Annotated in this window: 59 protein-coding genes (2 of these 59 only partly in view); 31 read left to right on the top strand and 28 right to left on the bottom strand. The window is 72.3% G+C overall.

The features are described 5' to 3' along the window. From pstS to FK530_RS02385, 3 genes are all read right to left on the bottom strand, one after another. Nucleotides 1-471: the 5' end (the start) of a phosphate ABC transporter substrate-binding protein PstS gene (pstS, locus tag FK530_RS02395; protein ID WP_166443249.1), read on the bottom strand. It extends 657 nt beyond the left edge of the window; 471 of the gene's 1,128 nt are visible here — the first part of the coding sequence; its start codon is at nt 469-471; the stop codon falls past the left edge of the window. Between the two features lie 125 nt (nt 472-596). Continuing rightward, nucleotides 597-1,472 (bottom strand): mycothiol synthase, encoded by an 876-nt coding sequence (gene mshD, locus FK530_RS02390; RefSeq protein WP_146485367.1) that lies wholly within the window; start codon nt 1,470-1,472, stop codon nt 597-599. Next, a complete protein-coding gene (locus FK530_RS02385) occupies nt 1,472-2,206 on the bottom strand; it encodes a winged helix-turn-helix domain-containing protein (RefSeq protein WP_146485366.1) in 735 nt (244 codons plus the stop codon). Before FK530_RS02385 ends, mshD begins: the two co-directional genes overlap by 1 nt. 109 nt (nt 2,207-2,315) lie before the next feature. On the opposite strand from FK530_RS02385, the gene FK530_RS02380 reads away from it, so the two are divergent. From FK530_RS02380 to FK530_RS02340, 10 genes are all read left to right on the top strand, one after another. Continuing rightward, on the top strand, nt 2,316-3,143 hold the full coding sequence (locus tag FK530_RS02380; RefSeq protein ID WP_146485365.1) for an LmeA family phospholipid-binding protein: 828 nt from the start codon (nt 2,316-2,318) through the stop codon (nt 3,141-3,143). Nucleotides 3,144-3,186: 43 nt separating this feature from the next. After that, entirely contained in the window at nt 3,187-3,270 is an 84-nt protein-coding gene (locus tag FK530_RS26995; RefSeq protein ID WP_369123335.1) for a putative leader peptide, read from the top strand. A 142-nt stretch (nt 3,271-3,412) separates the two neighbouring features. Then, nucleotides 3,413-4,240: a sulfurtransferase gene (locus tag FK530_RS02375; RefSeq protein ID WP_146485364.1), complete on the top strand. Its 828-nt coding sequence runs from the start codon at nt 3,413-3,415 to the stop codon at nt 4,238-4,240. A gap of 11 nt (nt 4,241-4,251) precedes the next feature. After that, entirely contained in the window at nt 4,252-4,557 is a 306-nt protein-coding gene (locus FK530_RS02370) for a DUF1416 domain-containing protein (RefSeq protein ID WP_068522737.1), read from the top strand. Nucleotides 4,558-4,702: 145 nt separating this feature from the next. Next, entirely contained in the window at nt 4,703-5,746 is a 1,044-nt protein-coding gene (locus tag FK530_RS02365; protein WP_146485363.1) for an alpha/beta fold hydrolase, read from the top strand. Between the two features lie 83 nt (nt 5,747-5,829). After that, complete coding sequence (locus FK530_RS02360) at nt 5,830-6,348, top strand: methylated-DNA--[protein]-cysteine S-methyltransferase (protein ID WP_146485362.1); 519 nt, start codon at nt 5,830-5,832, stop codon at nt 6,346-6,348. Continuing rightward, nucleotides 6,345-6,824: an RNA polymerase sigma factor gene (locus FK530_RS02355; RefSeq protein ID WP_146485361.1), complete on the top strand. Its 480-nt coding sequence runs from the start codon at nt 6,345-6,347 to the stop codon at nt 6,822-6,824. The genes FK530_RS02360 and FK530_RS02355 overlap by 4 nt, the downstream gene beginning before the upstream one ends. Next, complete coding sequence (locus tag FK530_RS02350) at nt 6,821-7,420, top strand: methylated-DNA--[protein]-cysteine S-methyltransferase (protein WP_146485360.1); 600 nt, start codon at nt 6,821-6,823, stop codon at nt 7,418-7,420. Before FK530_RS02355 ends, FK530_RS02350 begins: the two co-directional genes overlap by 4 nt. Next, complete coding sequence (locus FK530_RS02345) at nt 7,417-8,112, top strand: 2OG-Fe(II) oxygenase (RefSeq protein WP_146485359.1); 696 nt, start codon at nt 7,417-7,419, stop codon at nt 8,110-8,112. The genes FK530_RS02350 and FK530_RS02345 overlap by 4 nt, the downstream gene beginning before the upstream one ends. Next, nucleotides 8,102-8,785 carry an alpha-ketoglutarate-dependent dioxygenase AlkB family protein gene (locus FK530_RS02340; protein WP_146485358.1) on the top strand — a complete coding sequence of 228 codons (684 nt, stop codon included), beginning with the start codon at nt 8,102-8,104 and terminating at the stop codon, nt 8,783-8,785. The genes FK530_RS02345 and FK530_RS02340 overlap by 11 nt, the downstream gene beginning before the upstream one ends. 12 nt (nt 8,786-8,797) lie before the next feature. Here FK530_RS02340 and FK530_RS02335 read toward each other — a convergent pair whose 3' ends face one another. The 5 genes from FK530_RS02335 to FK530_RS02315 are packed head-to-tail and all read right to left on the bottom strand — an operon-like array spanning nt 8,798 to nt 12,978. After that, nucleotides 8,798-9,403: a nucleoside/nucleotide kinase family protein gene (locus FK530_RS02335; protein ID WP_146485632.1), complete on the bottom strand. Its 606-nt coding sequence runs from the start codon at nt 9,401-9,403 to the stop codon at nt 8,798-8,800. Continuing rightward, nucleotides 9,403-10,242, bottom strand: coding sequence for a PfkB family carbohydrate kinase (locus FK530_RS02330; RefSeq protein ID WP_146485357.1), 840 nt, complete (start codon nt 10,240-10,242; stop codon nt 9,403-9,405). The genes FK530_RS02335 and FK530_RS02330 overlap by 1 nt, the downstream gene beginning before the upstream one ends. Further along, nucleotides 10,232-11,026, bottom strand: a complete 795-nt coding sequence (locus FK530_RS02325; protein ID WP_146485356.1) for an ATP-binding cassette domain-containing protein — start codon at nt 11,024-11,026, stop codon at nt 10,232-10,234. The genes FK530_RS02330 and FK530_RS02325 overlap by 11 nt, the downstream gene beginning before the upstream one ends. Next, nucleotides 11,023-11,976, bottom strand: a complete 954-nt coding sequence (locus FK530_RS02320; RefSeq protein WP_146485355.1) for an ABC transporter permease — start codon at nt 11,974-11,976, stop codon at nt 11,023-11,025. The genes FK530_RS02325 and FK530_RS02320 overlap by 4 nt, the downstream gene beginning before the upstream one ends. Nucleotides 11,977-11,979: 3 nt before the next feature. Continuing rightward, nucleotides 11,980-12,978: a substrate-binding domain-containing protein gene (locus tag FK530_RS02315; protein WP_146485354.1), complete on the bottom strand. Its 999-nt coding sequence runs from the start codon at nt 12,976-12,978 to the stop codon at nt 11,980-11,982. 132 nt (nt 12,979-13,110) lie between these two features. On the opposite strand from FK530_RS02315, the gene FK530_RS02310 reads away from it, so the two are divergent. Both FK530_RS02310 and FK530_RS02305 read left to right on the top strand, forming a co-directional pair. Then, nucleotides 13,111-14,130 (top strand): LacI family DNA-binding transcriptional regulator, encoded by a 1,020-nt coding sequence (locus tag FK530_RS02310; protein WP_146485353.1) that lies wholly within the window; start codon nt 13,111-13,113, stop codon nt 14,128-14,130. Between the two features lie 115 nt (nt 14,131-14,245). Next, a complete protein-coding gene (locus FK530_RS02305; protein ID WP_146485352.1) occupies nt 14,246-14,887 on the top strand; it encodes a heme-binding beta-barrel domain-containing protein in 642 nt (213 codons plus the stop codon). Nucleotides 14,888-15,134: 247 nt separating this feature from the next. Here the strand turns inward: FK530_RS02305 and FK530_RS26540 are convergent, their stop codons facing one another. Beyond that, a complete protein-coding gene (locus FK530_RS26540) occupies nt 15,135-15,824 on the bottom strand; it encodes a hypothetical protein (RefSeq protein WP_231706465.1) in 690 nt (229 codons plus the stop codon). Nucleotides 15,825-15,948: 124 nt separating this feature from the next. On the opposite strand from FK530_RS26540, the gene FK530_RS26535 reads away from it, so the two are divergent. Both FK530_RS26535 and FK530_RS02295 read left to right on the top strand, forming a co-directional pair. Next, nucleotides 15,949-16,725: a hypothetical protein gene (locus FK530_RS26535; protein WP_231706464.1), complete on the top strand. Its 777-nt coding sequence runs from the start codon at nt 15,949-15,951 to the stop codon at nt 16,723-16,725. Further along, on the top strand, nt 16,725-17,354 hold the full coding sequence (locus tag FK530_RS02295; protein ID WP_146485351.1) for an LpqN/LpqT family lipoprotein: 630 nt from the start codon (nt 16,725-16,727) through the stop codon (nt 17,352-17,354). Before FK530_RS26535 ends, FK530_RS02295 begins: the two co-directional genes overlap by 1 nt. Nucleotides 17,355-17,559: 205 nt before the next feature. On the opposite strand, the gene FK530_RS02290 is transcribed toward FK530_RS02295, so the two are convergent. Then, entirely contained in the window at nt 17,560-18,246 is a 687-nt protein-coding gene (locus FK530_RS02290; RefSeq protein WP_146485350.1) for a DUF899 family protein, read from the bottom strand. A gap of 48 nt (nt 18,247-18,294) precedes the next feature. Then, nucleotides 18,295-18,828, bottom strand: coding sequence for a pyridoxamine 5'-phosphate oxidase family protein (locus tag FK530_RS02285; protein ID WP_146485349.1), 534 nt, complete (start codon nt 18,826-18,828; stop codon nt 18,295-18,297). 56 nt (nt 18,829-18,884) lie between these two features. Between FK530_RS02285 and FK530_RS02280 the strand changes: the two genes are divergently transcribed. Beyond that, on the top strand, nt 18,885-19,511 hold the full coding sequence (locus tag FK530_RS02280) for a TetR/AcrR family transcriptional regulator (RefSeq protein ID WP_231706463.1): 627 nt from the start codon (nt 18,885-18,887) through the stop codon (nt 19,509-19,511). Continuing rightward, on the top strand, nt 19,508-20,335 hold the full coding sequence (locus FK530_RS02275) for an SDR family NAD(P)-dependent oxidoreductase (RefSeq protein ID WP_146485347.1): 828 nt from the start codon (nt 19,508-19,510) through the stop codon (nt 20,333-20,335). Before FK530_RS02280 ends, FK530_RS02275 begins: the two co-directional genes overlap by 4 nt. Here the strand turns inward: FK530_RS02275 and cydC are convergent. The 6 genes from cydC to FK530_RS02245 form a co-directional block, all read right to left on the bottom strand. Next, on the bottom strand, nt 20,302-21,879 hold the full coding sequence (gene cydC, locus FK530_RS02270; protein ID WP_231706462.1) for a thiol reductant ABC exporter subunit CydC: 1,578 nt from the start codon (nt 21,877-21,879) through the stop codon (nt 20,302-20,304). The genes FK530_RS02275 and cydC overlap by 34 nt on opposite strands. Then, nucleotides 21,872-23,476, bottom strand: coding sequence for a thiol reductant ABC exporter subunit CydD (gene cydD / locus FK530_RS02265; protein WP_231706461.1), 1,605 nt, complete (start codon nt 23,474-23,476; stop codon nt 21,872-21,874). The genes cydC and cydD overlap by 8 nt, the downstream gene beginning before the upstream one ends. Continuing rightward, nucleotides 23,469-24,503: a cytochrome d ubiquinol oxidase subunit II gene (cydB, locus tag FK530_RS02260; RefSeq protein ID WP_146485346.1), complete on the bottom strand. Its 1,035-nt coding sequence runs from the start codon at nt 24,501-24,503 to the stop codon at nt 23,469-23,471. The genes cydD and cydB overlap by 8 nt, the downstream gene beginning before the upstream one ends. 9 nt (nt 24,504-24,512) lie before the next feature. Then, a complete protein-coding gene (locus tag FK530_RS02255) occupies nt 24,513-26,018 on the bottom strand; it encodes a cytochrome ubiquinol oxidase subunit I (protein ID WP_146485345.1) in 1,506 nt (501 codons plus the stop codon). 216 nt (nt 26,019-26,234) lie between these two features. Beyond that, on the bottom strand, nt 26,235-27,608 hold the full coding sequence (locus FK530_RS02250; RefSeq protein WP_146485344.1) for an amino acid permease: 1,374 nt from the start codon (nt 27,606-27,608) through the stop codon (nt 26,235-26,237). Nucleotides 27,609-27,668: 60 nt separating this feature from the next. Beyond that, nucleotides 27,669-28,532 carry an aminodeoxychorismate lyase gene (locus tag FK530_RS02245; RefSeq protein WP_146485343.1) on the bottom strand — a complete coding sequence of 288 codons (864 nt, stop codon included), beginning with the start codon at nt 28,530-28,532 and terminating at the stop codon, nt 27,669-27,671. A 59-nt stretch (nt 28,533-28,591) separates the two neighbouring features. Between FK530_RS02245 and ygfZ the strand changes: the two genes are divergently transcribed. The 3 genes from ygfZ to FK530_RS02230 all read left to right on the top strand — a co-directional run bounded on the left by ygfZ (nt 28,592) and on the right by FK530_RS02230 (nt 30,612). After that, entirely contained in the window at nt 28,592-29,641 is a 1,050-nt protein-coding gene (gene ygfZ / locus FK530_RS02240) for a CAF17-like 4Fe-4S cluster assembly/insertion protein YgfZ (RefSeq protein ID WP_146485342.1), read from the top strand. After that, nucleotides 29,638-30,276, top strand: a complete 639-nt coding sequence (locus FK530_RS02235; protein WP_146485341.1) for an MOSC domain-containing protein — start codon at nt 29,638-29,640, stop codon at nt 30,274-30,276. Before ygfZ ends, FK530_RS02235 begins: the two co-directional genes overlap by 4 nt. A gap of 135 nt (nt 30,277-30,411) precedes the next feature. Beyond that, nucleotides 30,412-30,612: a DUF3073 domain-containing protein gene (locus FK530_RS02230; protein ID WP_068533291.1), complete on the top strand. Its 201-nt coding sequence runs from the start codon at nt 30,412-30,414 to the stop codon at nt 30,610-30,612. 73 nt (nt 30,613-30,685) lie between these two features. Here the strand turns inward: FK530_RS02230 and purM are convergent, their stop codons facing one another. After that, the gene (gene purM, locus FK530_RS02225) at nt 30,686-31,762 is read right to left on the bottom strand and encodes a phosphoribosylformylglycinamidine cyclo-ligase (protein WP_146485340.1); all 1,077 of its coding nucleotides are present in this window, start codon (nt 31,760-31,762) and stop codon (nt 30,686-30,688) included. A gap of 71 nt (nt 31,763-31,833) precedes the next feature. Beyond that, nucleotides 31,834-33,399: an amidophosphoribosyltransferase gene (gene purF, locus FK530_RS02220; protein ID WP_146485339.1), complete on the bottom strand. Its 1,566-nt coding sequence runs from the start codon at nt 33,397-33,399 to the stop codon at nt 31,834-31,836. 134 nt (nt 33,400-33,533) lie between these two features. Here purF and FK530_RS02215 point away from each other — a divergent pair, with 134 nt between their 5' ends. Together FK530_RS02215 and FK530_RS02210 are read left to right on the top strand one after the other, a co-directional pair. Then, a complete protein-coding gene (locus FK530_RS02215; RefSeq protein WP_146485338.1) occupies nt 33,534-34,070 on the top strand; it encodes a hypothetical protein in 537 nt (178 codons plus the stop codon). Next, a complete protein-coding gene (locus FK530_RS02210; protein WP_146485337.1) occupies nt 34,070-34,450 on the top strand; it encodes a sterol carrier family protein in 381 nt (126 codons plus the stop codon). Before FK530_RS02215 ends, FK530_RS02210 begins: the two co-directional genes overlap by 1 nt. Before the next feature lie 3 nt (nt 34,451-34,453). Here FK530_RS02210 and FK530_RS02205 read toward each other — a convergent pair whose 3' ends face one another. Next, nucleotides 34,454-35,164 carry a hypothetical protein gene (locus tag FK530_RS02205; protein WP_146485336.1) on the bottom strand — a complete coding sequence of 237 codons (711 nt, stop codon included), beginning with the start codon at nt 35,162-35,164 and terminating at the stop codon, nt 34,454-34,456. 159 nt (nt 35,165-35,323) lie between these two features. On the opposite strand from FK530_RS02205, the gene FK530_RS02200 reads away from it, so the two are divergent. Next, entirely contained in the window at nt 35,324-36,832 is a 1,509-nt protein-coding gene (locus FK530_RS02200; RefSeq protein ID WP_146485335.1) for a glutamate-cysteine ligase family protein, read from the top strand. Between the two features lie 7 nt (nt 36,833-36,839). Here the strand turns inward: FK530_RS02200 and FK530_RS02195 are convergent, their stop codons facing one another. Together FK530_RS02195 and FK530_RS02190 are read right to left on the bottom strand one after the other, a co-directional pair. Then, a complete protein-coding gene (locus FK530_RS02195; RefSeq protein ID WP_146485334.1) occupies nt 36,840-37,379 on the bottom strand; it encodes a DUF4334 domain-containing protein in 540 nt (179 codons plus the stop codon). A gap of 41 nt (nt 37,380-37,420) precedes the next feature. After that, complete coding sequence (locus FK530_RS02190) at nt 37,421-38,767, bottom strand: TIGR01777 family oxidoreductase (protein WP_146485333.1); 1,347 nt, start codon at nt 38,765-38,767, stop codon at nt 37,421-37,423. 86 nt (nt 38,768-38,853) lie between these two features. Here FK530_RS02190 and FK530_RS02185 point away from each other — a divergent pair, with 86 nt between their 5' ends. The 6 genes from FK530_RS02185 to FK530_RS02160 all read left to right on the top strand — a co-directional run bounded on the left by FK530_RS02185 (nt 38,854) and on the right by FK530_RS02160 (nt 44,193). Next, nucleotides 38,854-40,122, top strand: a complete 1,269-nt coding sequence (locus FK530_RS02185; RefSeq protein WP_410468442.1) for an NAD(P)/FAD-dependent oxidoreductase — start codon at nt 38,854-38,856, stop codon at nt 40,120-40,122. Beyond that, complete coding sequence (locus FK530_RS02180; protein ID WP_146485331.1) at nt 40,119-40,859, top strand: DUF1365 domain-containing protein; 741 nt, start codon at nt 40,119-40,121, stop codon at nt 40,857-40,859. Before FK530_RS02185 ends, FK530_RS02180 begins: the two co-directional genes overlap by 4 nt. Beyond that, nucleotides 40,856-42,142, top strand: coding sequence for an SAM-dependent methyltransferase (locus FK530_RS02175; RefSeq protein WP_231706460.1), 1,287 nt, complete (start codon nt 40,856-40,858; stop codon nt 42,140-42,142). The genes FK530_RS02180 and FK530_RS02175 overlap by 4 nt, the downstream gene beginning before the upstream one ends. A gap of 67 nt (nt 42,143-42,209) precedes the next feature. Beyond that, nucleotides 42,210-42,794, top strand: coding sequence for a lipocalin family protein (locus FK530_RS02170; protein ID WP_146485330.1), 585 nt, complete (start codon nt 42,210-42,212; stop codon nt 42,792-42,794). A gap of 86 nt (nt 42,795-42,880) precedes the next feature. Further along, entirely contained in the window at nt 42,881-43,447 is a 567-nt protein-coding gene (gene sigK, locus FK530_RS02165; protein ID WP_146485329.1) for an ECF RNA polymerase sigma factor SigK, read from the top strand. Then, the gene (locus tag FK530_RS02160; protein ID WP_146485328.1) at nt 43,444-44,193 is read left to right on the top strand and encodes an anti-sigma factor; all 750 of its coding nucleotides are present in this window, start codon (nt 43,444-43,446) and stop codon (nt 44,191-44,193) included. Before sigK ends, FK530_RS02160 begins: the two co-directional genes overlap by 4 nt. A gap of 11 nt (nt 44,194-44,204) precedes the next feature. Here the strand turns inward: FK530_RS02160 and FK530_RS02155 are convergent, their stop codons facing one another. After that, nucleotides 44,205-45,032 carry an SAM-dependent methyltransferase gene (locus FK530_RS02155; protein ID WP_146485327.1) on the bottom strand — a complete coding sequence of 276 codons (828 nt, stop codon included), beginning with the start codon at nt 45,030-45,032 and terminating at the stop codon, nt 44,205-44,207. A gap of 72 nt (nt 45,033-45,104) precedes the next feature. On the opposite strand from FK530_RS02155, the gene FK530_RS26830 reads away from it, so the two are divergent. Beyond that, on the top strand, nt 45,105-46,424 hold the full coding sequence (locus FK530_RS26830) for a diguanylate cyclase domain-containing protein (RefSeq protein ID WP_158645008.1): 1,320 nt from the start codon (nt 45,105-45,107) through the stop codon (nt 46,422-46,424). Here the strand turns inward: FK530_RS26830 and FK530_RS02145 are convergent. The 5 genes from FK530_RS02145 to FK530_RS02125 form a co-directional block, all read right to left on the bottom strand. Next, entirely contained in the window at nt 46,394-47,791 is a 1,398-nt protein-coding gene (locus tag FK530_RS02145) for an amino acid permease (protein ID WP_146485326.1), read from the bottom strand. The genes FK530_RS26830 and FK530_RS02145 overlap by 31 nt on opposite strands. Next, a complete protein-coding gene (gene purL / locus FK530_RS02140; protein WP_146485325.1) occupies nt 47,791-50,070 on the bottom strand; it encodes a phosphoribosylformylglycinamidine synthase subunit PurL in 2,280 nt (759 codons plus the stop codon). Before purL ends, FK530_RS02145 begins: the two co-directional genes overlap by 1 nt. Before the next feature lie 22 nt (nt 50,071-50,092). Beyond that, the gene (gene cysC / locus FK530_RS02135) at nt 50,093-51,925 is read right to left on the bottom strand and encodes an adenylyl-sulfate kinase (protein ID WP_146485324.1); all 1,833 of its coding nucleotides are present in this window, start codon (nt 51,923-51,925) and stop codon (nt 50,093-50,095) included. Continuing rightward, a complete protein-coding gene (gene cysD, locus FK530_RS02130) occupies nt 51,925-52,857 on the bottom strand; it encodes a sulfate adenylyltransferase subunit CysD (protein ID WP_146485323.1) in 933 nt (310 codons plus the stop codon). Before cysD ends, cysC begins: the two co-directional genes overlap by 1 nt. A gap of 67 nt (nt 52,858-52,924) precedes the next feature. Further along, entirely contained in the window at nt 52,925-53,845 is a 921-nt protein-coding gene (locus FK530_RS02125) for an IclR family transcriptional regulator (protein ID WP_146485322.1), read from the bottom strand. Between the two features lie 92 nt (nt 53,846-53,937). Between FK530_RS02125 and FK530_RS02120 the strand changes: the two genes are divergently transcribed. Then, nucleotides 53,938-55,104, top strand: a complete 1,167-nt coding sequence (locus tag FK530_RS02120) for a hypothetical protein (protein ID WP_146485321.1) — start codon at nt 53,938-53,940, stop codon at nt 55,102-55,104. Continuing rightward, on the top strand, nt 55,104-55,300 hold the start of the coding sequence (locus FK530_RS02115) for an SDR family oxidoreductase (RefSeq protein ID WP_146485320.1). The gene runs 583 nt beyond the window's last position; the window shows 197 of its 780 coding nt (coding positions 1-197); the start codon lies at nt 55,104-55,106; its stop codon lies off the right edge, out of view. Before FK530_RS02120 ends, FK530_RS02115 begins: the two co-directional genes overlap by 1 nt.

The raw sequence follows: 55,300 nt of genomic DNA, 5'->3' as shown, positions 1-55,300 counted from the left end.
GATCTTCGCCAGCGTCGGGGCCGAGAGGTTGACGGAGACGTCGCCCGGCAGCTTGTAGGCGACCGCGATCGGGCCGAAGACGAGCGGCAGGTTCAGCGCGGGGGCGCCGCACTTCTCCTCGGCCTTCTTGGCCTGATCGGCGTTGAGCGGCGAGTCCGAGCCGCCGAAGTTGGTCAGACCCGAGGTGAACTCGGTGATGCCCTGGCCCGAGCCGTTGCCGCTGTAATCGACGTTCGCGCCGGAGCAGTCCTGGGCGAAGGTGTTCTTGAAGACGGTCATGGCGTTCGCCTGCGCCGTCGAGCCGCTGCCCTTGAGCTGCAGCTTGCCGTCGCACTGCACTCCCGAGCCGCCGCCGGCGGAGCTACCCGCGGCCTCGCTCGACTCCTCGCCGCCACACGCGGTCAGGGTCAGGGACAGTGCGGCCGCCAGGGCCAGGGCCGATACGGATCCACGCTTGAAGTTCACCGAGATTCCTCCGGGTCGAGTCAGGACTGATCACCCCGGCACTGCGGGTGTCATCCAGCAACATAGGGAGGCCGGGTGTCCGAATCGGGTGTCCCGGGTGAACGGAGGGGAAACTCGCCCGGTCGAGTGGATTACCGTAGCGCGTACGCGACGTGTCTTTCGCTTTCCTCAAAACCCAGGCCGGTATAGGTGCGCAGGGCCGCGGTGTTGTCGCCCTCCACGTACAGCTCCACCTCCGCGAGGCCCCGTCGGGCGAGGTGCTCCAGCCCGACGGCGGTGAGCAGGCGCCCCAGCCCGCGCCCCTGACCTGCGGGGGCGACCGCGACGACGTACACCTCGCCGAGCCCGGCGGCCGGGTCCGCCACCTTGGTCCAGTGGAAGCCGAGGAGTTCGCCGGCCTCGTCGACGGCGAGGAAGAGCCCGGCCGGGTCGAACCAGTCGGCGCCGGTCCGCTCGTCGATCTGCGCACCGGTCCAGCCGCCCTGCTCCGGATGCCAGGCGAAGGCGGCGTTGTTCACGGAGAGGATCGCGGCGTCGTCCGCCGGGCCCGCATAGGTCCGCACGCGCACGCCTGCCGGGGGCGACGGTGCGGGGTCCAGGCCGGCCAGCGGCCGCCGCAGGTTGAGCAGGGTGCGCACGGCGGTCAGGCCGAGATCGGCGGCCAGCGCGCGCGCTCCCGGCAGGTCGCCGTGGGCCCAGACGCTGCCTCCGTCGCCCGCCAGGTCGAGCGCCCCGGTCACCAGGGCGCGGCCCAGGCCCTGGCGGCGCCGGGACGGCGCCACGACCACCTCCGCCGCGCCGGGCCCGCCGGCGGGCGGCACGACGATCCCGGCGTACCCCGACGGCGCGCCGTCCGCGTCCCGCGCGAGGAGGTGCGGACCGTCGCCCGAGACACCGAGGCGGAACTGCTCGGAGAGCGCGCCGACGCCGTCGGCGGCCTCGGCGGCGGCGGCGATGGCCAGCACGGCCTCCGGATCGGCCACCGGCCCCCGCACCACGTCGACCATCAGGCCTCCTCGAGATCCTCGTCCGTCGGTTCCATGTCCTCGACGGGCCGCTCGCCCTTGCCGCGCACGGGCCGCACCGCCTTGTAGCCCACGTTACGGACCGTGCCGATCATGCCCTCGTGCTCGGCGCCGAGCTTGGCGCGCAGGCGCCGCACGTGCACGTCGACGGTCCGGGTGCCGCCGAAGAAGTCGTAGCCCCACACCTCCTGCAGCAGCTGGGCGCGGGTGAAGACGCGGCCCACGTTCTGCGCGAGGAACTTCAGCAGCTCGAACTCCTTGTACGTGAGATCGAGCGGCTTGCCGCGCAGGCGGGCGGTGTAGGTGCCCTCGTCGATGACGAGCTCGCCGAGCGTGATCTTGTCGGCCACTTCGTCCTCGCCGCCGGCGTCGCGGCGCGCGACGACCAGGCGCAGCCGGGCGTCGATCTCGGCGGGTCCGATCGTGGGCAGGAGGAAGTCGTCGAGCCCCCAGTCGGCGTTGGCCGCGACGAGCCCGCCCTCGGTGAGCACCGCGACCACGGCCATCCGTCCCCCGCCCGTGCTGCCGAGCAGCCGGCACAGTCCGCGCGCGGTCACCATGTCGGTGCGCGCATCCACGAGGGCGACCTCGGCCGGACCGACGTCCAACAGGGAGGAGACGTCGGCGGGCAGCGTCCGCACCGTGTGCGGCAGCAGCGACAGCGACGGCAGCACGGTGTCCGGCTCCCGGTCGGATGTGAGCAGGATCAGATCCACATGCCCTCCCCACAGTGCGCGGCGGTCTCGGTGAAAACGTCGAATGTCAGAATAGCGGTGGTCAGAACGCCGCGCGTGACGGCGTAGGAGTGAACGAGAGGGTGCGAGCGTGACGCAGGGGCAGGGACGGGCGTGGATCAGGCGGGTTCTGATCGCCCTGGCGGCGCTCCTCGCGGTCGCGCTCGTCGCCGAACTCGGCTCCGCCGCAACGGCCGAGTACCGCCTGTCGCGCGAGCTGCGGGCCGGGGCCGGGCTGTCCGACGACCCCGAGGTGACGATCGGCGGCTTCCCCTATCTCACCTCCGGCGGACAGCACTCGAAGCTGACGATCGCCGTGCCCGCGACGGTGCACGGGCGCAGCGCCCGCCTCGAGGCCGAGATGGCCGACGTCCGGATCCCGGGCGGCCTCGTCCCCACGTTCGGACCGGACACGCCGATCACGGCGGGGCACGTGGAGTCGCGGGTGCGGCTCGACCAGAAGGCCGTGGGCCGGTTCATGGACATCGTGGACCTGCAGGTGCACACGCCCGCCCCGAAGCGGCCCGGCGCGGGCAGCCCGGCCGATGGCTACGTGAAGGCGTCGAAGGGCATCGTGCTCACGGGCACCGTCCCCCTGCCCACCCCCGCGGAACCGAAGCGCACCGTGCTGATCTCGGTCGCGGCGGACTTCGCCACCGAGGGCGACGCGATCTCCGTTCGCGCCACCGGCATCTACTCCGGCCCCGAGGACCACGCGAAGGCCGACCTGCAGCCGGGCGAGGACCGGGCGGTGCTGGCCGCCTTCACGCGGGTGCTGCCTGCGATGGCCCTGCCCTTCGGCATCGCCCCCACCGGGGCGCGGGCGGAGAACGCCGACGTCGTACTGCTCGGGGAGGCCGACGGCGCGACCGTCACCCCCGGCGCTTTCTACCGGCCCCTCGCCCGACCGGCCTCGTGACCCTCCCGTGACGCAGCCGCTCGGGTTGGGTATTCTCGGTCCCATGCGCAACCGCTGTGAGCTGCTGCTCACCCGCCGACTGGCGGTCGATCTGTGCCGTATGGCCGGTTGTTGCTGTCTGGGCTAGTCCCGATCTCCCCCCGGGCCGGGTGCTCCTCCGTCGTCTCACGACACACCCACTTCCGCCCACCCAGCGCGATCCGCGCACCCCTCGAAGTAGCGTTCGCGCCTTCATTCGCACCGTCATGGAATCAACGAAAGGGATCCTCATGGCTCGCTCCGACGTCCTGGTCTCCGCAGACTGGGCTGAGCAGAATCTCGATACGCCGGGTGTCGTCTTCGTCGAGGTCGACGAGGACACGTCGATCTACGACGACAACCACATCAAGGGCGCCGTGCGCCTCGACTGGCGCAAGGATCTGCAGGATCCGATCCGCCGCGATTTCCTCGACCAGGAGGGCTTCTCCAAGCTCCTGTCCGAGCGCGGCATCGGCAACGACGACACCGTCGTCCTCTACGGCGGCAACAACAACTGGTTCGCCGCCTACGCCTACTGGTACTTCAAGCTGTACGGCCACCAGGACGTGAAGCTGCTCGACGGCGGCCGTAAGAAGTGGGAGCTCGACGGCCGCCCGCTGTCGACCGACGCGGTGACCCGCCCGGCCACGAACTACCAGGCCAAGCCCGTCGATCTGTCGCTGCGCGCCTTCCGCGACGAGGTGATCGACTCGATCGGCAAGAAGAACCTCATCGACGTGCGCTCGCCCGACGAGTTCTCCGGCAAGATCGCGGCTCCTGCGCACCTGCCGCAGGAGCAGGCGCAGCAGCGCGGCCACGTTCCCGGCGCGATCAACATCCCGTGGTCGACCACCGCGAACGAGGACGGCACCTTCAAGTCGGACGAGGACCTCTCGGCGCTGTACGCGGAGAAGGGCTTCGACGACGCCAAGGAGACCATCGCGTACTGCCGCATCGGCGAGCGCAGCTCGCACACGTGGTTCGTGCTGCAGGAGATCCTGGGCAAGAAGAACGTCAAGAACTACGACGGTTCGTGGGTCGAGTACGGCTCGCTGGTCGGCGCCCCGATCGAGAAGTAAGGATTTCAATCATGTGTGGAGCTCCCAAGCAGGGACAGGTCCTGCCCGCCGGTGTCGACGTCGAGAAGGAGACCGTGCTGACCGGTCAGGTCCTCGACGGCGCCGGTAACCCCGTCGCCGGCGCGTTCGTGCGCCTGCTCGACGGCACGGGCGAGTTCACCGCCGAGGTCGTGGCCTCGGGCACCGGCGACTACCGCTTCTTCGCGGCGCCGGGCACGTGGACGCTGCGCGCGCTGTCCTCCGTGGGCAACGGCGACATCCAGGTCTCGCCGGAGTCGAACGGCGTCTACAACCAGGACATCACCGTCGCGAAGTAGACACGCGCAGGACAGGGCGCGCATCCGGGGATCCGGGTGCGCGCCCTTTCCGTTTTCCGCTGCCCTGCGGAAAACGGACGGGTAGCGTCGACAATCAGTACCGAATCGGTACTACGTCGCGAATCCGCTACCCGAGGAGTCCGCAGTGCCCGCTCCCACCGACGCCGAGTTCTTCGACCTCGGCGATCTCACCCTGCAGTCCGGCCACACCCTCCGCGGGGCCCGGCTCGCCTACAAGACCTACGGCACCCTGAACGCCGAGAAGTCGAACGTGATCGTCTACCCCACCTGGTACTCCGGGTGGCACACCGACAACGAGTGGCTGATCGGCACCGACAAGGCGCTCGACCCGGACGAGTACTTCATCGTGGTGCCCAACATGCTGGGCAACGGGCTGTCGACGTCGCCGTCGAACGCCGCGTCCCCCTACGACCACGCCCGGTTCCCGCTGGTCACCTTCTACGACCAGGTGCAGGCGCAGCATCGGCTGCTCACCGAGACGTGGGGCATCTCGACGATCGCGCTGGTCACCGGCTGGTCGATGGGCGCGGGCCAGACCTACCAGTGGGCGGTGAGCCACCCCGAGATGGTGCAGCGCGCCGCCCCGTTCTGCGGTTCCAGCCGCACCGCGCCGCACAACCAGGTCTTCCTGGAGTCGCTCCGAGAGGCCCTGCGCGCCGACGCGGCGTGGGCCGACGGCGACTACGATCCCGCGCGCCCGCCGATCAAGGGCCTGCGCGCCTTCGCGCGGATCTACTCGGGATGGGGCTTCTCGCAGGCCTTCTACTGGTTCGAGACGTGGCGCGAGCTGGGCTTCACCTCCCTCGACGACTTCCTCTTCGGCTTCTGGGAGCAGTTCTTCCGCGACGGCCGCGACCCCAACAACCTGATCGCGATGATCGGCACGTGGCACGCCGGGAACGTCGGCAACACACCCGGGTTCGACGGTGACCAGGAGGCCGCGCTCCGGTCCATCAGGTGCCCGCTCCTCGCCATGCCCGCGGAGAAGGACCTCTACTTCCCGCCGGAGGACGAGCAATGGGCCTCGCAGTTCATCGAGCACGGTGAGGTGCGGGTGATCCCCGGGGTCTGGGGCCATTTCGCCGGCGGCGGCAAGAACCCCGCCGACACCGCCTTCATCGATGCCGGCCTGCGGGATCTGCTCGCGCGCCCGGGCCACACCGGGTAGCCCGCGCACTCTCCTCGGGATCGCATCTCACGTTCCGCCCGCCCACGGCGTCTACAGGGCAGGATCGAGACGAGGAGACAGACATGACCACCAGGCACATCGTCGCGGACACCGTTCTCGGCGAGCTGACGCTCGTCGCCGGGGGCGGGGCCATGACCGGCGTGTACTTCCGCCACCACGCCCGACGGCCCGCCGAGGCGGCGTTCGGCGAACGGGTCGCCGCGGACCCGCTGCTCGACGAGGCGGCGCGGCAGATCCGCGCCTACCTCGCGGGCGAGCGCCGCGGCTTCGACCTGCCGCTCGCCACCGCCGGCGACGCCGTTCAGGAGGCCGTCTGGGCCGCGCTGCGCGAGCTCCCGTACGGCACCACGACGACGTACGGCGCCCTCGCGGAGCGGCTCGGCTTCGTCACCTCGGCGTGGGGCGTCGGCCAGGCGGTGGGCGCGAACCCGCTGTGCGTCCTCATCCCGTGCCACCGCGTGGTGGGCTCGAACGGGACGCTCACGGGGTACGCGGGCGGACTGCGGCGCAAGCGCGTCCTGCTCGACATCGAGGCGGCGGCCGACGGCGAGCCCTGGCTCCCCGGCATGGGGGCCGCGTGAAACCACCCTTCGAGCGCGTCGTCGACGAGCACGCCGGGACGGTGCTCCGCGTCTGCCGCGCGATCCTCGGCCCGCACGACGCGGAGGACGCGTGGTCGGAGACCTTCCTCTCCGCGCTACGCGCCTATCCGGAGTTGCCGGAGTCGGCGAACGTCGAGGCCTGGCTGGTGACCATCGCGCATCGTCGGGCCATCGACCAGATCCGCGCGACGGGGCGCCGGGCCGTCCCCGTCGACAGTGTGCCCGAGCCCCCGAGCCCCGCCGCTCCCGGCGCCCTGCCCGACGGTGACCTCTGGGTCGCCGTCGCCGCCCTGCCGGACAAGCAGCGGCAGGCGGTCGCGTACCGCTACGCCGCGGGCCTGCCCTACGCGGAGATCGCCGAGATCCTCGGCGGCACCGTCGACGCCGCGCGCCGCGCGGCGGCCGACGGACTCAAGAGACTGCGCACGACGCACACGAGGGAGGACCTCGCATGAACGACATCACCGACATCCTGTCCGCGACCGTCGCCGACGACGCCCTGGCCGGGCTCCGCGCCCGCCTCGCCGAGGACGCCGCGGCCGACGGCCTGCTCGACGTCGCCTACACCACCGTCGACTCCCCCGTCGGCGGCCTGCTGCTGGCCGCCACCGAGCGCGGCCTCGTCCGGGTCGCGTACGCCCGCGAGGACCACGACGCGGTGCTCGAGAAACTGGCGACCGCGGTGAGCCCCCGGGTGCTGCGCGCCCCGCGGCGGCTCGACCGCGCCGCCCGCGAACTCGACGAGTACTTCGCCGGCCGCCGCACGGCCTTCGACCTGCCGCTCGATCACGCCCTCTCGCACGGGTTCCGGCAACTGGTGCAGAGCCGGCTGCCCGAGATCGGCTACGGGAGCACGCTCAGCTACACGCAGGTGGCGGAGCTGGTGGGCAACCCCGCGGCGGTGCGCGCCGTCGGCACCGCCTGCGCGACCAACCCCCTGCCGGTGGTGGTGCCGTGCCACCGGGTGGTCAAGGCGGACGGCGGGATCGGGCAGTACGTCGGCGGCGTCGAGGCGAAAGCCGCACTGCTGCAGCTGGAGTCGGCGTCATGACCGCGATCGACGCCGACTGGGACGCCGTGGCCGCCGAGCTGGACGCGGTCGGCGGGGCGCTGCTGCCGCGCCTGCTCTCCGATGAGCGGACCGTCGAGCTGCGCGAGCTGTACGCGCGGGACGAGCTGTTCCGCAGCACGATCGACATGGAGCGGTACCGGTTCGGCGCCGGCGAGTACCGGTACTTCGAGCGTCCCTACCCGGAACCCGTCGACGAGCTCAAGCACGCCCTGTACCCGCACCTGCTGCCCATCGCCCGACGGTGGTGGGAGCGGCTGGGCCGCGAGGCGCCGTGGCCCGACGACCTGGACGAATGGCTCGCGATGTGCCACGACGCCGGGCAGCGGAAGTCGACGGCGATCCTGCTGAAGTACGGCGCGGGCGATTGGAACGCGCTGCACCGGGACCTCTACGGCGACCTGGTCTTCCCGCTGCAGGTGGTGATCGCCCTGAACGATCCCGGCGTGGACCACACCGGCGGCGAGTTCCTGCTCGTCGAGCAGCGGCCGCGGGCGCAGTCCCGCGGCACGTCGTTCACGCTGCCGCGCGGGCACGGCTTCGTCTTCACCACCCGCGACCGCCCGGTCCGCTCGGCGCGGGGCTGGTCCGCGGCGCCGGTGCGGCACGGGGTCTCGACCGTCCGCTCGGGGCGGCGGCACACGCTCGCCCTCGTCTTCCACGATGCGGCCTGACGTGGACTCCCCGATGCTCTTCCCGCCCGACCGGTCGGCGGTCGAGGTCGCGCCGGGCGCGTCCCTGATCCGGGGGTGGCTGGAGTTGTACCAGCAGGCCTGGATCGCCGATCGCTTCCGGGAGTGGGCGGCGGGACCGGTGCCGGTCCGTTCGGCCACGGTCCGCGGCCATCCGATGTCGGTGCGGACGGTGTGCCTGGGCTGGCACTGGCAGCCGTACCGGTACAGCCGGACCGCGACGGACGTGAACGGTGCTCGGGTGCTGCCCTTCCCGGACTGGCTGGTCCGGGTCGGGCGGCGCGCCCTCGCCGAGACCGGGCACCCCGCCGAGGAGGCGGACGCGTACACGCCCGACACCGCGCTCGTGAACTACTACGACGAGCACGCCCGGATGGGGATGCACCAGGACAAGGACGAGGTCTCCCGCGCCCCGGTGGTCTCGCTGTCCATCGGCGACAGCTGCACCTTCCGGCTCGGCAACACCGAGAACCGGAACCGCCCGTACACGGATCTCACGCTAGAATCCGGCGATCTGCTCGTCTTCGGCGGACCGTCGCGCCTGGCCTTCCACGGCGTCACCGCGGTGCACCCCGGGACGGCGCCGCAGGGCTGCGGACTCGACGCGGGCCGGATCAACCTCACCCTCCGCGAGACCGGCCTCGCCGACCGCTGAGGCCGCAGGCGCCTAGTCCCCGTGGATGATCCGATCGGCGTGGACCGCCGTCGCCTCGATGAGGACGGCGTTGCGCTGATCCGAGCCGTCGGCCCGCGCGCGGGCATCCTCGGGATCACGGCCGAAGCGCATGTGCCGCGCGATGAGCCGTTCGCGCCGCAGTCCGGGATCGATGCGCAGGAACCAGACCTCGTCGAGCGCCGCCCGCGCGCGGGGCCAGGCGCCGCTGTCCGCCAGGAGGTAGTTGCCCTCCGTGACCACCAGCGGCACGTCCGGCCCCACCTCGATGGCGCCGGCGATCGACGCCTCGAGCCCGCGGTCGAAGCATGGGGCGTAGACGGTGCCGCCGGCCGCCCGCAGCCGGTGCAGCAGTTCGGCGTAGCCCGCGTCGTCGAAGGTGTCGATGGCGCCCTTGCGCTCCCAGCTCCCGTGCCGGCGCAGGACGGCGTCGTCGAGGTGGAAGCCGTCCATCGGCACCAGCACCGCGTCGGCGCCGAGGGCCTCGACCAGCCGCTCCGCGAGCGTCGACTTGCCCGATGCGGGCGCACCCGCGATGCCGAGCAGCGCGCGGCCGGGTCGATCCACCAGTTCCCGTGCGCGACCGAGCAGTTCGTCCATCACAGCGTCGCCAGCCACGCCCTCACCCCCGGATACCGGCACTTCGCGGAGGCGTGTTCCGCCGCGAAGCGCAGTGCGTCGGCGACCGCGTCGCCCCGCGCGATCGCGAAGGCGTACGCGCCGTGCAGCACGTCGCCGGCCCCGAGCGTATCGAGCACCGGTACGGCGGGCACCTCGACGGTCCCCTCGTCCCCGCGATCGCGGTAGCGGATCGGCCGTGGGCCGTCGGTGACGGCGAAGACCGGCGGCCGCGGCACCCCGTCGGGCAGCGCGAAGTCCGCGGAGCAGACGGCGTGCGCCGCGAGCGGGAGGAGCTCGGCGAAGACGGGCCGCCAGCGCCCGGCGTCGAGGATCACGGGCACGCCCGCGGCCGCGGCACTGCGGATCGCGGACCGCGCGGCGGCGGGGCCGTGCCCGTCGAGGAGCGCCACGTCGAAGCCCTCCGCGTGGATCGGTGGGACGGTGTCGGGGTATCCGGAACCGTCGAACGAGACCACCTGCCGGTCGCCCGACGGGGCGTGGACCGTGACGGCGGAGACGGGCGGCGCGAAGCCCGGCTGCGCCAGGTCGATGACCTCCACCCCGCAGGTGGCGAGATCCTCGTGCACGAGCCGGCCGAGGGCACCGTCGCCCACCGGCGAGGCGAGCACTGCACGCCCGCCGAGCGCGGCGAAGACCGCGGCGGCGTTGAGCGCCGGACCGCCCCCGGCGACGTCCTGCCGCACCGCGGTGACCTTCCCGTTGCGCGGCGGCGACTCGTCGACACGGGAGAGCACGTCGACGGTGGCGAGCCCGACGAACAGGCCGCGCGGCACGCCCTCACGCCCGCTACGGCCCACCGGCCGCTTCCTCGTCGGTGGGTTCCAGGGCGCCCGTCATCAGCGCCACCACCTCGGACATGCTGCGCTGCTCCGGGTCCACGACGGCGGCGCGACGGCCGAGCCGGTGCACGTGGATGCGGTCGGCGACCTCGAAGACATGGGGCATGTCGTGACTGATGAGAATCACGGGCGTACCGCGGTCACGGATCTGCCGGATGAGGTCGATCACCTGGCCGGACTCGCGGACCCCGAGGGCGGCGGTGGGCTCGTCCATGATGATGACCCTCTTGCCGAACGCCGCCGCGCGTACCACCGCGACCCCCTGTCGCTGGCCGCCCGAGAGGGTCTCGACGGCCTGCGTCGGCGACGTGATGCCGATCTTGAGCTCCGCGAGGTGGCCCGCCGCGGCGTCGCGCATCGCCCGCCGGTCGAGCTGGCGGAACACCGAGCCGAGCACTCCCGGCTTGCGGATCTCGCGGCCGAGGTAGACGTTGGCCGCGATGTCCAGGGCCGGGATCACGGCGAGGTCCTGGTAGACGGTCTCGATGCCCGCGTTGCGCGCGTCCAGGGTGCTGCGGAAGTGGACCGGCGCACCGTCGAGCAGGATCTCGCCCTCGCTCGGGACGAGCGCGCCCGAGAGGGCCTTGATCAGACTCGACTTGCCGGCGCCGTTGTCGCCGATCACCGCGAGCACCTCGCCGGCGCGCAGTTCGAAGTCGGCCCCCGCGATGGCCCGGACCTGCCCGTAGTTCTTCACCAGGCCGCGGGCCTGCAGGACCGGCGTGCGATCGGCGGTGGTCATTGCAGCCTCCTGCGCGAGATCTGGTCCAGCGTCACGGCGGCGATCACGAGGACGCCGGTCGCGATGTTCTGGTACAGGTTGTCGATCCCCACCAGGGTGAGGCCGTTGCGCAGCACGCCGACGATGAGCGCGCCGACCAGCGTGCCCAGCACCGAGCCGCGGCCGCCGAACAGGCTGGTGCCGCCGATGACGACCGCCGTGATGGTGTCGAGGTTGGCGGTCTGGAAGGCATTGGGGTCCGCCGTGGGGATGCGTCCGAGCGCGGCCCACGCCGCGATCACCGCGATCAGCCCGGACACCAGGTACACGCCGAACACGGTCTTGGTCGTCTTGATGCCCGCCAGCGATGCCGAGACCGGGTTGCCGCCCACGGCGTAGACGTGCCGCCCGGTCGCGGTGCGGTTGAGCACGTACCAGGCGGCCGCGTACACCACGAGCAGGACGAGCAGGCCCAGCGTGAGCGGGAACCCCGCCACGTCGAACCCCTTGCCCAGCAGGGTGAGCGGTCCGTCCGACACGCGGTAGGTCTGCGACCCCGCGTACAGCTGGGTCGCGGCCGCGACGATGGTGAACATGCCGAGCGTGACGATGAACGGCGGCAGCTTCACCAGCGTCACGAGCGCGCCGTTGACCGCGCCGATGAGAAGGCAGACGCCGAGCGCGGCGACCATCGCCAGGACGGGATCGGTACCCGCGACCCGCGCCAGGACCACGGTGCCGAGCACGCACGTCGCGCCGATGGACAGGTCGATGCCCGCGGTGAGGATGATCAGGGACTGCGCGACCGCGAGGATCCCGATCACCATGGACTGCTGGAGGATCAGCGAGATGTTGTAGCCCGTCGCGAATTGCGGCGTGAGGATGAAGAAGACGACGCAGGCCACGACGAGCGCCGCGAGCGGGCCGGCCAGCGGCTCCCGCAGGAGCCGCTGGAAGGTCAGTGCCGACACCCGTCAGCCCCAGCAGTTCTGCGCGCCCCAGGCGGTGTCCTTGGACTCGACGCCGGCGACGGGCTTGTCGGTCACCAGCTGCGAGCCGGTGTTGTGGAAGCCGGTGGGCTTGGTGCCGTCCTTGGCGAAGGCGACGACGGCGTCCACGCCCTCCTCTGCCATCTTGCCGGGGAACTGCAGGACGGTCGCGCCGATCACGCCCTTCTTGACGTTGTCGACGCCGGTGCAGCTGCCGTCGACGGAGCCGATGGCCAGTTGCGCGGCCTTGCCGGCCTTCTTCGCCGCCTCGTAGCCGCCGGCCGCCGCGGGCTCGTTGATCGTGTACAGCGCGTTGGCGTCCGGGACGCGCTGGAGCAGGTTCTCCATCGCGGTCTGCGCCTTGGTCTGGTCGCCGTTGGTGTTCTCCTTGCCCGCCACCTCGGGCGCGTTCTCGGCGAGGCCGATCCCGTCGAGGAAGCCCTGGTGGCGGAATTCGGAGACGGTGCTGCCGGCGGTCCCGTCCAGCATGAGGAGCTTGGCGGGCCTGCCCGCGAGCGCGCCCTTGACCCACGCGCCCTGGAGGCGGCCGGCCTCCTTATTGTCGGTGGCGAAGGTCGCGTCGACGGCGCTCTCGGGGTCCGTCGCGGTGTCGAGCGCGATCACGACGACGCCCGCGTCGCGGGCCTTCTTGATCGCCGCGAGGATGCCGGTGGACGAGTTCGGGGTGATGAGGATGCCCTTGACGCCCTGGCTGACCAGGTTCTCGATGGCGGCGACCTGGCCCTCGTTGTCGCCGTCGAACTTGCCGGCGAGCGCGACCAGGTTCGCACCCTTCGCCTCGGCCTGCTTCTTCGCGGCCTCGCGGATCTTGACGAAGAAGGGGTTCGTATCGGTCTTCGTGATCAGGCCGACCTTGATGTCGCCCGACGTACCGCCGTCGCGGTTGCAGGCGGCCACCGAGGTGAGGCTGACCGTGAGGGCGCAGCACACCGCCGCGATGCGCAGGCTCTTCCGATTCGACATGGGGGCTCCGTTCGACTGTGTTGTGGGTCACACGACTCCGCGTGAGTGCGACCGTATACCCGCTGTTGAAAGCCCCGCAAGGGTTTGCGCAAACGCTTGCGCGCCCGTTTCGACCACGGGCACACTGGGCGGATGGGGAACATGGCCGACGTCGCCGCCGCTGCCGGCGTGTCGATCAGCACCGTCTCCCACGTGATCAACGGGACACGGCGCGTGGACCCCCGCACCCGGGACGCGGTGCTCGCGGCGATCGAGTCCACCGGCTACCGGCGCAATGCCTTGGCCGCCGCGCTCGCCACCTCCCGGTCCGGTGTCCTGGCGCTGAGTATCGCGGCCGGCCGCAACCCCTATTTCGGCCCGCTCATGCGGGCGATCGAGTCCCGCGCCAGCGAGCTCGGCTACACGCTGATGATGGGCGACTCCCACGACGACACCGACATCGAACACCGGCTCGTCGGCTCTCTCCTCGACCGGCGCGTGGACGGCCTGATCATGGCCCCCGCGCCGGGTTCCGAGCTGCGGACCATCCCGACCGTCCAGGCGGCGGGGACCCCGCTGGTGCTCATCGACCGGCTCTCCCCCGCCGACGTCGACCAGGTGGCCTCGGAGGGGGCCGAGCCGGTCGTCCGGCTGACCGCCCACCTCGCGGAGCTCGGGCACCGGCGCATCGGCGTCCTCACCGGCCGGCCGGGCATCCAGTCCACCGAGGAACGCACCGAGGGATTCGTCCGCGCCATGGCCGCCGCGGGCCTGCGCGCCGCACCCCGGCACGTGCGCTGCGGGGATTCACGCGCCGACGAGGCGCACGCGCAGACCCTGTCGATGTTCCGCGCGCGGGCGCCGCACCCCACCGGGCTGGTGGTACTCAACAACGAGATGACGGTCGGCGCGATGCGCGCCCTCCGGGAGCTGGACCTGCGGGTTCCCGACGACGTCGCGCTCGTCGCCTACGACGACTTCGAGTGGTCGGACCTGTTCTCCCCGGGACTCACGGCGGCCGCGCAGAACGTCGAGGCCATCGGGCGGCGGTGCGTCGATCTGCTCGTCGAACGGATCGACGGATTCGACGGTGCGCGGCGGGTCGAGAGATTGCCCACAGCCTTCCATCACCGGGACTCGTGCGGTTGCGAGCGGCCGCACGCCGGGGGTTAGTATCGAGCCATGGTCATCTTCTTCGAGATCCTCATGGCGGTCGCCTCGGTCGCGATCTTCGCGTTCGCGATCTTCGTGATGTACCGCGTCCTCACCGACGGTCAGTAGGCCGCCCGTGAGCGACGAGGCCACCCCCGACGCCTCCGCCGGCACCGGCCAGGAGGCCCTGGACGCGGCGATCGAGCGCGCCGAGACCACCTCGTCACGCAACATCTCGAACCTTCCCGGACTGCCGCTCGCCGACGACACGGCGAACCTGCGGCAGGGGCCGGACCTGCACTCGGGCCTGCTCGGCCTGCTCCCCCTCGTCGGCGTCTGGCGCGGCGAGGGCGAGGGCCACGACGAGTCCGGCGACTACCACTTCGGCCAGCAGATCGTCGTGAGCCACGACGGCCAGAACTTCCTCTCCTGGGAAGCCCGGTCGTGGAAGCTCGACGACAAGGGCGAGTTCTCCGAGCCCGACCTCCGCGAGGCCGGCTTCTGGCGCATCGGCGAGGACGACGAGATCGAGTTCGTCGTCACCCACGCCAGCGGCATCGTCGAGCTGTACTACGGCAAGCCCGTCTCCCAGACCGCGTGGGAGCTCGAGGCCGACGTGGTGATCCGCTCCAAGACCTCACCCCTGGCCGGCGCCGCGAAGCGCCTGTACGGCCTCGTCGAGCAGGGCGGCGCACTCGCCTACGTCGAGGAGCGCGTCGACGCCGACGGCGAGCTCATCCCGCGGCTCAGCGCCAAGCTCAACCGCTACGCCGGATAGCCGCCCCCACGCACGCGGTCCCGTCGGGCCGGCGCGGGCGGATTCCGCCGACTACGCACAGCACTCCGACTCGGCCGCTGCTGCGGTGAGACCACCCTCACATCCTCCTCGGATGGCGGAACGCTCGTCCCCGGGCTTACGATTTGCCAACCTTGGTTGAACAACAACTCCGGTTGTTGATATCGCACACGAATCATCGTGCCGGCCTCGGCAACTCCTCTGCCAGTCCTCGAACACCTGGGGCCGCTCACATGACGCTGACATCGAACTCGATCCGCAGTGGCGCGCTGACGTCGCTTCTCGCCGTCGCGACCGTGGTGGGGGTGGCCGGCGCCCACCTGGCCGTGCCGCCCAGCGCCGAGCGGGCCGCGCCGAGCGTCGAATACGTGCTCACTGCGGGTGACCCGACCGGGGATCCCGCAGGAGACAGCGGGCCGGAGGTCGCCTCTCCCGGCGATCCCACCACGGACCCGACCGGATCATCCACGAACGCGGTGGACCCCACCGCACCGAGCGGAGCCGGCGGGCACGAGGGCACGCCGACCGATGCACCCCCGACGAACCCGACCGGATCAGCGGATCCCACCAGTGCGACCGAGACGGGTTCGAGCGCGGCCGGTGCGACCGCCGTCGCACCGACGACCGAATCACCCACGCCGAAGACCGAGTCGCCCGCGCCGAGCGCACCGACGTCGCCCGCAACCGCGAGCGACGCTCCCACGACGGGCCCCGCTCCCGCCACAACGCCCGTGCCGACCGCTCCCTCCCCGCCCACCGCGTCGCCGACCGCTCCGGGACCGGACTCCGCGGCGCCGTCGACGCCGGTCAGCACCTCGGAGCCCGCGGCCCCCACCACCGACCTCGCGCCGAGGACGGTGGGGGCCGCGTCGGTCGCCGCCCCCGCCGCCAGCCCCTTCGTCCAGTTCGCCCGGGCCATCGGAGGCTCCCTCGGCGGTGGGATCGGGACCGGCGCCGGCGGCCTCGTCGGCGTGATCGGAGGAGCGGACTTCGCCACGCCCGCGAGAACGCTCGGAGCATCGATCGGTTCCACCATCGCCGCAGTGGCGGCCGGAGCAGCGGAGGGCACCGTCGGTGAACTGCTCGGGTGGAGCCACGGCATCGACCTCATCGGCGGAGGAGTCGCCGTCGCCGGAGCAGCGGTGCACGGCGCGGCCACCGAGCTGGCGCGCAGCCTGCCCGGCGTCGGCACCGCGGTCCTGACCTCGGCCGAGCAGGTGCTCGGCCCCCTGACCAGAACCGTCGCCGCCACCACGGGCACGGCCGTGGGCGCGGCGATCGGGACCTCCCTGGCGGCGATCGCCTCGGCCGCCGCCACCGCCACCGGCATCGGCATCGTCGCGGTGCCCTTCCTCGCCGCGGGGCTCCCCTACGCGGGCGCTCGCATCGGAGGCTCGATCGGCGGCATCGTCGGCGACGTGATCGGCGACGGCGTGACCGGCGGATTCCGGGCGGCGGCAGCAGGCAACGGTGTCGGCGGGATCATCGGTGGCGGAATCGATTCCGCGGTCACAGGAACTCCACTGCTCGCGGCCCTGCGGTCGAGCATCGAGGCGGGCGTCTCCGGCGCGGGCCAGGCCGGGCCCGCCGGCGCAGTCGTCGGTGCTGCCTCGCAGTTCCCCTCGTTGGGCGCTGCGATCGGCGAGCTGATCGCCACGGTCGGCGCATCGCCCTTCGACGTCCCGGGCCTGCCCCGGATCGTCGGACCGACGGCGGAGGTGCTCGGTCGCGCCATCGGCGGCGGCGTCGGCGGCGCGGCGAACCTCGCGGTCAGCTCGATCGGCGGGCTGATCGGCGTCACCCTGGCGAAGGCGGCGTGATGCGCGTCGCCCTCGCCGCGGTCCTCGCGCTCGGTGCTCTGCTCGGTTCCGCCGGATGCTCCGGCGACCGGACCGAGGGCCCCGCGGCGGCTTCGTCGTCGGTGATCGCCGACATGACGCTCGATCAGTACCTCAAATCGCACGGGGTCGGCGTGACGGCGCAGACGTCGGCCGACCTGAAGGGAGTTCGGATCGCGGTCCAGCAGCCGCCGAACTGGTTCGTCGACAGCGCCTTCCAGCTCCCCAACACGTTCGCCGTGATCGCGAACACCCGGGCCGTCGACGGGGGCTTCGCACCCAATGCCACGGTGATCGTGCATCGACTGGTGGGCGACTTCGACGCCGCGGAGGCCGTCCGGCGCGGACCCGTGGACACCACGCGGCTCCCCGGATTCCGGCAGGACTTCGTGCAGGTCGGCGAGTACGACGGCGCACCGTCGTCCACGATCACCGGCACCTACGACGACAAGGGACTGCGCCTGAGCGTGTCCTCGAAGTACATCCTGTGGTCCGGCAACGGGCAGCGGCTCGCGGTCCAGCTCATGGTGACCACCACGGCGAAGCAGGCGGCGGACCTGCGGGGGGATGTGCGGACTCTCGACGACGGCCTGAAGATCAGCGCGGCCTAGCAGACGCAACAGGCCCCGGGTGCGTGAACATCACGCGCTCCCGGGGCCTGCCGTATTCCAGGTGGGCGACCGCCGTCAGGCGGCGGCCACCTCCTCAGTCCTGAAATTCACCATTTCTCGGACCACCTCCTTTCGTTGACGTCATCGACGCTACGCCCACCGGAACCCGCCGGCAACGGAATTAATCGGAGAGCGAACACGCAGGTCAGGAGGCGTTCTCCCCGTACCACTGCGCGAACTGCTTCGATGACGCCCAGCGGGAGTAGGTCGGCCCCTGCGGCCAGCCGTCGGGCACGTCCTGCCACTGTTCCTGCCGGCCGTAGGGCAGCACGTCGAGCAGGCCGAAGGTGTAGGACAGCTGCTCCGCTCCCCGGCTGCCGGTCTGCCACACGTGGTAGACGGTGTCGCCGTCGCGGACGAAGGTGTTGTAGGCGAACGCGCCGCCCGGACCGGCGCCCATGTCGGCGCCGAAGCTCGAATCGGCCGAAGAGTACCAGGTCATGGTGTTCCCTACGCGCCTCTTGTAGGCCAGGATCTCGTCCATCGGTCCGTTGGTGATGACCACCATCCGCGCGTCCCAGTTCCCGAGGAACTCGGTGCGCGCGTACTGCGCTGTGACGCCGGTGCAGCCGGGGCACTGCCACTCGTTCCCGTCGGTCCACATGTGGTGATAGGTGATGAGCTGGGAGTGCCCGTCGAAGACCTCGGCGAGGGTGACGGTGCTGCCGTCCTCCGCGACGAGACGGTACTCGGGCAGTTCCACGGCGGGGAGGCGCCGGCGCTGCGCCGCGATCGCGTCCAGCTCGCGCGTGGCGGCCTTCTCGCGGATCCGCAGTGCCTCCACCTCCTTCTGCCAGGTCTCGCGGTCGACGACGGGCGGTACTGCGGTCATGATGGATTCCTCTCTCGGGGTGGATGTCTCGGTCGGGTGCATCGACGATCAGGGCCGGAAGCGCGTCTGGGCGAAGTGCTCGCCGCGGGCGAAGGACAGGATCTTGGCCGGGCGGACCCGGAAGACGGGCAGCGACGCGGCGTCCGGGTTGGGCGCGAGCCCGTCGGAGCGGTGCCGGAAGCCCTCGTCGTCGACGTCGTAGGGCCAGTCCAGCTTCGCCTGCCACATGCGGGCGAGGACCTCGAGCTCCGCGCGATCGGTGCAGCGCTCGGCGCGCCCCTCGACGGTGACGTCGAGGCCGCGGAGGTACTCGTTGCTCCCGGTGGTGAGCACGCAGCGCGGCTCGCGCACCAGGTTCCGCGCCTTCTGCTCCTCCCAGCCGGTCACGAAGTACAGCACGCCGCCCCACCACACGGCGGGCAGCGGGCACACGTGCGGACGACCGTCGGCGCGAACCGTGCTCAGCCAGAACATGCCCGCGTCGCGCAGCACCTCGTCCACCTCCGACCACGGCGTGGCGACGGCGCCCGGGCTGCTGAACCCGGGGTGCAGGACGGGCTCGGGCATCGTGCTGGTGGTCATCGCAGCCTCCTCGGCATGTTCACAGCGTCCACATCTGTTATGTTCACACCGTACACTTGAGAGACGGGGGACACAAGGGCATGGCGTACCACCACGGCGACCTCCCGCAGGCGCTCGTCGACGCGGGCCTGGAGGTCACCCGCGCCGGCGGACCGTCGGCACTCACCATCCGTGAGGTCACCCGCCGCGTGGGGGTCAGCCCGAACGCTGCGTACCGGCACTTCCCCGACCGGCTCGCGCTGCTGCGGGCCGTGAGCTCCGCCATCGAGCAGCGCATGGCCGACGCCATGCCCGTTCATCCCGACCAGGGCCCCGTCGAGCGGCTGCGCGCCGTCGGCCTCGGCTACATCGCGTTCGCGCTGGCGGAGCCCGGGTGGTTCTCGGTCTGCTTCTTCGGCGACGAGGTGCCGGACCCGGAATCGCTGTCCGCGATCCCGCCGTACGTCGCGCTGTCGGAGTCGCTGGACCTGCTGGTGCACGCGGGCCTGCTCCGCCCCGACGCCCGACGGTCCGCGACCTGGTCCTGTTGGGCGATGGTGCACGGCTTCGCGGAGATGGCGCTGCGGGGCCCGCTGCACCACCTCCCCGGCGATCAGCAGTGGCCGCTCGCGGAGGCCGCGGTCGACGCCGCGATCGCGGGAATCCTGCGCGACTGGGCCGACGGGAGCACGATGGAGCCATGACCGACTCCCCCGTGTGGCTGGTGACCGGCGCGTCCAAGGGCATCGGCCTGGAGGTGGTGAAGGCGGCGCTCGCGAGCGGCGCTCGCGTCGCGGCCACCACCCGCAGCCCCGACAAGCTCACCGCCGAACTCGACGACCCGCACCTCCTGGCGCTGCCGATGCAGGTGACCGACGAGGCGGACGTGCACGGCGCCGTCGCGCGCGTCGAGGCGGAACTCGGCCGCATCGATGTGCTCGTCAACAACGCGGGCTACTCGCTGCTCGGCGCGGTCGAGGAGGTCTCCCTCGAGGACGTGCGGGCCAACTTCGACGTCAACGTCTTCGGCGTCCTCACCGTCACCCGGGCCGTGCTGCCGGGCATGCGCGCGCGCCGATCCGGCCGGATCCTCAACCTGGCGTCGATCTCCGCACGCGTCACCGGCCCCGCGCAGGGGATCTACAGTGCCTCCAAGGCCGCGGTCCTCCTGCTCACCGAGGCCCTCGACGCCGAGATCGCGCCGCTCGGGCTGCACGCGGTCGCCATCTGCCCCGGCGGCGTCCGCACGGACTTCCTCGACGCCTCGTCGAGCCGCCGGCCGGCCACGACGATCGACGACTACGCCTCCGTCGCGGGCACGCTCGCGGCGCTCGACCGCCTCAACCACAACCAGGGCGGCGACCCCGCGCTCCTGGCCCGGGCGCTCGTCACCATCGCGGCGATGCCCGAGCCGCCCACGCGGATGTACCTGGGCGCGGACGCCCTGCACGCGATCCTGCGCACGACCGACGCGGAGCGCGCCGACGCCGAGCGCTACGCCGACCTGAGCCGGTCCATCTCCCACTGACGCACCCCGGCGGGCGGTTCCGCGTGCCCGGCCACGACGACGGTGCGCCCGGGGAACAGCCCTGCGGGGTCGAGGATCTCGGCGAGCAGCCGGACGGCGTCCCGCTCGTCGAGGTGCTCGGTCGGCTCGTCCAACAGGACCACCGCCGCCGGACTCAGCAGCGCCCGCGCCAGCAGGAGCCGTCGCCGCTGCCCGCCCGAGAGCGAATCGGCGCCGTCCTCGAGCGGGGTCCGCACCCCGTCGGGCAGCGCATCGATCCAGTCCCCCAGTCCGACGCGGCGCAGCGCCGCCTCGATCTCGGCGTCCGTCGCGGTGCCGCGCGCCACGCGGCAGTTCTCGGCCACCGTCGTGGCGAAGACGTGCGCGGCCTCGCCGAAGAAACCGACGGACGCGGGCAGGTCGGCGCAGTCACGCGCGGGCACGCCGTCGACGAGGACCTCGCCGCCGCGGTCGTCGAGCCCCGCGAGCGCCAGGAGCAGCGTCGTCTTCCCGGCCCCGGAGGCGCCGCGCACGGCGAGCCGGTCGCCGGGTTCGAGCACCAGGTCGCCCAGTTCGAGCCGCGGATGCGGGGCCACCGGCGCGACACCGGAGGGCACCGCGGGAAGGGTGAGCAGCGGCGCGATCCGGCCCGCGGCGTCGGCGGAGCGCACGTACTGGCGCGCCGCATCGGGAAGCACGGAGACGGCCTCGAAGGCACTGAGCGGGAGCAGGATCAGGATCCCGAGCGTGGTCGCGGCCGCCGAATCGATCCGCGCGACGGCGACCAGCAGCGCGGCGATCACCGCGACACCGATGGCGAGCGGGATCGCGGCGTCCGCGAGCGCGCCGGTGCGGGCGGCGCGGTCGACGGCGGACCGTCGGGCGTCCTCGGCGCGGACGGCGCGGGCCCGCACCTCGTCCAGCCGGCCCGCGACCGCGAGTTCCCCGCCGTGATCGAGCACGGCCGAGGCCGCGGCGCCGAAGGCCTCGCTCTCGGCGGCCTCCGCGGCCGCGCGGTCGCGGGTGGCGCGGGCGGTGAGCCACGGCGCGGCGAGCCCCGCGAGCAGCAGGCACGCCCCGAGCGCGAGCCCGGCGCGCGGATCGAGGAACCACATCCAGCCGGTGGCCGCCACCGACACTGTCGCCGCGACCGTCGCGGGGATCACGGTGCGCACCAGCGCATCGCCGACCGCGTCGACGTCCGATCCGGTCCGCGCGAGGAGCTCCCCGTCACCGAGCCGCACCGACTCCGCGGGCGCGGCACGGGCGAGCCGCAGGTACAGGGCGGCGCGCAGTTCGGTGAGTCCGCGCAGCGCGATGCGGTGGCTCGCGAGCCGCTCGACGTAGCGCATGAGGCCGCGGGTGATGCCGAGCCCGCGCACCGAGGTCACGGCGAGCGACAGCGCCAGCACGGGCGGCATGGTCCAGGCCTTGGTGATGAGCCACGCCGAGAGGCCCGCCAGCGCGAGCGCGCTGGCGGCGGTCAGCACTCCGGCGACGACGGCGGCGAGCGCGGCGAGGGGCCGGGTGCGCATGGCCCGGAGGCAGATCACCAGGTCACGCACGCGCCACCTCCAACACGTCGTCGGCGGCGGCCAGTGTCTGCGGGTCGTGCGCCGCGATCACCACGGTCGCGCCGGCATCTGCGCGGGCGCGCAGCGCCGCGAGCACACGGGCGGCCGAGTCGTCATCGAGGTGCGCGGTCGGCTCGTCGAAGAGCAGCACCGACCGGCCGAGCGCCAGGGTGCGGGCCAGCGCGAGCCGCTGCCGCTGACCGGCCGAGAGGCCGGCGCCGCCGGTGCCCACCGGGCGGTCCCAGCCGCCCTCGGCGACCACCGCGTCGAGGCCCGTCGCGGTCAGCACGTCGGGCACGGAATCCGGCGGCGGGGCGCCCAGCAGCGTGAAATTGTGTGCGAGCGTGCCCGGTTCGAGGTAGGGGTGCTGTGGACACCACGCCACGTGCGCCCACCAATCCGGGCCGCCGGCGAGCGGCGCACCGTCGACCGAGACGCTGCCCGCGTCCGGCACGGCGAGCCCGGCCAGCACGGTCAGGAGCGTGGACTTGCCGCCGCCGTTGGGGCCCGTGACCGCGGTGAGCCGGCCCGGCCGGAAGGTCCCGTCGAAGCCCGACGGTGCCGCACCGTCCCGCCCCTCGACGGTGACGCCGCGCGCGACGAGGACGCCGGGCCGCGCAGTCCCTGCGGACGGTGCCGGCGCGGGCGCGTCGAGCAGTGCGAAGACCCGTGCGGTGGCCTCGATCCCCTGCTCGGCGGCGTGGAAGCCGGCCCCGACGGCGCGCAACGGCCGGTAGACCTCGGGGGCGAGGATCAGCGCGAAAACACCCGCGAACAGGGTCATGTCGCCGTAGACGAGCCGCAGCCCGATGCTCACCGCGACCAGCGCGACGCACAGGGTGGCGAGCAGTTCCAGGGCGAACGAGGAGAGGAAGGCGATCCGGAGCGCACCCATCGTCTCGGTCTCGTTGCGCGCGCCGAGCTCGCGCACCGTCCGCTCCGGGCCGCGCTCGCGCCCCAGCGCCCGCAGCGTGGGCAGGCCGGCGACCAGGTCCAGCAGCCGCGCCGAGAGCCGCGACATGGCCTCCAGGCGGCGCCGGGTGCGATCCCGGGTGAGCAGCCCGATGAGCACCATGAAGATCGGCAGCAGGGGCAGGGTGCCGAGCGCGATGGCGCCGGAGACCCAGTCCGCGAGGAACATCGCGAGGATCAGGACCGGCGTCGCGATGGCGCTCAGTGCCAGCGCGGGGACGTACCCCGTGAGGTAGGGCGGCAGTTCGTCGAGGCCGCGGGTGAGCGCGGTGCGCAGTTCCTCCCGGTCGACGGGGGTGCGTCCGGGCCCGACGGCATCCAGTGCTGCGGAGCGCAGTTCGGAGACGACTCGGTCGGCGGCGCGCCGCTCGATCCGGGCGCGCAGATGGCTCACCGCGACCCGCACCACCACCGCGCCGACGGTCACCGCGAACGGCGCCGTCACGTCCCCGTTCCCGGCGACGAGGCGGGCGAGGGCGGTCGCGAGGGCGAAGGCCAGCGCGATCACCGCGGCGGTCTCGAGGACGCCGCAGGCGACCACGGTGACCATCAACCCGCGGGAGCTCCGGGCGTACCGCAGCAGCCGCGGGTCCACGGGCGCGCTGGTGTCAGGCACGAGGGCTGAGGCCGATCGACGGCGGGATCTGCGCGACCGAGATCCGCGTGCGGAAGACCCAGTAGGTCCACGCCTGGTAGATCATCACCAGCGGCAGCAGCACGATCGTGCACCAGGACATCACGACCAGCGTGTAGTGCGAGGACGCCGCGGCCTCGATCGTGATCGACCGCGCGGGGTCGGTCGCGTTCAGCACGTTCGGGAACAGCGCACCGAAGAGCAGCACGCTCACCGCGATCACCGCCAGCGAGGTCGACAGGAACGCCGCCAGCTCGCGTCCGGCGCGGATCAGCAGGCCCGCCGCCAGCAGCGCGGCGGCGGCCAGCGCCACCATCGCCCAGGTCCACGGCTTGCCGTGCTCGAGCTGCGTCCAGAGGGCGAAGGCCCCGCCGATCACGGTGACGGGCAGCCACATCCGGAAGGCGAGCCTCCGGGCGTCCGCCCGGACGTCACCGTCGGACTTGAGCGCGACGAAGATCGCGCCGTGCAGCAGGAACAGGCCCAGGGTCGCGATCCCGCCGAGCAGCCCGAACGGGTTGAGCAGGTCCCAGACCTCGCTGGTCATACCGCCCCGTTCGTCGAGATCGACGCCGTGCACGATGTTCGCGAAGACCAGGCCCCACGCGAACGCGGGGATCCAGGAGCCGAGGCCGATGCCGACGTCGGCCCAGCCGCGCCACCGCGGCTCGTTGATCTTGCCGCGCCACTCGATCGCGCAGACGCGGGTGATGAGCCCCACCAGGATCGCGAGCAGCACGAGGTAGAAGCCGGAGAAGACCTCGGCGTACCAGACCGGGAAGGCCGCGAACATGGCCGCACCCGCGGTGATCAGCCACACCTCGTTCCCGTCCCAGACGGGGCCGATGGTGTTGAGCAGGACGCGGCGCCGCTCCTCGGCGTCGGGGTGGGAACGCTTGCGGCCCAGGATCGGCATGAGCATGCCGACGCCGAAGTCGAAGCCCTCCAGCACGAAGTAGCCGGTGAACAGGAAGCCGATGGCGAGGAACCAGTAGTCGGGCAGAGTCATGGCGGCCTCCTAGTACGCGAACGAGAGGTGTTCCGACGAGGCCTTGCGGCCCGGTTCCGCGCCCTCGGGGGCGTCGGCGCCGGCGGGCGGATCATCGTCGTCGTGCGGCGGGTCCAGCGGACTGTGCAGGTTCGGCCCCTTGATGACGTACCTCCGGAGCAGGAAGAACCACAGCAGGTACAGGGTGCCGTAGACCGCCGCGAAGGTGACGATGGAGAAGGCCATCATCGTGACCGAGTGACCGGAGACGGCCTGGGCCACCGTGAGCCGGATCGTCTGGTCGCCGTTCGGGTTCGGCACCACGACCCACGGCTGGCGGCCCATCTCGGTGAACACCCAGCCGGAGGTGTTCGCGAGGAAGGGCGTGGGCAGCGCGATGAGGCAGATCCGGCTGAACCACTTCTGGTTCGGCACTCGGCCGCGCCGGGTGACCCACAGGCCCGCGAGCGCCAGCACGCCCGAGCCGATCGACCAGCCCATCATGGCGCGGAACGCCCAGTACGAGACGAACAGGTTGGGGCGGTAGTCGCCGGGGCCGAACTTCTCGACCGCCTCGGCCTGCAACTCGGTGACGCCCTTGAGCGTCGAGTTGGGGTCGCCGTTGGCGAGGAAGGAGGTCACGTACGGCACCTGCAGCACGTGCGTCACCGACTCGCAGTTGTTGTGCGTCCCGATGGTGAGCAGCGAGAAGCTGGCCCCGGTCTCGGTGTGACAGAGCGATTCCGCCGAGGCCATCTTCATCGGTTGCTGCTCGAACATGAGCTTGGCCTGCGCGTCGCCGGTGATGCCGAGTCCCACGGCCGAGACGATCATGACGCCGAGGCCGAACCGGGTGACGGGGCGCATCGACTGCGCCAGCTCGATCGCGTCCGGATCGCCCTTGCGCATGCCGCGCACCATCCACCAGCCGCCGATCGCGGCGACGAAAGTGCCCGCGGTGAGCCAGGCGCCGAAGACCGTGTGCGGGAACGCGGCCAGGGTGGTCGAGTTGGTGAGCACCTCCCAGATGCTCGTGAGCTCGGCGCGGTTCTTCTCCGGGTTGAAGGTGGCTCCCACGGGGTGCTGCATCCAGGAGTTCGCCGCGATGATGAAGAAGGCGGAGGCGTTCACGCCCAGCGCGACCATCCAGATGCAGCCCAGGTGAACGAGTTTGGGCAGCCGCGTCCAGCCGAAGATCCACAGGCCGAGGAAGGTCGACTCCATGAAGAAGGCGACGAGTCCCTCGAGCGCGAGCGGCGCACCGAAGACGTCGCCGACGAACTTGCTGTACTCGCTCCAGGCCATGCCGAACTGGAACTCCTGCACGATGCCGGTGGCGACGCCGAGCGCGAAGTTGATGAGGAAGAGCTTGCCGAAGAAGTTCGTGGCCTTGAGCCACGCCGCCTTCCCCGTCACCAGCCAGATGGTCTGCATCGTGGCGACCATCGGTGCGAGCCCGATCGTCAGCGGCACCAGGATGAAGTGCATCACCGTGGTCATGCCGAACTGCCACCGAGCTATGTCCAATGCGGTCATGCGTGCTCCCTGGGCCGAGGGGTCGGGCAGGCACCGGCGCCGACCCTCCTACTACATTCAGTAGTAATTACTACCGATGGTAGTAGAGATCGCCTCCGATCCCAAGTGGTGAGACACAGCACACGTCGTGGGCCGTGGGCCAACCCGCTGTGTCCACCGTAGGCCCGGGGCGCCGCATCCGCGGGCGAGCGAGGCGGATCCATCGACGCCCCGCGCTCACCCCGCGGTGACCGCGGACCGTCGTTCCGCTCGACGCTGGTGCACGACGCTGGCGGCGACCACGATGACCGCGAGGGCGGTCGACAGTCCGACGGCGCTGCGCTGACTCTCGTCGACGATCATGGCGACGATGACGAAGACGATGAAGGCGATCACGGCGTAGGTGGCCCACGGGAAGAACCACATGCGCAGCGGCGACGGGGTGCTCTCCCGCCGGCGCAGCGCGATCTGGCTGACCGCGATGACGAGGTAGACGAACAGCGCGACGGCACCCGTCGTCGCCAGCAGGTAGCCGAAGAGCTTCTCGGGCAGCACGTAGTTGCCGATCACGGCGAGGAAGCCGAGCAGCATCGACGCCAGGACCGCGACGGCGGGCACTCCCCGCGCGGTGGTGCGCCCCGCGGCGCGCGGCGCGTCCCCGCGCTGCGCGAGCGAGTAGAGCATCCGCGAGGCGGTGTAGAGCGCGCTGTTGAGGCACGACGCGACGGCCACCAGGACCACCACGTCCATGATCCCCGCGGCGGCGGGGATGTTCATGGCCGTGAGGACCGCCTGATACGAGCCCGTCGCCGAGTCCAGCGTGTTCCACGGGACCAGCGCCACCACCACGAAGATCGACCCGATGTAGAACAGGCAGATCCGCCAGACCACCGAGTTGACGGCCTTGGTGATCCCCTTCGCCGGCTCGGGCGACTCCGCCGCGGCGATCGTCACGATCTCCGAGCCCATGAAGGTGAACATCGTGGTGAGCATCGCCGCGATCACCGCCCCGGCGCCGTTCGGCATGAAACCGCCCGTGTCCCACAGGTGGTGCACGCCCGAGACCCCCGAACCGGGCAGCAGCCCGAAGATCGCGAGCGCCCCCAGCACCAGGAAGGCCGCGATGGCCAGGACCTTGATCAGCGCGAACCAGAACTCGAACTCGCCGTAGTTGCCGACGGAGAACAGGTTCGTCACGGTGAGCAGCACCACGACCAGCAGGGCCCACGACCATTGCGGCCCGCCCACCGTCTTCGCCAGGATCACCGCGGCGGCGGTGGCCTCGACGGGGATCACCAGCACCCAGAACAGCCAGTACAGCCACCCGATGCTGCACCCGGCCCAGCGGCCCAGCGCCCGCTCGGCGTAGGTCGAGAAGGAACCTGTGTCGGGGTGGGCGGTCGCCATCTCGCCGAGCATCCGCATCACGAGGATGACGAGCAGGCCGGCCAGTCCGTAGGAGATCAGGACCGCCGGGCCCGCGAGCTTGATCGCGTTGGCCGAGCCCACGAACAGGCCCGCGCCGATCACACCCGCGATCGAGATCATGGTGATGTGCCGGGGTTTGAGGCTGGTACCGAGCTGATCGCGCGCGTCCGTGTCCGTACTCATCCCGCGACGCTATGCCCGTCGCGGCGGAGCCGCAGCCCGTGCCGGGATTGTCCGAAACCGTTAGGGGGTGTTCTCGATCCCCACGTCGATGAGCGAGCGGACCGTCGCATCCATGGGCGCATCGGGCAGGGCGCGGCCGTCGAGCGTGTGCACCCGCGCGCACAGGGTGATCGACGAGACGAGCCACACCCCGTCGTTCATGACCAGATCCACCGGGAAGAGCGGCTCGACCGCGGTGGAGACGCCCTTGTCCTCCGCGGCGTCGAACAGGGCACGCGCCGTGGTGCCGGGCAGGATGCCCTGTTCCGCGGGCGGGGTGACCAGGGTGCGGCCGCGGGCGATCACCACGGTCGCACGGGGCGCCTCGAGGATGCGGCCCTCGCTGGAGGTGAAGATCACGTCGTCGGCGCCCTGCTCCGCGGCGTACCGCGCGGCGGCCATGTTGACCGCGTACGACAGGGTCTTCGCGCCGAGCAGCAGCCACGGCGCATCGGTGCCCAGACCCGTCGAATAGCCCCGATTGAGCGTGATGGCCGAGACGCCCTCGGTCCGCGCCCGCCGCGCCCGTTCGGGCAGCGGCGACACCGTCACGTAGGCGGTGGGGGTGCCGGGCTCCGACTCGCGGCCCCGCGTGTAGACGAGCCGCAGCGCCCCCTCGGCGCTCCCCGCCTCCTCGCCGTAGAGCATCGCGGCGCGCTGCATCGCCGCCCACCAGGCGCCGTCGTTCGGCGCGGGCAGGCCCAGCGCGGCGGCCGAACGGCCCAGCCGGTCGAGGTGCGCCCGCCCCTTGAGCGGCGCGCCGTCGCGCACCAGGACGGTCTCGAAACAGCCGTCGCCGCGGACCGCGCCGAGGTCGTCGGCGTACAGCAGGGGCGCGTCGGGAGCGCGCACGGAACCGTCCAGAGTGACCACCACGGAAGCCATGGCGGCAACAGTATTCGACGCCGCAGAGGGCCGCGCGGGCAGCGGGGTAAGCTCGAGGAGTGTCGACTGAAGAACATTCCACGTCCGGCATCCTGAACCCCGAGGGCACGCCCGACGAGGGCGTGACCTGGCACTACGGGGATCCGTTCGGGGAGCAACGCGCCGCCGAGCGCGGCGCCGCGGTGATCGACCGCTCGCACCGCCGCGTGATCACCCTCACCGGCTCCGAGCGCCTGTCCTGGCTGCACTCGATCACCAGTCAGCACCTCACGCACCTGCCGGACCGGACCGCGACCCAGAACCTCAACCTGGACGGCAGCGGTCGCGTGCTCGACCACTTCCACCTCATCGACGTGGACGGCACGACCTACCTCGACACGGAGCCCGCCGCGCTCGCGCCGAAGGAGGCGCCGCTGAGCCCGGACCTCGCGACCTACCTGCAGCGCATGGTCTTCCGGTCCGACGTGCAGGTGCAGGCGCACGACGACCTCGCGGTGCTGACCGTGATCGGGCCCGAGGCCGAGTCGATCGCCGCCCGGGTGGAGGGCGTCCGCCGCGCCGAGCCCGGCGAGGTGAACCTCATCGTGCCGCGCGACCGGCTGCGCGCGGACATCGACGCCCTCGTCGCCGCGGGCGCGCGCCCCGCCGGCACCTGGGCCTACGAGGCCCGACGGGTCGCCGCCGGCCGCGCTCGGCAGGGCGTCGACACCGACGAGAAGACGATCCCGCACGAGGTGGACTGGATCCGCACCGCCGTGCACCTCGACAAGGGCTGCTACCGCGGGCAGGAGACCATCGCACGGGTGCAGAACCTGGGCCGGCCCCCGCGCCGCCTGGTGCTGCTGCACCTCGACGGTTCCGCCGACGCGCGGCCTGCGACCGGCGACCCCGTGACGCTGGACGGGCGCACCGTCGGGCGGCTCGGCACCGTGGTCGAACACGCCGACTACGGCCCCATCGCCCTCGCGCTGATCAAGCGGTCGATCCCCGACGACGCCGCGCTCGACGCCGGCGGTGCGGCCGCCGCGATCGACACGGAGGTCACCCCCTCCGCGGAGGCCGGGCAACAGGCCGGACGGTCCGCCGTCGACCGGCTGCGCGGCCGGTGACGGCGGGGCGCGTCCTCGCGGTCTGCGTCGTCGCCGAGGAGCGACGGCTCGACCCGCGCAAGCCCGAGCAGCGCACGGCGATCGACAAGCGGCCCGTCGATGGCCCCGTCGACGTGGGACCGCTGGGACCGGCCACCGATCACGTCTGCGACACCCGGCACCACGGCGGCGAGGAGCAGGCGGTGTACGCCTACTCGGAACACGAGGCGCGCCGCTGGGCCCGGGAGCTCGGCCGGGACCTCCCCGCGGGCTGGTTCGGGGAGAACCTCCGCCTGGAGGGCGAGACCACCGACCTCGTGGTCGGAACGCGGCTGCGGGTGGGCGCGACACTCGAGCTGGAGGCGACGATCCCCCGCACCCCGTGCCGCACCTTCGCCCTGTGGTCCGGCGAGGACGACTGGCTGGCCCGGTTCATGGCCCGCGGCGACGCGGGCGCCTACTTCCGCGTGCTCACGCCGGGACCGGTGGCGGCCGGCGACCCGGTGACGCTCACCCACGTCCCGGACCACGGGGCGACCCTGCGGGACCTGTTCCGCGCCACGCGCCCGGACCGGTTGCGTGCGCTGCTCATGGTCGATGACCTGCTGCCGAAGGTCGAACGGGACGCGACGAGGGCCCTCAAACGCGCCGACTGACACCCGGGCGGCAGCACCATCGGCGGGAGCACGCTAAACTGGACGGCAGGAAGAATTACTACACGGAGAAAGGGGCCGCCACCCGCCGGTTGATCCGGTAGCTGGCCGCCCCTTCATTGCGCAAGGGGGTCCCCCATGGGCCGCGGCCGGGCAAAGGCGAAGCAGACCAAGGTTGCACGGGAGCTGAAGTACAGCACCCCGAGTACCGACCTGAAGAGGCTGCAGGACGAGCTGGCGGGTGGCGTGACCGACGAGGCCGACGTTCTCGCCACACACCCCGAATGGAGCGACATCGCGGGCGATCCGTACCGCGAGGATGAGTGGCGCCGCGCCTGACGCGTCGCGTCCTCCCGCTCTCGCGTTCCGCCGTTGGGCACCGTGACCCTGGGTCACGGTGCCTACGGCGTTCCTAGAACTTCGGGTGCGAGCCGCTCAGCACGGCTCCGGTGGAGGCACCGTCGGACTTCTTGATCGTCCCCAGCACCCAGCTGTCGATGTGGCGTGCCGTGAGCACGGCCAGCGCGCGATCGACGTCCTCGGGCGCGACGATCGCGACCATGCCGACGCCCATGTTGAAGGTCTTCTCCATCTCGGCCTGCTCCACCCGGCCGCGCTGGGCGATGAGCGCGAACACGGCCGACGGGCTCCACGTGTTGCGGTCCAGCTCGGCGACGAGTCCGTCCGGGATGACGCGCGCGAGGTTCGCCTCGAGGCCGCCGCCGGTGACGTGGCAGAACGTGCGCACCTGCGTCTCCTGCGCGAGGCGCAGGCAGTCGAGGGCGTAGATGGCGGTGGGCTCGAGCAGCTCCTCGCCCAGCGTGCGGCCGAACTCCTCGACGTAGCCGCCCAGGTCCATGTGGCCCCAGTCCAGCAGCACCTTGCGGGCCAGACTGTAGCCGTTGCTGTGCAGGCCGGAGCTCTTCATGGCGATCACGACGTCGCCGGCGCGCACGTTGTCCGGGCCGAGCACCTCGTCGGCCTCGACGACGCCGACGCCGGTCGCGGACAGGTCGTACTCGCCCTCGGCCATGAGGCCCGGGTGCTCCGCGGTCTCGCCGCCCAGAAGGGCGCAGCCGGCGCGGACGCAGCCCTCGGCGATGCCGCCGACCAGCTCCGCGACGATCTCGGGGACCACCTTGCCGACGGCGATGTAGTCCTGCAGGAACAGCGGCTCGGCACCGGTCACGACGAGATCGTCGACGACCATGGCGACGAGGTCGATGCCCACGGTGTCGTGCTTGCCCAGCGCCTGCGCCACGGCGATCTTGGTGCCGACGCCGTCCGTCGACGCGGCGAGCACCGGCTCCCGGTACTTCTTCAGCGCGAACAGGCCGGCGAAACCGCCGAGGCCACCGAGGACCTCGGGGCGGGTGGCGCGCTTGGCGTGCGGCTTGAACAGCTCGACGGCCCGGTCACCGGCCTCGATGTCGACTCCTGCAGCGGCGTACGAGGCACCCTGCGGCGGGTGGGTGTTGGAATCCGTCACGGATCCATAGGCTACCGGACCGGAGGGCCCCGGGCGTCCGGCGGAGTCGGGGCCCCGCCGGACCGGGCGACTCAGGGACGACGCAACGCGGAGGCGTTGTCGTTCTCGGCCTGCAGCGGGTCGCCCTGCGAGCCGGCCTTGAGCATGTTCTCCAGGACCGCCTTACCCATCGACGTCGACTCGGGCAGCGGGATGGGGTACACGCCGTCGAAGCAGGCCCGGCACATGGACTCGCCGGCGTGCTCGGTGGCCGCGGTCATCTCGTCGAGCGAGATGTAGCCCAGCGAGTCGGCGCCGATCGCGGCGCGGACCGACTCGACCATGGCCTCCACCGAGTCGGCACCGCCGCCGTTGGCGATGAGCTCGGCCGGGGAGGCGAAGTCGATGCCGTAGAAGCACGGCCACTTCACCGGCGACGAGGCGATGCGCACGTGGATCTCCGCGGCGCCGGCCTCCCGCAGCATCCGGATCAGCGCGCGCTGCGTGTTGCCGCGCACGATCGAGTCGTCGACCACGACGAGCCGCTTGCCGCGGATCACCTCGCGCAGCGGATTGAGCTTGAGCCGGATGCCCAGCTGGCGGATCGTCTGACTGGGCTGGATGAAGGTGCGGCCCACATAGGCGTTCTTCATCAGGCCCTGGCCGTACGGGATGCCCGACTCCTGCGCGTAGCCGACCGCCGCGGGGGTGCCCGACTCGGGCACCGGGATCACCAGGTCGCCGACCGCCGGGTGCTCGCGGGCGAGGCGGCGACCGATGTCGACGCGGGTCGAGTGCACCGACCGGCCGTGGATCACGGAGTCGGGGCGGGCCAGGTAGACGTACTCGAAGATGCAGGTCTTCGGGGTGGGCTCGGCGAACCGGGTGGAGCGCACGCCGTCCTCGTCGATGGCGAGCAGCTCGCCCGGCTCGATGTCGCGCACGAAGGAGGCGCCCACGATGTCGAATGCGGCGGTCTCGGACGCGACGACCCAGCCGCGATCCAGGCGGCCCAGCGACAGCGGGCGCACGCCGTGCGGATCGCGCGCGGCGTACAGCGTGTGCTCGTCCATGAAGGTGAGGCAGAACGCGCCCTTCACGGTGGGCAGCAGCTCCATGGCGGCCTGCTCCAGCGTCCGGTCGGCGGCGGCGTGCGCGAGCAACGCGGTGAGGATGTCGGAGTCGGAGGTGGCGATGTTGTCGCGGCGGCCGCCCGCCACGCCCAGTTCGGCCGCCCGCTCCGCGAGCTCGGCGGTATTGACCAGGTTGCCGTTGTGGCCGAGGGCCACGCCGTTGCCCGCGCTGGTGGTCCGGAAGATCGGCTGGCTGTTCTCCCAGGTGGTGGAGCCGGTGGTCGAGTAGCGGCAGTGGCCGATCGCGACGTGGCCCGGCATCGAGCTCAGCGTCTGCTCGTCGAAGACCTGGCTGACCAGGCCGAGGTCCTTGAAGACCAGCACCTGCTGACCGTCGCCGACCGCGATGCCGGCGGCCTCCTGGCCGCGGTGCTGCAGGGCGTAGAGGCCGTAGTAGGAGAGCTTGGCGACGTCCTCCCCGGTGGCCCAGACGCCGAAGACGCCGCATTCCTCCCGGGGCTCCTGCTCCTCGCCCTCGGCGAGCGGGGCGGTGGTGTTGACGACGCTGAGCGGAAGCTGCTGCACGGCTGACTCCTGGGGCTGGGGGCGTGGCCTGATCCGATTGTAAGACCGATCCTCCAGCGGGAACGAATCGCCGAGTATGTTTCTTCCGGGAGTGACGGGAGGCACTGACCTCCATCGGAGTCGGGGGAAGCACCATGATCGGATCATCGCGACGACGGCGGGCCTCGCTCGCCGCGGCCCTCGCCGTCGTCGGAGGGGCCGCGACGGGATGCGCCACGACGGTCGCCGGCAGCCCCGTGGCCGACGGGGCCGCGGTCACCAGCACACCGACGTTCTCCGTCGGCCCGAGCGTGCCCCTCGATCCACCGTCGAACGGGGCACCGAACCTGGCCCAGCTCGCGGGCACTTGGACGGGCACGTACCTGTGCCTCCAGGGCGAGACCGCGCTGACGCTGGCGCTGGTCGACCCCGCCGCCGGCCCGTCCCGGTTCGACTTCTCCGCGACGGCGACCAATCCCGGCGTGCCGAACGGCTCGTACTCGGTGACCCTCGCGCTCGACGGCGCCGACCTCGTCATCGCGCCGGTGGCCTGGATCAACCGGCCCGGGATCTACGAGATGGTGGGCCTGCGGGTGACCGGCCCGATCAACTCCGCCACGACCGTCCTCAGCGGCACCGTCTCGTACCAGGGCTGCTCGACGTTCGAGGTGCGCAGGCAGGCGGCGCACTGATGGCGAAGACAGTCGACCCGGCGGAGATGCGGGCCGCGGTGCTCGCGGTCCGGGAGTGGATCACCGACGATTACGCCCCCGCTCCCCCGCGCGCCGCGATCGCCGCCGCCGTCCGCTCGACGGCCCGCACGCTGGCGCAGGACGCGCCGGGCGGGTCCGTCGAGGTGCGGGTGCCGCCGTTCGTCGCCGTGCAGTGCATCGAGGGGCTCCGACACACGCGCGGGACGCCCCCGAACGTGGTGGAGTGCGCACCCCGCGTGTGGCTGCGGCTCGCGACGGGCCTGGTGACCGTCGACGAGGCGACGGAAGCCGCCGACCTCGCGGCCAGCGGCTCCCGTGCGGGCGAGATCGCCCGGTATCTGCCGATCCTGCGGCTGTGACGACTACGTCGCGGTCCGCACCTTGTTCGTCGCCGCGGTGAGCGCCTGCGTGAACCCTGCGCGGTCGGCCCGCGCGGTCCCGCCGGCACCGTCGCCGCCGATCGAGGTGGCGATCACCAGCACCGCGTAGCCGCGGACGTTCTCGCCGCCGATGAGCTGCTCCTGCTCGAAGCGCGACGCCTTCCCGTCGACGGTGATCGTGCCGGTCGCCCGGGTGAACACGGCCCGGGCGCCCTTCGGCGCACCGGGCAGCGCGACCGGCGTCACCTTCGCATCCATCACGACCCGGTCGGCCGAGCCGGCCTTCGGGCTCATCTCGATCCGGAAGGACTCGCACCCCGCCGGGATCGCGACGGCGCTGTCGACGGAGCCCGACGACAGGGTCTCCGAGAGCGCGGTCCGCTTCGCCTCGTTGGTCGCGACGAGGATGGGCAGGCCCGCGGCGCGGGACAGTGCTCCGCGGTCGACGGCCGGCGCGCAGTGGGCCGGCGTGACCCGGGCACCGGTGAGGCCGTCGCCGACGGACGCGGTGATCCCGGCCAGCTCCTTGGGGCTCACTTTCTCCACCTGGTAGCCCGCGGGGACCTCCGCCTGCGTGAGCAGGAGCTGCGCCGCGGGAGTGGCGGGCTTCGCGGGCGCGGCCGACGCGAGGCCGGCCGGGGCGGCGAGGGCGACGGCCGCGAGGGCCAGGACGGAACGACGGACGGCACGCATGAGGATCCCCCTGTAGGTCGAACGGGCAATGACGTCGAGAATAGTTCATCACTCGTACTCATTGGTGAACACTCGACAGGAACGGTCACCGATCGCGGAGCCGGTCCGATGCCTCGAATCGCCCGCGCGCGCCGCGCCGCGTCTGCAAAGCTGCGAGCCATGGGTGCCGACGTCGATGCCAGGGTGTTCACGCGCGAGGACCGCATGCGGTTCCGTCGCCAGGTCCAGCGCGGAACGGACGCCATCGCCCGCATGCTGGCCGAGGGGCTGTTCACGGACGACGGTGCGCCGCCGGAGCCGCTGCTCGGCATGGAGGTCGAGCTGAACCTCGTCGACGACGAGATGGAACCGGCCATGGCGAACGCGGACGCCCTCGACGCCATCGCGGACCCGGACTTCCAGACCGAGCTGGGCCAGTTCAACATCGAGATCAACGTGGCGCCGCGGCCCTTCGTCGACCAGAGCACCGAGAACCTCGAGGACTCCCTGCGGGAGTCGTTGAACCGCGCCGACGAGCGCGCCCGCGCCGCGGGGTCGAACCTCGTCATGATCGGCATGCTCCCGACGCTCGAGGAGGAGCACTTCGGCAAGCAGTGGTTCTCCGCGAACCCGCGCTACGACCTCCTCAACGAGCAGGTCTTCGCCGCCCGCGGCGAGGACATCGAGATCGACATCGAGGGCGCGCCGCTGCCGGGCGCGGTGGTGGGCGAGCGGCTCGACATCACCTCGGACACCATCCTTCCCGAGGCGGCGTGCACCTCGCTGCAGCTGCACCTGCGGGTGGCGCCCGAGGACTTCGCGGCGCACTGGAACGCGGCGCAGGCCATCGCGGGCGTGCAGGTGGCGATCGCCGCGAACTCTCCCTTCCTCGCGGGCAAAGCGCTCTGGCACGAGACCCGCATCCCACTGTTCGAGCAGGCCACCGACACCCGGCCGATCGAGCTGCGCAATCAGGGCGTGCGGCCCCGGGTCTGGTTCGGAGAGCGGTGGATCACCTCCACCTTCGACCTGTTCGAGGAGAACACCCGCTACTTCCCCGCGCTGCTGCCGGTGTGCAGCGACGTCGACCCGCTCGAGGTGGTCTCGCGCGGCGAGTCCCCCGAGCTGCCCGAGCTGCGGATGCACAACGGCACCGTCTACCGCTGGAACCGCCCCGTCTACGACGTGGTCGACGGGCACGCGCACCTGCGGGTGGAGAACCGCGTCCTGCCCGCGGGCCCGACGGTGGTCGACACGATGGCGAATGCGGCCTTCTACTACGGCGTGGTCCGCGCGCTGGTCGAGGCCGACCGTCCCATCTGGACGCAGATGAGCTTCGACGCCGCGACCGAGAACCTGCACTCCGGCGCCCGTGACGCCTTCGACGCCGGCCTGTACTGGCCGAACGTCGGCTGGATCCGGCCCGACGAGCTGGTGCTGCGCCGGTTGCTCCCCCTCATGGACTCCGGCCTCAAGGCGTACGGCGTGGGCTCGAAGTCACGTGACCGGTACCTCCAGGTGCTCGAGGGGCGGTGCATCTCGCGGCAGACGGGCTCCTCCTGGCAGCGCCAGGCCGTCGCGAATCGCGAGGCGGCGGGCGAGACCCGCGCGCAGGCATTGCGCGGGATGCTGGCCGACTACGTGCAGCTCATGCACGAGGGGAATCCGGTGCACACCTGGGAGGTGTGAGGACCGCTCAGCGGCGCAGCACGAAGAAGAAGGGCGCCGCGCCGCGCAGGTCCATCACGCCCAGCAGGGTCGCGCCGTCGACGCGGCGGAAGTGGTCGTTGATGGGCAGGGCGTCGTAGCTCATCGTGGCGGTCACGACGCCGCGGTGCTCCATCATCCGCAGCCGCGCACGGGGTTTCACGGTGCGTGCGAGCCGCAGCCCGCGACGGGCGAGCGGCGCCGTCGCGGTGAGCAGCGCCCGCGGCAGCCGCATCGATGCGCCCAGCGGCATCGCCGCGGGGTTCACCGGGTAGGGGCCGCGCGGACCGTCGAAGACGAGCGGCTGCACGTCGTCCGCGGAGGCGAAGCGTTTGCCGTGCCACCCGTACAGCTCGAGCAGCCCGTCCATGGGGTGGCCGGTGTCGAGTCCCTCGCCGCGCCAGTCGCCGAGGATGTCGGGCACTTTCGCGGCGGGCAGCGCGTCGTAGAGCGCGAAGGCCTCCGTCGCGGTACCCGCGGCCTGCAGCCGGGCCAGTTCGGCCGCCGGCGATCCCGTGTCCGCGGTCATCGTGCCTCCTCGTCGGTTCGGTCAGTCCCGACGGTACGCGCTCAGCCGCCGAGCAGGTGCGCGAGCGCCCGCTCGACGTTCGGGTGCCGGAACGGGTGCCCACGCTCCTCGAGCACCGCCGGGCGCACCCGCTGGGAGGCGAACGCGAGGTCCTCGGCGCCCTCGCGCCCGAGCAGCAGAGCCGGGCCGAATCCGGGCACGGGGAGCAGGGTCGGCCGGTGCACGGCCCGCCCGAGGGCGCGCGTGTAGACCGCGTTGCGGACGACGCCCGGCGCCACGGCGTTGACGGGGCCCGTCAGGTCCGTGTCCCACAGCGCGCAGTGGTAGACGTCGACGAGGTCGTCGATGCTCACCCACGGCTGCCACTGCCGGCCGTCGCCGAGCCGGCCGCCGAGCCCGACGCGGAACAGGGGCAGGAGCATCCCGAGGGTGCCGCCCTGCGGGGCCTGCACGATCCCCGTCCGCACCGTCACCACGCGGGTGCCCTCCCCCGCGCCGTCGTGCGCCGCGTCCTCCCACCGGCGCACCACCTCGGAGAGGAAGTCCGCCTCGGCGGGCCCGGCCGCGGTCTCGGTCAGCACCTCGTCGCCCCGGTCGCGGCCGTAGTAGCCGACGGCGGAGGCGCTCACGAAGACCGGCACACCGGCCTGCGCCGCGGCCCGGGCGAGCAGGCGGGTCGGCTCGATCCGGCTCGCCTCGACCGCCCGCTTGTGATCGTCGGTGAACCGGCCCGCGATGCTCGCGCCGGCGAGGTGGATCACCGCGTCCGCGCCCTCCAGGGCGGCCGGATCGGGAGCCTCGGGATCCCAGCGGCGCTCGTCCTCGGACTGCGGTGCGCCGCGCACGAGCCGCAGCACGCGGTGGCCGCCGGTGCTGAGGAAGGCGGTGAGGTCCTTGCCGACCAGGCCGGAGGCCCCGGTGACCGCGATCGTGGACGGCCGCAGCCCCGCGTTCGCGGCCCGACGGTGCGCGGCGAGGTCACCGGCGAGGCGGCGGTACCGGAATTCGATGACCTCGGAGAGCAGGCCCTCGGGCACGGGAGTCTGCACCTCGTCGCTCACCCGCGTGTGCGCCGCGTCGACCGGCTCGAAGCCGTGCACGTGCCGCCACGGGAAGAGCCCGGCGGGCAGGGACCGGACGCCGTCTGCGGTCACCTCGTCGACGAAGCGGCGCCCCTCGACGTACCCCGACGGATCGTGCTCGGCGCGCCACTGCAGCCCGCCGGGCAGATCGATCACGGTCACGCCGTCCGCCAGCGAATCCGCCTGCGACCGGAGGCGCATCGGCACCCACGGGGCCTGGAGGCGGGCGAAGGCCCCGGGGCGGGAGAACCAGGCGAAGACCTCGTCCACGGGGGCGTCGATGACTGCCGATCGTTGGATTCCCATGCCTCCACGCTAACGCCGGAACCGTCTCCCCACAGGGTGGGAAGAATCTCCCCGCGCAATCCCATCCGTCGGCCGCACGGCTCCGAATGAGGGGCATGAACAGTGGAAGCAGACGCTTCGCCGTCGTCGGCAGCGGAGTCAGCGGACTCGTCGCCGCACACGAGTTGAGCAGGATCGGCCGGGTCACGCTGTACGAGCGCGACTCGCGCCTCGGCGGGCACGCGCACACCCATGCGGTGGACCTGGGGCTCGGCGCCCCGGTGCAGGTGGACTCCGGCTTCCTCGTCCACAACGACCGCACCTACCCCGTCCTGTGCCGGCTCTTCGACGAGCTCGGCGTCGCGACCCGCGACGCGGAGATGAGCATGTCGATCCGCGACGACGCCCGCGGCGTCGAGTTCGCGGGCGGCAAGGGCCTGCGGGGCCTGATCCCCTCGCCGCGCCGCCTCGTCGACCCGCGGCACGTGCGACTCCTGGCCGAGGTGCCGCGGTTCCACCGCAGCGCCCGGCGGCATCTCGACGACGGCACCGCGGACGTCCCGCTCGGGGAGTTCGTCCGCCGGGAGGGCTTCAGCGACCGCCTCGTCCACGGTTTCCTGCGCCCCCTGGTCGCCGCCGTGTGGTCGTGCCCGCCCGACGACGTCGACGCCTATCCCGCCCGCTACCTGTTCCGGTTCCTCGCCAATCACGGCATGCTGTCGGTGGGCAGCTCGCTCCAGTGGCGCACCGTGGTCGGCGGTTCGGCGCGGTACGTCGAACGGATCGCCGCGGGCGTCGCGGACGTCCGCACCGGCGTCGGTGTCCGCGGCCTGGCACGTACTGCGCGGGGCGTGCGCATCGTCGACGACGCCGGGCGGACGGAGGAGTTCGACGGTGCCGTCGTCGCCGTCCACCCGCACCAGGCGCTCGCGCTCCTCGACGCTCCCACCCCGCTCGAGCGGGAGCTGCTGGGTGCGATCGGATACACCCCGAATCCCGGCCTGCTGCACACGGACACGTCGCTGCTGCCGCGGACCGAGAACGCACGCGGCTCGTGGAACTATCTCGCCGGCGACGGCGGTCGCGTCTGCGTGACCTACGACCTCAACCGGCTCATGGGCCTCCCCGGCGGCGGGGAGACCGCCCTGGTCACGTTGGGCGGCGACGACCTGGTCGATCCGCGTCGGGTGCTCGCGGAGCTGGACTACGAGCATCCGGCGTTCACCGTGGAGTCGGTCGCGGCGGCGCGCAGGCTCGACGAGATCTCGGGCCCCGGGCTGGCTTTCGCGGGCGCTTACCACGGGTGGGGCTTCCACGAGGACGGTGCCGCCTCGGGGCTGCGAGCCGCCGCGCGGGTCGAGGGCGGCACGCCATGACGCCGACGCCCGCGCTGTACGACACGGAGATCGGCCACCTCCGGCGGTCGCCGATCGAGCACGGTTTCCGCTACCGGAGCGCCAGTTGGTTCATCGACGTCGACGCGCCGCCGCGCGTGCCGCTGTGGCTGCGGCCCGTGGTGGGCTTCCGCGCGGCCGACCACCTCTTCCCGGTGACCGACGGTGCCGACACCCTGCGGGCCCGGGTCGAGCAGACCCTGCGCGAGAACGGCCTCGAGGCGCCGGGCGGAGCGATCACCGCCCTGCTCAACGCCCGGTGCCTGGGCTACGTCTTCGATCCGCTCACCGTCTTCTGGTGCCACGACGAGGACGGCGACGTGGCCGCCGTCGTCGCGGAGGTCCACAACACCTACGGCGGCCGGCACGCCTACGTGCTGGGCCCCGAGGCCCGGTCGGGCGCGAGCGTCGCCAAGGAGTTCTTCGTCTCGCCGTTCCACCCCGTCGACGGTGTCTACCGCCTGCGCATGCCCGAGCCGGACGATGCCCTGTCGATCGACGTGGTGCTCGAGCGGCCGGGCCGCGCGCCCTTCACCGCGCACTGGCGCGGCACGCGCAGGCCCGCGACCCCGCGCCGGATCCTGCTCGCGCAGTGGCGGGCCCCGCTCGTCCCGCTCGTCGTCGCTGCGCGGATCCGCGTGCACGGCATCCGTCTCTGGGCCTCCGGCCTGCCCCTGGTACCCCGTCCCGCCACCGTCGAACAGGAAGCGAAGCAGTGACCCTCGAACTCGAAGCGCTTCCCTCCCGCGATCTCGACCTCGCCGTCCCGGTCCCGGCCGGCCCGGGTGCCCGCGTCCTCGGCCGCGCCGCCCGGGCCCTCCTGCGCGGCGCCGCCGCGCGCAGCGGCGTCGCCCTCGCGGGCCCCGACGACACGGTTCCCGCGGACCCCGCGATGATCCTCCACGCACCCGACGCCGTGCACCGCCGGATCGGCACCGCCCGCCTCATCGGCTTCGGCGAGGCCTACGTCGCCGGGGAGTGGGACGCGCCGGACCTCGCCGCGACGCTCACCGCCCTGGCGGAGCGGATGGCCGTGCTCGTGCCCCGCTGGCTCCAGTACGCGCGCGGCCTCGCCGCGATCGCCCGGCCGAAGACCGAGGTCGGCACTCCCGATCACGTGCAGGCCAACGTCTCGCACCACTACGACCTCTCCAACGAGCTGTTCGCGCGGTTCCTCGACGAGACACTGACCTACTCGAGCGCTTTGTTCTCCGCGCAGGAGCTCCCGGACGGCGAGCCGGGCGTCACTCGGGCTCCCGAGCCGGCCGGCGCGACCTGGCCGGCGCTCGCGGACGCCCAGCGCGCCAAGATCGATCGCCTCCTCGACGCGGCGGGCGTCGGCCCCGGAACCCGGGTGCTCGAGATCGGAACGGGCTGGGGCGAGCTGTGCCTGCGGGCCGCCGCGCGGGGCGCGACGGTGCGGTCGGTGACCCTGTCGGTCGAGCAGCGCGCGCTCGCGCTGCGCCGGATCGCGGAGGCCGGTCTCACCGATCGGGTGCGAGTGGACCTGCTCGACTACCGCGCCGTCGACGGCGAGTACGACGCCGTCGTCTCGGTCGAGATGATCGAGGCGGTCGGTGCGGCGCACTGGGACGAGTACTTCGAGGTCCTCGCGCGGCTGGTCGCGCCGCGCGGCCGGATCGCGGTGCAGGCGATCACCATGCCGCACGACCGGATGCTGGCGAGCCTGCGCACCTACACCTGGATCCAGAAGTACGTCTTTCCCGGCGGCATGCTGCCGTCCACCGAGGCGATCGCCACCGCGGCGGGACGCGCGGGCCTCGCCGTCCGCGCCCGACACCGGTTCGGCGCGCACTACGCCGAGACCCTCCGACTCTGGCGCGAGCGCTTCCTCGAGGATCCCGAATCCCTTCCGCGACCCGCGGACTCGGCGACGTTCCGCAGGTTGTGGGAGTTCTACCTCGCCTACAGCGAGGCAGGCTTCCGGTCGGGATACCTCGACGTCCAGCAGATCGTCCTCTCCCCGGAGAAGCCGGCATGACCGGCCGGCACGGGCCCGCCACTCGCACCTCCCTCGTCCGTCCACCGACCTCCCCGAGGAGCATCCGATGAAACGCACCGTTCTCGCCACCGCCGCCGTTCTCGCCCTCGCCGGGGCGACGGCCGCCCCCGCCGCCGCCGCGCCGCTCGGTCCCGTCGGGAAGGTCGACGTCGCCCGCTACGTGGGCACGTGGCACCAGCTCGCCACCGCACCGGCACCGTTCAGCCTGCAGTGCGCGCGCGATACGAGGGCCACCTACCGGATCGTCGACGCGAGCAACGTCTCGGTGCACAACTCGTGCACGACCTGGACGGGTTCGGTCTCCGCCATCGACGGCAACGCCCGGGTCACCGACCCGCGGACCACGGCGCAACTGCACGTGAGCTTCCCTGGCGTGCCGACCCAGGAGTCCCTCGACGGCCCACCGAACTACGTCATCGCCGCGCTCGCCCCGGACTACTCCTGGGCGTTCGTCGGGGACCCGGGGCGGCGCAGCGCGTTCGTGCTGTCCCGGACCCCGTCGGTCTCGCCGGCGCGCTGGGCGGAGATCCGGGCCACTGCGCGGCGGCTCGGATACAACGACTGCACGATCCTGAGCACCCCGACCACGGGCGGGCTCGACCGGATCGCCCCGCTGTGCACGCTGTCCTGAGCCGACCGCCGGCGCCGTCGCCGCACCGAACCGTGTCCGGAACGCCCGGACCCGGTACGGTACGGAAGGACGAAGGAGGCACGTCGATGACCCGTGCGCGAACCGAGGCCGACGAACTGCTCGAGCGCACCGCCGCGGGCGACGTGGGGGCGTTCCGCGACCTCTACGAACGCACCGGCAGGCTGGTCTTCGGCACGGCCCTGCGTGTGATCGGCGACCGCGGCTACGGCGAGGAGGTCACCCAGGAGGTGTACCTCGAGGCGTGGCGGAAGTCCTCCGAGTTCGACGCCACCCGCGGCTCCGCCGAGGCCTGGCTCGTCACCATGGCGCACCGCCGCTCCGTGGACCGCGTGCGCGCGGAACGATCCCGCGGCGATCGCGAGAACACCTTCGCCCAGAACGACTTCCAGCGGCCCCACGACTCGGTGGCGGAGGCGACGGAGCGCCGGGAGGACTCGGGTGCCGTGGTCGACTGCCTCGACACGCTGAGCGAGCCGCAGCGCGATGCACTCACGCTGGCGTATTACGGCGGGCACACGTACCGCGAGGTCTCCGAACAGGTGCAGGCCCCGCTGGCGACGGTGAAGAGCCGCATCCGTGACGGCATCGCCCGCCTACGGCGCTGCCTCGAGCCGCTCGGGTCGCCGTCATGAGCGGCGGGACCGGCCGGACCGACGAGGAACTGCTCGACGACGCCGAGGTGTACGCGCTGCACGCGCTCGACGACGCCGAGCAGGCGGAGGTCGAGGCCGCCCGTGCCGCCGCCTCGCCGGATGTTCGCGAGGACTTCGACTCCCGGGTCGGCGCGGCGCGCGAGACGATGGCCGCGCAGGCCGCGCAGGACGGGGTCGAGCCGCCCGCCGAGGTCTTCGACCGCGTCCTGGCGCGCGTCGTCGACGATCCGGGCGTGACACCGCTCCGCCGCCGGCGCGGTCCGTCCCGCCCGAGCTTCCGCCTCGTCGCGGCGGCCGCTGCCGTCGCCGTCGCGGTGGCGGCCGGCGTCGTCCTCGGGCGCACGGTGCTCACGGACCGCACCGGCCCGGCGCCGTCGGAGACCGAGATCGTGCTCGCCGCACCGGATGCGCGGACCGCGCAGGCGCGGATCGGCGACGCGACGATCTCGTTCATCTACTCCCGCGAGCGCAACGCGGGCGTGCTCCTGATGAACGACGTCCCGCCGCCGCAGGACGGCACCGTCTACCAGATGTGGCTGATGGATCCCGGGGGTGGCGCGCGCTCGCGCGGCACGATGACGCAGGCCGACGTGCGTCCCACGACGACCGCGGCGGTCACGTCGATCGACGGCGCCACCACGTTCGGGATCTCGATCGAGGCACCGGGCGGTGCGGCGACCCCGTCGGACCGGATCGTCACGACCATCCCGATCGCGGCGCGCTGACCCGGCCCGGGTCAGCGGACCCGGCCCACCCCGACGTAGCCGTAGTCGCAGCGCAACTGCGCCTCGGTGAGCGGATACTCCGGGCGCCACCGGCCGTAGCGCACCAGACCGGGCTCGAGGAGCTCCGTGCCCTCGAGCCAGGAGAGGATCTCCGCGCGGGGACGCATGTGCAGCGGCGTGGAGGTGTGCTCGTAACGCCGCCGCACCCAGCGCAACTCGGCGGCGACCTCGGGGTGCGCGGAGTCGTCGGAGAGGTGCGAGAGCGCGATCATGCTGCCGGGCACGACGGTCCGCCGGTAGCGGCGGAGTACTCCGCCGGGATCGTCCTCGTCGGCGACGAAGACGAAGGTGCCGACGGCGAGCACGCCGACGGGCCGGTCGAAGTCGATGAGCCCGCGGGTCACGGGGTGCTGCAGCACGGTGTCGGGATCACGGATGTCGAGCTTGAGCACTCCGGCGTGGGGGTCGTCGGCGATCAGCTGGCGCCCGAGCTCGTACGCGATCGGCTCGCGATGGACGAAAACGGTCCGCGCCGCGGGATTGACCAGCCGCGCCAGCTCGTGCACGGTGCCACCGGCCGTGATGCCCGATCCGAGGTCGAGGAACTGGTCGATGCCCGCGTTCGCCATCGTCTGCACCGCGCGCCGCGCGAAGGTCCGGGTGAGCCGGGCGCCGAGCGCCCAGTGCGGGGCCTCGCGGGCGATCTCCTCGCCGGCGTCCCGGTCGACGGGGAGGTAGCTGGTGCCGCCCAGGAAGTAGTCGTAGAGCCGCGATCCGTTCGGCCGGTCCATGTCCAGCGGGATCGCCGACGGTGCGCCGGTCGGTTCGGGATTCGTCATTGCAACGTCGAATCTAATCGAAGGTTCCGGCCCGCGTAGACTGGTCGAGCAGTTGAGCGACCGAGGAGGGGCATGGCGGAATCCTCGTCACCGCTCGGGTTCCTCGCGCGCGGTGAATCCGTCGTCGCCCTGCTCGTGGACGAATTCCTCATGTCGATCGCCGACGACGTCTACCTGCCGCTCCCCGCCGCCGTGGTCCGCGCGGAGCTGCTCACGGCCTTCCAGTCCGTGATCGCGGTGCTCGGCGCCGACGACTTCGACCCGGCCGTGGGGCGGGACGTCGGCAGGCTGCTCGTCTCGCTGCAGATCACCGTGCCCGCGGGCGCGGCGGCCGGCGGCCGGGCGATCGCCACCCTCCCGGACGCACTGGTCCGGGAACCGTCCGCGGAGGTCCGTCGGCGGACCGCGCTCGTCCTCGCGGAGTACACCGCCGGCTACGCCGAGGCCCTCACCCGCCGGATCATCGACGGGCAGGCCGTCGTGCACCGGGCCGCGCAGCTGGCCCGACGGTCCGCCGAGGAGGGCGAGCGGCAGGCACAGGCCCGCCTGCGCGTGATGTTCGAGCACGCCCGCTCGCCCGTCTTCGTCGCCGACGAGCGGGGCCGGATCCTCGAGGCGAACGCGACCATGACCGCGTTGATGGAGGCCAATCAGGCGCTCCTCGGGGCGTCGGGCGAGGACGTGCGGCCGCTGCTCGCCGAGGACCCCGCCGACGTGGCGCGGGTTCTGCGGGAGCTGGCCGACGCCGACGACGAGGGCGTGACCCGATTCCTCGAGCACCGGCACCTGCGCTTCCGGGGCGACCCGAGCGTGGGGCGTTGGGCGCTGAGCCGGGTCCCCGCCGAGGGCGACCGGCCGGCGCTGCTCGTGGGCGTCGGACACGACGTCACGGAACTGCGGGCGACCCACGCGGAGCTGAGCCACCTCGCCCACCACGACGCCCTGACGGGCCTGCCGAACCGGCGCCGGCTCCGCGAGGACCTCGCCGGCCGGGCCGCCGGGCCGGTGGGCTTCTGCCTCGTCGACCTCGACGGCTTCAAGGCGATCAACGACCGGCTCGGGCACGCCGCGGGCGACCGGTTGCTCGTGGCGACGGCCACGCGGATCCGCACCGCGCTCACCGGCGTCGGGACGCTGTACCGGGTGGGCGGCGACGAGTTCGCGGTCCTCGTCTCCCCGCCCTTCCGGCCCGGCGACGCCGCGCAGCTCGTGCATCGCGCGCTGTCGACGCCCATCGAACTGCCGGCGGCCGACGGCTCCGCGGCGCAGGTGGTGCGGGTCGGGGCGAGCGTGGGCACGACCACGACCACGGAGGCCGGCACCTCCGTGGAGGCGCTCATCGTCGCGGCCGACGCGGGCCTCTACCGCTCCAAGGACGCGCGCCGGGCCTGACGGCGCGCGTGCACCGTCCCCGCCAGCCACAGCAGCAGCACGATCACGCTCGTCGAGAGCACCTGGTCCCGCACACCGTCGTTGGCGATCGCGAGGACGACGATGCCCAGCAGCACCACGAGCACGGCCCACGACAGGTAGGGGTAGCCCCACATCCTGAGCGGCAGGTGCGTCCCCGCACGGTCGGCGCGGCGGCGGAGCACGATCTGCGAGGCGATCGTCGCGAGCCAGGTGACGATGAGTGTCGACCCGACGACGGCCAGCAGCCGGTCGAGCACGTCGGAACCCCAGACGTACGTCGCGGGCACGGCGAGGAAGCCGATCACCGAGCTGGCGAGAACGGCGAGAACGGGCACGCCCGAGGAGTTCGCGCGCCCGGCGACCGCGGGTGCCATGCCGCGCTCGGCGAGCGAGTACAGCATGCGGGAGCTGCCGTACAGGTTCGCGTTGAGCGAGCTGAGCAGCGCCACCACGATGACCACGCCGAGCGTCGTCCCGACCGCGGGTAGACCTGCCGCACGCAGTACGGCCACGAAGGGCTCCTTCGCGACGGCCGGATCGTCCCAGGGCAGCGCCAGCAGGATCACCGCGACGCTGCCGACGTAGAACACCAGGATCCGCCACACGGTCGCCCGGATCGCCCGCCCGACGGTCCGCTCGGGATCCTGGGTCTCGGCGGCGGCGACGGCCACGATCTCGATGCCGCCGAAGGCGAAGGCCACCACCAGCAGCGCCGCCACGACGCCGCTGATCCCGTGCGGCGCGAAGTCGGTGAGGTTGCCCAGCCCGGGCGACGGTGCCGAGGTCCAGCCGAGCAGGTAGCCCACGCCGATGATCAGGAAGAGCGCGACGAAGACGACCTTGATCAGCGAGAACCAGAACTCGAATTCGCCGAAGCCGCGGACGCCGGCCAGGTTCAGCCCGGTCAGCGCGACCATGAAGACCAGAGCCCACACCCAGACCGGCGGTCCGCCGGGCAGCAACCCGTTGAGGATGGCCGCCGCGGCCACCGCCTCGGCGGCGACCACGAGGCACAGCTGCACCCACCACAGCCACCCGACGGCGAAGCCCGCGCCCGGACCGAGCGCCCGGCCCGCGTAGTACGAGAACGCGCCGGGGTTCGGGTCCGCGGCCACCATCTCGCCGAGCATGCGCATGACGGCGATGACCACGAGCCCCGCCACGGCGTAGGCGACGAGGACCGCCGGTCCGGCCAGGGCGATCCCCTTGCCCGCGCCGACGAACAGCCCCGCACCGATCGCGGAGCCGAGGCTCATCATGATCAGATGCCGGGCGCGGAGCCCGGCGTGCAGGCCGGGATCGGTCGGCGCGGCTGTTGCCGTGTTCTCGCCCGACGGTGCCGCCATCAGCCGAAGATCGCGGGCAGCGTGCCCTCGTGCGCGGCGCGCAGGTCGGCCAGCGTCACGCTGAACCGGCCCTGCACCTCGACGGAGTCGCTGCCCTGGTCGACCACGCCGATCCGCACGGCGGGCAGCTCGCGGGCGGTGCACATCGCGGCGAACCGGGTCTCCTCGGTGCGCGGCACGGCGACGAGCACGCGGCCGGTCGACTCACTGAAGAGATGGACGAAGGCGCCTGCAACATCCTGGGCGCCCTCCGGGAGCAGCAGGCGGCAGCCGGTCTCGCCCGCGAGCGCGGCCTCGACGACGGCCTGCCACAGGCCGCCCTCGGACAGGTCGTGCGCGGCGGAGACGAGGCCGTCGCGGGAGGCGGCGGTGAGGACGTCGGCGAGCAGCTTCTCGCGCTGCAGGTCGACCTTCGGGGGCACGCCGCCGAGGTGGTCGTGCTCGACCTGCGCCCAGATGGAGCCGTCGAACTCGTCGTGCGTGTCGCCGAGCAGGTACAGCGTCTCGCCGGGCTCGGTGCCGAGGCCCGTCGGGATGCGTCGGCGCACGTCGTCGATGACGCCGAGCACGCCGATCACGGGGGTGGGCAGGATCGCGGTCGAGCCCGTCTGGTTGTAGAAGCTGACGTTGCCGCCGGTCACGGGGATGCCGAGCTCGACGCAGCCGTCGGCGATGCCGTGCACGGCCTGCTGGAACTGCCACATCACGCCCGGGTCCTCCGGGGAACCGAAGTTCAGGCAGTCGGTGACGGCCTTCGGCGTCGCGCCGGTGACCGCGACGTTCCGGTAGGCCTCGGCGAGCGCGAGCTGGCCGCCGACGTACGGGTCGAGGTAGGTGTAGCGGCCGGAGGCGTCGGTGGAGAGGGCGATGCCGCGCTGGGTGGTCTCGTCGATGCGGATGACGCCGCCGTCGGCGTGCTCGGCGAGCACGGTGTTGCCGCGGACGTAGCGGTCGTACTGCTCGGTGATGAACCTGCGCGAGCAGAGCGCGGGCGAGGCCAGCAGCTTCAGGGCGGTGGCGCGCAGCTCGTCGTCGGAGTCGGGGCGGCGCAGCCCGGCCGTGGTGTCGGCGATGAGCGCGTCCATGAACGCGGGGCGCTCGACGGGGCGCTCGTACACCGGTCCGTCGTGCGCGATCGTGCGGGCCGGCGCGTCGACGACGGTCTCGCCGTGCCAGTCGATGACGAGGTGCTCGCCGTCAGTGACCTCGCCGATGACGGTGGCGAGCACGTCCCACTTCGCGCAGACGGCCATGAAGGCGTCGACGTTCTCCGGCGTCACCACGGCGCACATGCGCTCCTGCGACTCGGACGAGAGGATCTCGGCAGCGCTCATGCCCTCGGCGCGGCACGCCACCTGGTCGAGGTCGACGTACATGCCTCCGTCGCCGGCCGCCGCCAGCTCCGAGGTGGCGCACGACAGTCCGGCGCCGCCCAGGTCCTGGATGCCCACGACGAGCTTCTCGCGGTACAGGTCGAGGCAGCACTCGATGAGCACCTTCTCCATGAACGGATCGCCCACCTGCACCGACGGCAGCTTCTTCGGCTTCTCGTCGGCGTCGAAGCTCTCGGAGGCCAGTACGGAGACGCCGCCGATGCCGTCGAGTCCGGTGCGGGCACCGAACAGGATGATCTTGTTGCCCTTGCCGGAGGCGAAGGCGAGGTGCAGGTCCTCGGTGCGCAGCACGCCGGCGCACAGCGCGTTGACCAGGGGGTTGCCCGCGTACGAGGCGTCGAAGACCGTCTCGCCGCCCACGTTCGGCAGGCCGAGCGAGTTGCCGTAGCCGCCCACGCCGCGCACGACACCGTCGAGCACGCGCCGGGTGTCGGGGGCGTCGGCCGGGCCGAAGCGGAGCTGGTCCATGACGGCGATCGGACGCGCTCCCATGGCCATGATGTCGCGGACGATGCCGCCCACGCCGGTGGCCGCACCCTGGTAGGGCTCGACGTAGGACGGGTGGTTGTGCGACTCCACCTTGAAGGTGACGGCCCAGCCGTCGCCGATGTCCACGACGCCGGCGTTCTCACCGATGCCCGCCAGCATTACCGCGCGCATCTCGTCGGTGGTGGTCTCGCCGAAGTAGCGCAGGTGCACCTTGGAGCTCTTGTAGGAGCAGTGCTCCGACCACATCACCGAGTACATGGCGAGCTCGGCATCGGTGGGGCGGCGGCCGAGGATCTCGCGGATCCGCTGGTACTCGTCGTCCTTGAGTCCGAGCTCGCGGTACGGCTGGTCGACATCGGGCGTGGAGGCGGCGTGGGTCACCGTGTCTACGTGCACCCGCCCAGTTTAGACGGGGGATTCACGGCCCGAGTTTCAGCCAGCGGTCGAGCACCGCAAGCGCCTGCTCCGCGGGTTCGCCGTCGGCGGGCCGGAGCACCAGCTCGGGGCGCTCGGGCGCCTCGTAGGGTGCGCTGACGCCCGTGAACCCGGGGATCTCACCGGCCCTCGCCTTGGCGTACATCCCCTTCGGATCGCGCTGTTCGCACAGCTCGACGGGGGTGTCCACGAAGACCTCGAGGAAGGGCAGCCCCGCCTCCTCGTGCTGGGCCCGGATCCGGTCGCGGTCCTCGCGGTAGGGGCTGATCAGCGAGGCGATCGCCACCGTCCCCGCGTCGGCGAGCAGCTGCGCGACGGCACCGACGCGGCGCACGTTCTCGGCGCGGTCCTCCGGCGTGAAGCCGAGGTCGGCGTTGAGGCCGTGTCGCAGGTTGTCGCCGTCGAGCCGGTACGCGGGCACGCCGCGGGCCACGAGCAGGCGCTCGAGCTCGCACGCCACCGTCGACTTGCCCGACGCCGAGAGCCCCGTCAGCCAGACGGTGCCGCCGCGCGTCGCGCGGTCCTCGCGCCGGACCGCCGCGCCGTGCCAGACCACCGCGCTCGAGCGCAGCGTGGGGCCGGTGATCATCCCCGCGGCGACGGTCTCGTTGGTCTGCGGGTGCACCAGCACGAAGCTGCCCGTGGTGCGGTTGCGGCGGTAGGGGTCGAACAGCACGGGCCGGCGCGCAGTCAGCCGCACCCGGCCGATGTCGTTGAGGCCGAGCTCGGCGGCGTCCTGGTCGCGGTGCAGCGTGCTGGTGTCCAGCCGGTAGTCCAGCGCCTCGACCCGCACCGGCTCGGAGGTGTGCGCATGCAGCATCCGGTACTCGGCGCCGGGGGTCAGTACGGCGGTGTCCGAGAACCAGCACAGCGTGGTGTCGAGATCGGTCGCGGACTGCGGGCGGTTCGCGGGGCGGCACAGCACGTCGCCCCGGCCCACGTCGAGGTGGTCGGCGAGCCTGATGCACGCGGCCTCCCCCGCCTCCAGCCGGTCGGCCTTCGCGCCGCCGGGCCGGTAGAGCTCGGCCACCGTCGTGGTGAAGCCCGACGGGAGCGCGACCACCTCGTCGCCCACCGCGAACGCCCCGGAGGCGACGGTGCCGGCCACGCCCCGGAAGTCGCTGTCCCGCGGCCGGATCACGTACTGCACGGGCAGGCGGGCGTCGATGAGGTTCTTGTCGCTCACCACGTGCACGTTCTCCAGGTGGTAGAGCAGCGACGGGCCGTCGTACCACGGGGTGTTCGCCGAGCGCTCGGTCACGTTGTCGCCCAACAGCGCCGAGACCGGGATGGCCTCCACGTCGTGCACCTCGAGCTTGGCCGCGAACTCCGCGAACTCGGCGCGGATGGCGTCGAACCGGGCGCGGTCGAAGCCGACCAGGTCCATCTTGTTCACGCACAGCACGATGTGCTCGACGCCGAGGAGCGAGGTGAGGAAGGTGTGCCGGCGGGACTGCCGGGTGAGCCCGTGCCGGGCGTCGACGAGGATCAGCGCGACGTCGGCCGTGGAGGCCCCGGTGACCATGTTGCGGGTGTACTGCTCGTGCCCGGGGGTGTCGGCGAGGATGAACTTGCGGGTGGCCGTGGCGAAGTAGCGGTGGGCCACGTCGATCGTGATGCCCTGCTCCCGCTCGGCCCGCAGGCCGTCGGTGAGCAGCGCGAGGTCCACGCCCTCCTCGCCGCGGGCCGCGGTGGTCGCGGCGACCGCGCTCAGCTGGTCCTCCAGGACGGACTTCGATTCGTAGAGCAGGCGCCCGATGAGCGTGGACTTGCCGTCGTCCACACTGCCGGCCGTCGCGATGCGCAGGATCTCCATCAGAAGTACCCCTCCTTCTTGCGGTCCTCCATGCCGGCCTCGGAGATCCGGTCGTCGGCGCGGGTCGCGCCGCGCTCGGTGATCCTGGTGGTGGCGACCTCGGCCACGACGGCCTCGGGGGTGGTGGCGTCCGATTCCACGGCGCCGGTACACGTCGCGTCTCCGACGGTGCGGAAGCGCACCGTCCGGCGCTCGGGCGTCTCGCCGGGCAGCGGCGCGACGAGCGGGCCCGTGGACAGCAGCATCCCGTCGCGCTCGATCACCTCCCGCTCGTGCGCGTAGTACAACGCGGGGAGCGCGATCGACTCGGCGGCGATGTACTGCCAGATGTCGAGCTCGGTCCAGTTCGACAGCGGGAAGACGCGGATGTGCTCGCCGCGCTGGTGCAGGCCGTTGAAGATGGTCCACAGCTCGGGGCGTTGCGCGCGCGGGTCCCACTGACCGAAACGATCCCGGAAGCTGAAGACGCGCTCCTTGGCGCGCGCCTTGTCCTCGTCGCGGCGGGCCCCGCCGAACGCGGCGTCGAAGCGCTGCTCACCGATGGTGCGCAGCAGCGTCGCGGTCTGCAGCCGGTTACGGGTGGCGCCCGGGCCGGTCTGCTCCACGACGGCGCCCGAGTCGATGTCGTCCTGCACGCTGCCGATCACGAGCCGCAGCCCGCGTTCCTCGGCGAGCTGGTCGCGGAAGGCCAGCACCTCGTCGAAGTTGTGCCCGGTGTCGATGTGCAGCACCGGGAACGGGATCGCGGCGGGCCAGAAGGCCTTCGCCGCGAGGTGCACCATGACCACCGAGTCCTTGCCGCCCGAGAACAGCAGCACGGGCCGCTCGAAGGTGGCCGCCACCTCCCGGAAGACGTACACCGCCTCCGCCTCGAGGAGCCGCAGGTGATCTGCGGCGACCGTCGTTTCCACCACCATCCGCCTCCGGTTCATATTTGGACCATATCGGTCCATTCCTGTTCCGGAGATTAGAACGTGTTCTTGCTCGCTGTCAACAGCCTCACCGCGCGGGCTTGCGACCGCCGATACGCACGGTGATCCGGTCCGCGGCGGCGATCAGCGCGGCCGCCCGCTCGGCGATGCCCGCCTCGTCCAGTTCCGCGCTGACGTACAGGCTCGCGACCATCGCCTGCGCCCCGTCGGCGTCGAAGACGGGCGCGGAGATGACGCTGACGTTCTGCGGCTCCCCTGCCGCGCCGGCCTCCCCTGGGAGGTGAACACGGTCGCCGATACCGGCCACCACCTCGCCGAGCAGGGCCCGCAGCTCCGCCGGTATGTCCCCCGGAACGCCGGCCATGAGCCGGTACAGCTGCTGCCCGGCGGGGGTGAGCAGCTCCACGAGGTAGCCGTCGGCGCGACAGGTCTCGATCACGCGCGCCAGCCGGTCGCCATCGGCCCGCACCCGATCGCGCGCGAGCCAGCGCTCCAGCCGGCCCGTGCGATCCCACAGGACGTACATGAGCCCGATCGGCGGCGTGAACGGGTAGCTGTCGCCCACTTTCACCATCGCGGGGCGCCCCGGATCCACGGCCACGTCGAGCACCGTCACCCGGTCGCCCACGACACCCGAGAGCGAGACGGGGTGCCCGAACGCCTCCCACAGTCCGGTCAGGACGTCGCCGCCGGCGGGGTCCGCGCGCAGCGACGTCCGCGCGGCACGACCGAGCGGGATCAGGGCCGGGCCGAGCCGGTAGGTCTTGTCCCGGTCGTCGCGGATCAGATAGCCCGATTCGACCAGCGTGGCGGCGATGCCGAGGCAGGTCGGCTTGCTCAGCCCGACGCGCCGCGCGAGCTCCGAGAGGCCGAACCGCTCGCGCTCGTGCCGGGAGAGGAAGTCGAGCACGGCCACCACCCGCGCGGTGGGCGGCGAGGTCCGCCCCGCCCCGCCGCCGGGTTCCACGGGCTCCACCGGATCCGTCATCGAGACTCCTTGACACTCGTCGCCGCCTGCGCCTACGGTCTGGAACAGGTTCTACCGCATTGGTCCACATTTGTACCACTACCGGAGGTGGGATGTACAGCGATCCGCTCGTCGCGGCGATCACCGAGGCCGAGGGCCTCGTCGCCGCGGCCCCGCACATCGAGAACGACGCCGACCTGCTGGAGGGGCTGCAGTACCTGGCGCAGGGCGTCGCGGCCTGCGTGCACGGCGCCTTCCACTTCGACAAGGACCATCCGTTCCTGCTCAGCGGCGCCGGCCCGTTCACCAAGATGGGACTCGACAACCCGGACACGCTGTACTTCGGCGCGCGGGTCGACGGGGCGCACGAGTACGTGATCACCGGCCGCCGCGGCACCACGTGCGACATCAGCTTCCAGGTGCTCGGCGGCGGCGAGTACACCGACGACAACGTGCCGGCCAGCACCGTCGCCTTCGACGACCGCGAGCTGACCGTCGACGACCAGGGCCGGTTCGAGGTCCGCTTCGGTCCCGGCGAGCCCGTCCCGGGCTCCTACTACCGGCTCCCTCCGGGCAAGGCGCAGTTGGTGATCCGCGAGGTCTTCGACGACTGGTCGGCGCAGCGCAGCACCTTCGCGATCGCCCGCGCCGACACCGCGGGCACCGCGCCGCCGCCCGTGACCGCCGAGTTGATGGCGAAGCGGTACTCCTCCGCCGGCAAGCAGCTGGTCAACCGCGTGAAGACCTGGCTGCAGTTCCCCAAGTGGTTCTACGATCCGCTACCGGTGAACACGCTGACGGCGCCGCGGCTCACGCCGGGCGGGCTCGCCACCCAGTTCTCCTCCGTCGGCCACTACGACCTCGCCGACGACCAGGCCCTCATCATCACCGTGCCCCGCGGCGACGCCCCGTACCTGGGATTCCAGCTCGGCAGCCTCTGGTACATCTCGCTCGACTACATCCACCACCAGACCTCGCTGAACGGCAGCCAGGCGCAGGTGGATCCGGACGGGATGATCCGGATCGTGGTCGCGCAGAACGATCCCGGCATCGCCAACTGGGTCGAGACGCTCGGCCACCGGCGCGGCTACCTGCAGTTCCGCTGGCAGCGCACCGCCTCCCCCCTCACGGCCGCCGACGGCCCCACCGCCGAGGTGGTCCCGCTCGCGGCGGTCGCCCAGCACCTCCCCCACTACGAGGCCAACCGCATCGACCCCGCATCCCGGAGCGCACGGATCGCGGAGCGGCAGCGTCTCATCGGCGAAAGGATGGTCGGCTGATGCCCGGTCTGGGACTGGACGGCAGGGTCGTCGTCATCGCGGGGGCCGGCCCGGCCCTGGGAGCCGTCCTCGCCCGACGGTTCGCCGACGAGGCCGCGCAGGTCGTCCTCGTCGCGCGGAGCGCGGAACGACTGGAGGCGATGGCCGCCGAGATCAACGGTGCCGTCGCGATTCCCGCGGACATCACCGACGAGGC

It is taken from the genome of Tsukamurella conjunctivitidis, assembly GCF_007858475.1.
GTDB lineage: Bacteria > Actinomycetota > Actinomycetes > Mycobacteriales > Mycobacteriaceae > Tsukamurella > Tsukamurella conjunctivitidis.
Note: the sequence above shows the minus strand (reverse complement) of the source record. Positions and strands in the feature narration are given on the sequence as shown.

Coding starts and splice junctions, on each gene's coding strand:
- FK530_RS02250 (WP_146485344.1), bottom strand. CDS start 27,608: ATGAGTACGGACACGGACGCGCGCGATCAGCTCGGTACCAGCCTCAAA.
- FK530_RS02290 (WP_146485350.1), bottom strand. CDS start 18,246: ATGACCGCAGTACCGCCCGTCGTCGACCGCGAGACCTGGCAGAAGGAG.
- FK530_RS02255 (WP_146485345.1), bottom strand. CDS start 26,018: ATGACCGCATTGGACATAGCTCGGTGGCAGTTCGGCATGACCACGGTG.
- FK530_RS02185 (WP_410468442.1), top strand. CDS start 38,854: ATGAGGGGCATGAACAGTGGAAGCAGACGCTTCGCCGTCGTCGGCAGC.
- FK530_RS02145 (WP_146485326.1), bottom strand. CDS start 47,791: ATGGCGGCACCGTCGGGCGAGAACACGGCAACAGCCGCGCCGACCGAT.
- FK530_RS02325 (WP_146485356.1), bottom strand. CDS start 11,026: ATGACCACCGCCGATCGCACGCCGGTCCTGCAGGCCCGCGGCCTGGTG.
- FK530_RS02335 (WP_146485632.1), bottom strand. CDS start 9,403: ATGGACGAACTGCTCGGTCGCGCACGGGAACTGGTGGATCGACCCGGC.
- FK530_RS02120 (WP_146485321.1), top strand. CDS start 53,938: ATGTACAGCGATCCGCTCGTCGCGGCGATCACCGAGGCCGAGGGCCTC.
- FK530_RS02200 (WP_146485335.1), top strand. CDS start 35,324: ATGGGTGCCGACGTCGATGCCAGGGTGTTCACGCGCGAGGACCGCATG.
- FK530_RS02195 (WP_146485334.1), bottom strand. CDS start 37,379: ATGACCGCGGACACGGGATCGCCGGCGGCCGAACTGGCCCGGCTGCAG.
- FK530_RS02180 (WP_146485331.1), top strand. CDS start 40,119: ATGACGCCGACGCCCGCGCTGTACGACACGGAGATCGGCCACCTCCGG.
- FK530_RS02285 (WP_146485349.1), bottom strand. CDS start 18,828: ATGACCACCAGCACGATGCCCGAGCCCGTCCTGCACCCCGGGTTCAGC.
- FK530_RS02315 (WP_146485354.1), bottom strand. CDS start 12,978: ATGTCGAATCGGAAGAGCCTGCGCATCGCGGCGGTGTGCTGCGCCCTC.
- cydB (WP_146485346.1), bottom strand. CDS start 24,503: ATGACTCTGCCCGACTACTGGTTCCTCGCCATCGGCTTCCTGTTCACC.
- FK530_RS02215 (WP_146485338.1), top strand. CDS start 33,534: ATGATCGGATCATCGCGACGACGGCGGGCCTCGCTCGCCGCGGCCCTC.
- mshD (WP_146485367.1), bottom strand. CDS start 1,472: ATGGTCGACGTGGTGCGGGGGCCGGTGGCCGATCCGGAGGCCGTGCTG.
- FK530_RS26830 (WP_158645008.1), top strand. CDS start 45,105: ATGGCGGAATCCTCGTCACCGCTCGGGTTCCTCGCGCGCGGTGAATCC.
- FK530_RS02340 (WP_146485358.1), top strand. CDS start 8,102: ATGCGGCCTGACGTGGACTCCCCGATGCTCTTCCCGCCCGACCGGTCG.
- FK530_RS02210 (WP_146485337.1), top strand. CDS start 34,070: ATGGCGAAGACAGTCGACCCGGCGGAGATGCGGGCCGCGGTGCTCGCG.
- FK530_RS26995 (WP_369123335.1), top strand. CDS start 3,187: ATGCGCAACCGCTGTGAGCTGCTGCTCACCCGCCGACTGGCGGTCGAT.
- FK530_RS02370 (WP_068522737.1), top strand. CDS start 4,252: ATGTGTGGAGCTCCCAAGCAGGGACAGGTCCTGCCCGCCGGTGTCGAC.
- FK530_RS02125 (WP_146485322.1), bottom strand. CDS start 53,845: ATGACGGATCCGGTGGAGCCCGTGGAACCCGGCGGCGGGGCGGGGCGG.
- cysC (WP_146485324.1), bottom strand. CDS start 51,925: ATGGAGATCCTGCGCATCGCGACGGCCGGCAGTGTGGACGACGGCAAG.
- FK530_RS02170 (WP_146485330.1), top strand. CDS start 42,210: ATGAAACGCACCGTTCTCGCCACCGCCGCCGTTCTCGCCCTCGCCGGG.
- FK530_RS02375 (WP_146485364.1), top strand. CDS start 3,413: ATGGCTCGCTCCGACGTCCTGGTCTCCGCAGACTGGGCTGAGCAGAAT.
- FK530_RS02345 (WP_146485359.1), top strand. CDS start 7,417: ATGACCGCGATCGACGCCGACTGGGACGCCGTGGCCGCCGAGCTGGAC.
- FK530_RS02295 (WP_146485351.1), top strand. CDS start 16,725: ATGCGCGTCGCCCTCGCCGCGGTCCTCGCGCTCGGTGCTCTGCTCGGT.
- FK530_RS02310 (WP_146485353.1), top strand. CDS start 13,111: ATGGGGAACATGGCCGACGTCGCCGCCGCTGCCGGCGTGTCGATCAGC.
- cysD (WP_146485323.1), bottom strand. CDS start 52,857: ATGAACCGGAGGCGGATGGTGGTGGAAACGACGGTCGCCGCAGATCAC.
- FK530_RS02360 (WP_146485362.1), top strand. CDS start 5,830: ATGACCACCAGGCACATCGTCGCGGACACCGTTCTCGGCGAGCTGACG.
- FK530_RS02155 (WP_146485327.1), bottom strand. CDS start 45,032: ATGACGAATCCCGAACCGACCGGCGCACCGTCGGCGATCCCGCTGGAC.
- FK530_RS02350 (WP_146485360.1), top strand. CDS start 6,821: ATGAACGACATCACCGACATCCTGTCCGCGACCGTCGCCGACGACGCC.
- FK530_RS26540 (WP_231706465.1), bottom strand. CDS start 15,824: ATGGCCCGGGCGAACTGGACGAAGGGGCTGGCGGCGGGGGCGGCGACC.
- FK530_RS02160 (WP_146485328.1), top strand. CDS start 43,444: ATGAGCGGCGGGACCGGCCGGACCGACGAGGAACTGCTCGACGACGCC.
- FK530_RS02275 (WP_146485347.1), top strand. CDS start 19,508: ATGACCGACTCCCCCGTGTGGCTGGTGACCGGCGCGTCCAAGGGCATC.
- FK530_RS02245 (WP_146485343.1), bottom strand. CDS start 28,532: ATGGCTTCCGTGGTGGTCACTCTGGACGGTTCCGTGCGCGCTCCCGAC.
- FK530_RS02230 (WP_068533291.1), top strand. CDS start 30,412: ATGGGCCGCGGCCGGGCAAAGGCGAAGCAGACCAAGGTTGCACGGGAG.
- sigK (WP_146485329.1), top strand. CDS start 42,881: ATGACCCGTGCGCGAACCGAGGCCGACGAACTGCTCGAGCGCACCGCC.
- FK530_RS02190 (WP_146485333.1), bottom strand. CDS start 38,767: ATGGGAATCCAACGATCGGCAGTCATCGACGCCCCCGTGGACGAGGTC.
- FK530_RS02205 (WP_146485336.1), bottom strand. CDS start 35,164: ATGCGTGCCGTCCGTCGTTCCGTCCTGGCCCTCGCGGCCGTCGCCCTC.